This window comes from Mycobacterium sp. 5-140-3-2 (genome assembly GCF_035666375.1).
GTDB classification, from domain to species: Bacteria; Actinomycetota; Actinomycetes; order Mycobacteriales; family Mycobacteriaceae; genus Mycobacterium; species Mycobacterium intracellulare.
In genome coordinates this window covers 4113434-4168330 of the sequence record NZ_CP142025.1, presented here as the reverse complement: position 1 = coordinate 4168330, position 54897 = coordinate 4113434, and the positions used below count along the sequence as shown (strand labels likewise).

Annotated in this window: 63 protein-coding genes and 1 tRNA gene (2 of these 64 only partly in view); 37 read left to right on the top strand and 27 right to left on the bottom strand. The window is 67.3% G+C overall.

What is annotated here, in order from left to right; translation table 11 throughout:
* On the bottom strand, positions 1–50 hold the 5' end (the start) of the coding sequence (locus tag P6281_RS19380; RefSeq protein ID WP_014385542.1) for an HNH endonuclease. 1225 nt of this gene lie to the left of the window's left edge; only the first 50 of its 1275 coding nucleotides appear in the window; the start codon lies at positions 48–50; the stop codon falls past the left edge of the window.
* A 55-nt stretch (positions 51–105) separates the two neighbouring features.
* On the opposite strand from P6281_RS19380, the gene P6281_RS19375 reads away from it, so the two are divergent.
* Positions 106–462 (top strand): DUF488 domain-containing protein, encoded by a 357-nt coding sequence (locus tag P6281_RS19375; RefSeq protein ID WP_041297978.1) that lies wholly within the window; start codon positions 106–108, stop codon positions 460–462.
* Between the two features lies 1 nt (position 463).
* On the top strand, positions 464–1081 hold the full coding sequence (locus P6281_RS19370) for a GNAT family N-acetyltransferase (RefSeq protein ID WP_014385540.1): 618 nt from the start codon (positions 464–466) through the stop codon (positions 1079–1081).
* Between the two features lies 1 nt (position 1082).
* On the opposite strand, the gene crcB (P6281_RS19365) is transcribed toward P6281_RS19370, so the two are convergent.
* Positions 1083–1460 (bottom strand): fluoride efflux transporter CrcB, encoded by a 378-nt coding sequence (gene crcB, locus P6281_RS19365; RefSeq protein WP_014385539.1) that lies wholly within the window; start codon positions 1458–1460, stop codon positions 1083–1085.
* A complete protein-coding gene (gene crcB / locus P6281_RS19360; protein ID WP_008259297.1) occupies positions 1457–1855 on the bottom strand; it encodes a fluoride efflux transporter CrcB in 399 nt (132 codons plus the stop codon). Before crcB (P6281_RS19360) ends, crcB (P6281_RS19365) begins: the two co-directional genes overlap by 4 nt.
* A gap of 102 nt (positions 1856–1957) precedes the next feature.
* Here crcB (P6281_RS19360) and pgm point away from each other — a divergent pair, with 102 nt between their 5' ends.
* The 3 genes from pgm to P6281_RS19345 all read left to right on the top strand — a co-directional run bounded on the left by pgm (position 1958) and on the right by P6281_RS19345 (position 4988).
* Entirely contained in the window at positions 1958–3601 is a 1644-nt protein-coding gene (gene pgm, locus P6281_RS19355; RefSeq protein ID WP_014385538.1) for a phosphoglucomutase (alpha-D-glucose-1,6-bisphosphate-dependent), read from the top strand.
* Positions 3602–3672: 71 nt separating this feature from the next.
* Positions 3673–4875: an MFS transporter gene (locus P6281_RS19350; RefSeq protein ID WP_255348951.1), complete on the top strand. Its 1203-nt coding sequence runs from the start codon at positions 3673–3675 to the stop codon at positions 4873–4875.
* Positions 4876–4915: 40 nt separating this feature from the next.
* A tRNA-Ala gene (locus P6281_RS19345) sits at positions 4916–4988 on the top strand.
* A 41-nt stretch (positions 4989–5029) separates the two neighbouring features.
* On the opposite strand, the gene P6281_RS19340 is transcribed toward P6281_RS19345, so the two are convergent.
* Complete coding sequence (locus P6281_RS19340; RefSeq protein WP_009954684.1) at positions 5030–5245, bottom strand: hypothetical protein; 216 nt, start codon at positions 5243–5245, stop codon at positions 5030–5032.
* A 102-nt stretch (positions 5246–5347) separates the two neighbouring features.
* On the opposite strand from P6281_RS19340, the gene P6281_RS19335 reads away from it, so the two are divergent.
* The 3 genes from P6281_RS19335 (at position 5348) to P6281_RS19325 (ending at position 6327) form a co-directional block, all read left to right on the top strand.
* A complete protein-coding gene (locus tag P6281_RS19335) occupies positions 5348–5554 on the top strand; it encodes a hypothetical protein (RefSeq protein WP_026071253.1) in 207 nt (68 codons plus the stop codon).
* On the top strand, positions 5551–5928 hold the full coding sequence (locus P6281_RS19330; protein WP_009954685.1) for a type II toxin-antitoxin system death-on-curing family toxin: 378 nt from the start codon (positions 5551–5553) through the stop codon (positions 5926–5928). Before P6281_RS19335 ends, P6281_RS19330 begins: the two co-directional genes overlap by 4 nt.
* Positions 5929–6132: 204 nt before the next feature.
* Positions 6133–6327, top strand: coding sequence for a hypothetical protein (locus P6281_RS19325; RefSeq protein WP_014380809.1), 195 nt, complete (start codon positions 6133–6135; stop codon positions 6325–6327).
* Here P6281_RS19325 and P6281_RS19320 read toward each other — a convergent pair.
* Both P6281_RS19320 and P6281_RS19315 read right to left on the bottom strand, forming a co-directional pair.
* Positions 6324–6764, bottom strand: a complete 441-nt coding sequence (locus P6281_RS19320; RefSeq protein ID WP_009954687.1) for a DUF5994 family protein — start codon at positions 6762–6764, stop codon at positions 6324–6326. The genes P6281_RS19325 and P6281_RS19320 overlap by 4 nt on opposite strands.
* 169 nt (positions 6765–6933) lie before the next feature.
* Positions 6934–8568 carry a fatty acyl-AMP ligase gene (locus P6281_RS19315; protein WP_041785756.1) on the bottom strand — a complete coding sequence of 545 codons (1635 nt, stop codon included), beginning with the start codon at positions 8566–8568 and terminating at the stop codon, positions 6934–6936.
* 209 nt (positions 8569–8777) lie between these two features.
* Here P6281_RS19315 and P6281_RS19310 point away from each other — a divergent pair, with 209 nt between their 5' ends.
* Positions 8778–9011, top strand: a complete 234-nt coding sequence (locus tag P6281_RS19310) for a hypothetical protein (RefSeq protein ID WP_026071254.1) — start codon at positions 8778–8780, stop codon at positions 9009–9011.
* A gap of 43 nt (positions 9012–9054) precedes the next feature.
* Here the strand turns inward: P6281_RS19310 and P6281_RS19305 are convergent, their stop codons facing one another.
* Positions 9055–10500, bottom strand: coding sequence for an aldehyde dehydrogenase (locus P6281_RS19305; protein WP_014385535.1), 1446 nt, complete (start codon positions 10498–10500; stop codon positions 9055–9057).
* A gap of 164 nt (positions 10501–10664) precedes the next feature.
* Between P6281_RS19305 and P6281_RS19300 the strand changes: the two genes are divergently transcribed.
* The 10 genes from P6281_RS19300 to P6281_RS19255 are packed head-to-tail and all read left to right on the top strand — an operon-like array spanning position 10665 to position 18926.
* A complete protein-coding gene (locus tag P6281_RS19300) occupies positions 10665–11933 on the top strand; it encodes an aromatic ring-hydroxylating oxygenase subunit alpha (protein WP_014942713.1) in 1269 nt (422 codons plus the stop codon).
* On the top strand, positions 11930–12265 hold the full coding sequence (locus P6281_RS19295; protein ID WP_008259272.1) for a hypothetical protein: 336 nt from the start codon (positions 11930–11932) through the stop codon (positions 12263–12265). Before P6281_RS19300 ends, P6281_RS19295 begins: the two co-directional genes overlap by 4 nt.
* On the top strand, positions 12262–13515 hold the full coding sequence (locus P6281_RS19290; RefSeq protein ID WP_014385533.1) for a metal-dependent hydrolase family protein: 1254 nt from the start codon (positions 12262–12264) through the stop codon (positions 13513–13515). Before P6281_RS19295 ends, P6281_RS19290 begins: the two co-directional genes overlap by 4 nt.
* Positions 13516–13526: 11 nt before the next feature.
* Positions 13527–13979 (top strand): MarR family winged helix-turn-helix transcriptional regulator, encoded by a 453-nt coding sequence (locus P6281_RS19285; protein ID WP_008259268.1) that lies wholly within the window; start codon positions 13527–13529, stop codon positions 13977–13979.
* Between the two features lie 56 nt (positions 13980–14035).
* Entirely contained in the window at positions 14036–15130 is a 1095-nt protein-coding gene (locus P6281_RS19280) for a ferredoxin--NADP reductase (RefSeq protein WP_014385532.1), read from the top strand.
* Positions 15131–15150: 20 nt separating this feature from the next.
* Entirely contained in the window at positions 15151–15894 is a 744-nt protein-coding gene (locus tag P6281_RS19275) for an SDR family NAD(P)-dependent oxidoreductase (protein ID WP_014383055.1), read from the top strand.
* Between the two features lie 13 nt (positions 15895–15907).
* Entirely contained in the window at positions 15908–17170 is a 1263-nt protein-coding gene (locus tag P6281_RS19270) for an aromatic ring-hydroxylating oxygenase subunit alpha (RefSeq protein ID WP_009954698.1), read from the top strand.
* The gene (locus P6281_RS19265) at positions 17167–17505 is read left to right on the top strand and encodes a hypothetical protein (protein ID WP_009954699.1); all 339 of its coding nucleotides are present in this window, start codon (positions 17167–17169) and stop codon (positions 17503–17505) included. Before P6281_RS19270 ends, P6281_RS19265 begins: the two co-directional genes overlap by 4 nt.
* A 27-nt stretch (positions 17506–17532) precedes the next feature.
* The gene (locus P6281_RS19260; RefSeq protein ID WP_009954700.1) at positions 17533–18375 is read left to right on the top strand and encodes a TauD/TfdA dioxygenase family protein; all 843 of its coding nucleotides are present in this window, start codon (positions 17533–17535) and stop codon (positions 18373–18375) included.
* Complete coding sequence (locus tag P6281_RS19255; RefSeq protein ID WP_014385530.1) at positions 18372–18926, top strand: carboxymuconolactone decarboxylase family protein; 555 nt, start codon at positions 18372–18374, stop codon at positions 18924–18926. Before P6281_RS19260 ends, P6281_RS19255 begins: the two co-directional genes overlap by 4 nt.
* 2 nt (positions 18927–18928) lie before the next feature.
* Here the strand turns inward: P6281_RS19255 and P6281_RS19250 are convergent, their stop codons facing one another.
* From P6281_RS19250 to P6281_RS19220, 7 genes are all read right to left on the bottom strand, one after another.
* Positions 18929–19756, bottom strand: a complete 828-nt coding sequence (locus P6281_RS19250; protein ID WP_014385529.1) for a mycofactocin-coupled SDR family oxidoreductase — start codon at positions 19754–19756, stop codon at positions 18929–18931.
* 44 nt (positions 19757–19800) lie between these two features.
* The gene (locus P6281_RS19245; protein WP_014385528.1) at positions 19801–22629 is read right to left on the bottom strand and encodes an MMPL/RND family transporter; all 2829 of its coding nucleotides are present in this window, start codon (positions 22627–22629) and stop codon (positions 19801–19803) included.
* Positions 22626–23024 carry an MmpS family transport accessory protein gene (locus P6281_RS19240; RefSeq protein WP_014385527.1) on the bottom strand — a complete coding sequence of 133 codons (399 nt, stop codon included), beginning with the start codon at positions 23022–23024 and terminating at the stop codon, positions 22626–22628. The genes P6281_RS19245 and P6281_RS19240 overlap by 4 nt, the downstream gene beginning before the upstream one ends.
* Positions 23025–23171: 147 nt before the next feature.
* Entirely contained in the window at positions 23172–23597 is a 426-nt protein-coding gene (locus P6281_RS19235) for a hypothetical protein (protein ID WP_009954706.1), read from the bottom strand.
* A gap of 77 nt (positions 23598–23674) precedes the next feature.
* Positions 23675–23860 carry a hypothetical protein gene (locus P6281_RS19230; protein WP_009954707.1) on the bottom strand — a complete coding sequence of 62 codons (186 nt, stop codon included), beginning with the start codon at positions 23858–23860 and terminating at the stop codon, positions 23675–23677.
* Between the two features lie 10 nt (positions 23861–23870).
* Complete coding sequence (locus P6281_RS19225; RefSeq protein WP_014385526.1) at positions 23871–24530, bottom strand: hypothetical protein; 660 nt, start codon at positions 24528–24530, stop codon at positions 23871–23873.
* Between the two features lie 44 nt (positions 24531–24574).
* Positions 24575–24898 (bottom strand): DMT family transporter, encoded by a 324-nt coding sequence (locus P6281_RS19220; protein WP_008259239.1) that lies wholly within the window; start codon positions 24896–24898, stop codon positions 24575–24577.
* 1 nt (position 24899) lies between these two features.
* Between P6281_RS19220 and P6281_RS19215 the strand changes: the two genes are divergently transcribed.
* The 4 genes from P6281_RS19215 (at position 24900) to P6281_RS19200 (ending at position 28177) form a co-directional block, all read left to right on the top strand.
* Entirely contained in the window at positions 24900–25910 is a 1011-nt protein-coding gene (locus P6281_RS19215; protein WP_009954709.1) for an alpha/beta fold hydrolase, read from the top strand.
* Positions 25907–26347 (top strand): DoxX family protein, encoded by a 441-nt coding sequence (locus P6281_RS19210; protein ID WP_014385525.1) that lies wholly within the window; start codon positions 25907–25909, stop codon positions 26345–26347. Before P6281_RS19215 ends, P6281_RS19210 begins: the two co-directional genes overlap by 4 nt.
* Positions 26348–26408: 61 nt before the next feature.
* Positions 26409–27215 (top strand): SDR family NAD(P)-dependent oxidoreductase, encoded by an 807-nt coding sequence (locus tag P6281_RS19205; RefSeq protein ID WP_324738479.1) that lies wholly within the window; start codon positions 26409–26411, stop codon positions 27213–27215.
* Positions 27212–28177: a phosphotransferase family protein gene (locus tag P6281_RS19200; RefSeq protein ID WP_042912788.1), complete on the top strand. Its 966-nt coding sequence runs from the start codon at positions 27212–27214 to the stop codon at positions 28175–28177. The genes P6281_RS19205 and P6281_RS19200 overlap by 4 nt, the downstream gene beginning before the upstream one ends.
* Before the next feature lie 6 nt (positions 28178–28183).
* On the opposite strand, the gene P6281_RS19195 is transcribed toward P6281_RS19200, so the two are convergent.
* Positions 28184–28513 carry a hypothetical protein gene (locus tag P6281_RS19195; protein WP_225331023.1) on the bottom strand — a complete coding sequence of 110 codons (330 nt, stop codon included), beginning with the start codon at positions 28511–28513 and terminating at the stop codon, positions 28184–28186.
* A gap of 107 nt (positions 28514–28620) precedes the next feature.
* Here P6281_RS19195 and P6281_RS19190 point away from each other — a divergent pair, with 107 nt between their 5' ends.
* Complete coding sequence (locus tag P6281_RS19190; RefSeq protein ID WP_008259228.1) at positions 28621–29292, top strand: MspA family porin; 672 nt, start codon at positions 28621–28623, stop codon at positions 29290–29292.
* On the opposite strand, the gene P6281_RS19185 is transcribed toward P6281_RS19190, so the two are convergent.
* Genes P6281_RS19185 through P6281_RS19170 form a run of 4 tightly spaced genes read right to left on the bottom strand, consistent with a single transcriptional unit; the run spans position 29289 to position 33714 of the window.
* Entirely contained in the window at positions 29289–30584 is a 1296-nt protein-coding gene (locus P6281_RS19185; RefSeq protein WP_014383041.1) for an acyl-CoA dehydrogenase family protein, read from the bottom strand. The genes P6281_RS19190 and P6281_RS19185 overlap by 4 nt on opposite strands.
* Positions 30585–31730: a CaiB/BaiF CoA transferase family protein gene (locus tag P6281_RS19180; protein WP_014383040.1), complete on the bottom strand. Its 1146-nt coding sequence runs from the start codon at positions 31728–31730 to the stop codon at positions 30585–30587.
* On the bottom strand, positions 31727–32509 hold the full coding sequence (locus P6281_RS19175; RefSeq protein WP_043955270.1) for an enoyl-CoA hydratase/isomerase family protein: 783 nt from the start codon (positions 32507–32509) through the stop codon (positions 31727–31729). Before P6281_RS19175 ends, P6281_RS19180 begins: the two co-directional genes overlap by 4 nt.
* A complete protein-coding gene (locus P6281_RS19170) occupies positions 32506–33714 on the bottom strand; it encodes an acetyl-CoA C-acetyltransferase (RefSeq protein WP_225336798.1) in 1209 nt (402 codons plus the stop codon). The genes P6281_RS19175 and P6281_RS19170 overlap by 4 nt, the downstream gene beginning before the upstream one ends.
* 499 nt (positions 33715–34213) lie before the next feature.
* Between P6281_RS19170 and P6281_RS19165 the strand changes: the two genes are divergently transcribed.
* Positions 34214–35179 carry an LLM class F420-dependent oxidoreductase gene (locus P6281_RS19165; protein WP_014942711.1) on the top strand — a complete coding sequence of 322 codons (966 nt, stop codon included), beginning with the start codon at positions 34214–34216 and terminating at the stop codon, positions 35177–35179.
* Between the two features lie 3 nt (positions 35180–35182).
* Here the strand turns inward: P6281_RS19165 and P6281_RS19160 are convergent, their stop codons facing one another.
* The 3 genes from P6281_RS19160 to P6281_RS19150 all read right to left on the bottom strand — a co-directional run bounded on the left by P6281_RS19160 (position 35183) and on the right by P6281_RS19150 (position 38998).
* A complete protein-coding gene (locus tag P6281_RS19160; protein WP_202285040.1) occupies positions 35183–35845 on the bottom strand; it encodes a nitroreductase family protein in 663 nt (220 codons plus the stop codon).
* A 14-nt stretch (positions 35846–35859) separates the two neighbouring features.
* Entirely contained in the window at positions 35860–37386 is a 1527-nt protein-coding gene (locus P6281_RS19155; RefSeq protein ID WP_202284459.1) for an Hsp70 family protein, read from the bottom strand.
* Positions 37387–37468: 82 nt separating this feature from the next.
* On the bottom strand, positions 37469–38998 hold the full coding sequence (locus P6281_RS19150) for an ATP-dependent DNA ligase (protein ID WP_008259207.1): 1530 nt from the start codon (positions 38996–38998) through the stop codon (positions 37469–37471).
* Between the two features lie 112 nt (positions 38999–39110).
* On the opposite strand from P6281_RS19150, the gene P6281_RS19145 reads away from it, so the two are divergent.
* Positions 39111–39878, top strand: a complete 768-nt coding sequence (locus tag P6281_RS19145) for an SDR family NAD(P)-dependent oxidoreductase (RefSeq protein ID WP_008259206.1) — start codon at positions 39111–39113, stop codon at positions 39876–39878.
* A 128-nt stretch (positions 39879–40006) separates the two neighbouring features.
* Complete coding sequence (locus P6281_RS19140) at positions 40007–42184, top strand: acyl-CoA dehydrogenase (protein WP_201358890.1); 2178 nt, start codon at positions 40007–40009, stop codon at positions 42182–42184.
* Between the two features lie 9 nt (positions 42185–42193).
* Here P6281_RS19140 and P6281_RS19135 read toward each other — a convergent pair whose 3' ends face one another.
* Entirely contained in the window at positions 42194–42529 is a 336-nt protein-coding gene (locus P6281_RS19135; RefSeq protein WP_008259204.1) for a Zn-ribbon domain-containing OB-fold protein, read from the bottom strand.
* 62 nt (positions 42530–42591) lie between these two features.
* Between P6281_RS19135 and P6281_RS19130 the strand changes: the two genes are divergently transcribed.
* The 3 genes from P6281_RS19130 (at position 42592) to P6281_RS19120 (ending at position 46383) form a co-directional block, all read left to right on the top strand.
* Positions 42592–43785, top strand: a complete 1194-nt coding sequence (locus P6281_RS19130; protein ID WP_043955818.1) for a thiolase family protein — start codon at positions 42592–42594, stop codon at positions 43783–43785.
* Between the two features lie 18 nt (positions 43786–43803).
* Entirely contained in the window at positions 43804–45261 is a 1458-nt protein-coding gene (locus tag P6281_RS19125; protein ID WP_008259202.1) for a FadR/GntR family transcriptional regulator, read from the top strand.
* 129 nt (positions 45262–45390) lie between these two features.
* Positions 45391–46383, top strand: a complete 993-nt coding sequence (locus P6281_RS19120; RefSeq protein ID WP_014385519.1) for a sensor histidine kinase — start codon at positions 45391–45393, stop codon at positions 46381–46383.
* Positions 46384–46432: 49 nt separating this feature from the next.
* Here the strand turns inward: P6281_RS19120 and P6281_RS19115 are convergent, their stop codons facing one another.
* Positions 46433–46633 carry a hypothetical protein gene (locus P6281_RS19115; RefSeq protein WP_008259198.1) on the bottom strand — a complete coding sequence of 67 codons (201 nt, stop codon included), beginning with the start codon at positions 46631–46633 and terminating at the stop codon, positions 46433–46435.
* Between the two features lie 713 nt (positions 46634–47346).
* Here P6281_RS19115 and P6281_RS19110 point away from each other — a divergent pair.
* Positions 47347–47841, top strand: a complete 495-nt coding sequence (locus P6281_RS19110; RefSeq protein WP_008259194.1) for a hypothetical protein — start codon at positions 47347–47349, stop codon at positions 47839–47841.
* Between the two features lie 119 nt (positions 47842–47960).
* Here P6281_RS19110 and P6281_RS19105 read toward each other — a convergent pair whose 3' ends face one another.
* A complete protein-coding gene (locus tag P6281_RS19105; protein ID WP_008259190.1) occupies positions 47961–49436 on the bottom strand; it encodes a cytochrome P450 in 1476 nt (491 codons plus the stop codon).
* Positions 49437–49549: 113 nt separating this feature from the next.
* Here P6281_RS19105 and P6281_RS19100 point away from each other — a divergent pair, with 113 nt between their 5' ends.
* Together P6281_RS19100 and P6281_RS19095 are read left to right on the top strand one after the other, a co-directional pair.
* A complete protein-coding gene (locus tag P6281_RS19100; protein WP_008259189.1) occupies positions 49550–50185 on the top strand; it encodes a TetR/AcrR family transcriptional regulator in 636 nt (211 codons plus the stop codon).
* A gap of 37 nt (positions 50186–50222) precedes the next feature.
* A complete protein-coding gene (locus P6281_RS19095; protein ID WP_008259188.1) occupies positions 50223–51164 on the top strand; it encodes an SDR family oxidoreductase in 942 nt (313 codons plus the stop codon).
* Here the strand turns inward: P6281_RS19095 and P6281_RS19090 are convergent.
* A complete protein-coding gene (locus P6281_RS19090) occupies positions 51099–52142 on the bottom strand; it encodes a DNA polymerase IV (RefSeq protein WP_008259187.1) in 1044 nt (347 codons plus the stop codon). The genes P6281_RS19095 and P6281_RS19090 overlap by 66 nt on opposite strands.
* An 8-nt stretch (positions 52143–52150) precedes the next feature.
* Positions 52151–52765, bottom strand: coding sequence for a TetR/AcrR family transcriptional regulator (locus P6281_RS19085; protein WP_008259186.1), 615 nt, complete (start codon positions 52763–52765; stop codon positions 52151–52153).
* Between the two features lie 91 nt (positions 52766–52856).
* Between P6281_RS19085 and P6281_RS19080 the strand changes: the two genes are divergently transcribed.
* From P6281_RS19080 to nrdE, 4 genes are all read left to right on the top strand, one after another.
* A complete protein-coding gene (locus P6281_RS19080; protein ID WP_008259185.1) occupies positions 52857–53411 on the top strand; it encodes an NAD(P)H-dependent oxidoreductase in 555 nt (184 codons plus the stop codon).
* Positions 53412–53939: 528 nt separating this feature from the next.
* Positions 53940–54179, top strand: coding sequence for a redoxin NrdH (locus P6281_RS19075; protein ID WP_008259184.1), 240 nt, complete (start codon positions 53940–53942; stop codon positions 54177–54179).
* A 31-nt stretch (positions 54180–54210) separates the two neighbouring features.
* Positions 54211–54663 (top strand): class Ib ribonucleoside-diphosphate reductase assembly flavoprotein NrdI, encoded by a 453-nt coding sequence (nrdI, locus tag P6281_RS19070; protein ID WP_008259183.1) that lies wholly within the window; start codon positions 54211–54213, stop codon positions 54661–54663.
* A gap of 17 nt (positions 54664–54680) precedes the next feature.
* Positions 54681–54897, top strand: the start of a protein-coding gene (gene nrdE / locus P6281_RS19065) for a class 1b ribonucleoside-diphosphate reductase subunit alpha (RefSeq protein WP_014385517.1). The gene runs 1901 nt beyond the window's last position; 217 of the gene's 2118 nt are visible here — the first part of the coding sequence; the start codon lies at positions 54681–54683; the stop codon falls past the right edge of the window.

Here is a 54897-nt window from a genome sequence, read left to right as displayed (position 1 = left end):
AGCGACGATTCGTCGGCTGCCGGATCGACGGCCGTCAATTCCTCGAACATACTTTCGATAGTAATTGTGCCCACTGACAAGCGGGCCCGTGGCTACTCTGGGCATGTGAGCCCCAGAGGGCGGATCCGAGTCGTGCGGGTCTACGACGACGTCAGCGCTGACGAGGGCCAGCGCGTGCTGGTCGATCGGGTCTGGCCGCGCGGCATGCGCAAAGACGACCCGCGGGTGGGCATCTGGTGCAAGGAGGTCGCACCCTCGAAGGACCTCCGCGAGTGGTACCAACACCGGGCCGAACGATTCGACGAGTTCACCTCGCGTTACGAGGCGGAACTGCGCGACAGCGCCGCGCTGGCGGAGTTGCGCAAGCTTGCCAAGCGGGTTCCGGTCACGTTGGTCACGGCCACCCGCGAGGTGGACATCAGCCAGGCGGTCGTCCTGGCGAAGCTCCTCGGAGCCCACTGACATGAGCGACGCGGAACGCGTCCTCCCCCGGGAATTGACTGATCTTCCCGAGGAGATCCGCAGCGTCCCGCCGCCGCCGATCCCGGACCTGCCCGAGCCGTACGGTTTGCGTCTTGCCGAGCCGGACGCCGACGCCGAGATGATCGCCGAGTGGATGGGCCGCCCGCACCTGGTCGAAGCCTGGGAGTCCCACTGGCCGGTGGCGCGGTGGCATCGATACCTGCGGGCGCAGCTCGACGGGGGCTTTTCTCGTCCGTTCCTGGCGCTGCACGACGGGGTGGACCGCGCCTATATAGAGATGTACAGGGCAGCAAAGGATTCCATCGCCACCCGCTACGACCACGATCCCTACGATCTGGGCTTGCACGTCGCGGTCGCCGATTTGGATTACATCCAGCGTGGACACGTCGGTTACCTGCTGCCGCACTTGGTGGGCAGCATCTTCACGCTCGATCCCCGGTGTCGCCGAATCATGTTCGACCCCGACCACCGCAATGCGTTGGCGCGCAAGTTCTGTGAGCGCGGCGGCTGCGCATTCCTCGGCGAACACGACATGGCGAATCGGCGCATGGCCCTGTACGTGCTGCCCCGCACCCCCGACGACGTCCCGCGCGCCTGACTCAGAACAGCTCGGCGAGGCGCTGCCCGATGAACGCCGCCGCTACGCCCAACACCACGCTGACGACGACGTTGGCGAGCGAGGAGCGCAGCTGGCGCTCCTCGCCGAGTCGCTGCGTTTCCAGCATCCAGGTCGAAAACGTGGTGTAGGCGCCGACGAACGCCGTGCCGGCCAGCAGGGCGGCCTCCTTGTTGAGCGCCAAACCCCCGAGAAATCCGAGAAGCGCTGCGCCACTGATGTTTACGACGAGCGTGCCGAACGGGAACGGCCGGGACACCCGGCGCGCGACCGCACGGTCGATCACAAAGCGCAGCACCGATCCGACGCCGCCGATGAACGCGACGCCCAGCCACACCACGGCAGTCGTCGCGGTGGTCATCGGCGCACCCGCACCCGGCGCACCAACTTGGTGGCCAGGTGCACCGCCAGCAGCCCGAGCACGATGCTGGCGACGGTGTAGCCGACGGCCAGCCCCCAATGACCGTGCTCGATCATCCTCACCGTCTCGACCTGCATCGTGGAGAAAGTCGTTAAACCGCCGCACAATCCGGTGCCCAGCAGCGGGCGCCGATAGCTCGACGTCGGCAACCGCTCCAGCAGCCGGGTGGTGAAGTAGCCCACCAGAAACGCCCCGACGATGTTGACCGTGAACGTCGGCCACGGCCAGCTCTCTGGGTGGCCACCGGCGAGGTCGCTCAGGGCGGCCCGGGCCAGGGAACCCAGCGCCCCACCGGCAAACACCGCGGCCAATTCGCGATAGTCCCGTTGCGCCACTGGCGTCGATTCCCTTCGTTTGCCGGTGCGCTACGCAGCGTATGGCGGGAGTCCAGACCGGCGCAGGCCGGGGGCGGCGGGAGACGGGCAGAATTGGTAACCATGGTGGCCAACCCTCGCGCCGGTCAGCCGGCCCAACCCGAAGACCTTGTCGATCTGCCCCACCTGCTGACGGCCTATTACTCGATTCAGCCCGATCCCGGCGACGTCGCCCAGCAGGTGGCATTCGGCACGTCGGGCCACCGCGGGTCGGCGCTCAATGGGGCGTTCAACGAGGCGCACATCCTGGCGATCACCCAGGCCATCGTCGAGTACCGCACCGCCCACGGCATTACAGGCCCGTTGTTCATCGGCCGGGACACGCACGGCCTCTCCGAGCCGGCCTGGGTCTCCGCGCTGGAGGTGCTGGCCGCCAACGACGTCGTCGCCATGATCGATTCCCGCGACCGGTACACGCCGACCCCGGCGGTCAGCCACGCCATCCTCACTTACAACCGCGGTCGCACCGACGCGCCGGCCGACGGGATCGTCGTGACGCCGTCGCACAACCCGCCCTCGGACGGAGGCTTCAAATACAACCCGCCCAACGGTGGCCCGGCCGACACCGACGCCACCAACGCAATCGCCAAGCGCGCCAACGAGATTCTGCGCGACGGCTCGGGCGTCAAGCGCATCCCGCTGGCCCGCGCGCTACAGACCGCGCAGCGCCACGACTACCTCGGTAACTATGTCGACGACCTGCCCAACGTGGTCGACATCGATGCCATCCGCGCGGCCGGGGTGCGGATCGGCGCCGACCCGCTGGGCGGGGCGAGCGTGGACTACTGGGGCGAGATCGCCACCCGTCACCGCCTGGATCTGACCGTGGTCAATCCGCTGGTCGACGCGACATGGCGGTTTATGACGCTCGACCACGACGGCAAGATCCGGATGGACTGCAGCTCACCGGACGCGATGGCGGGACTCATCCGCGGGATGTCCGACAACCCCGGCCGCTACCAGATCGCCACGGGCAACGATGCCGACTCGGACCGCCACGGCATCGTCACGCCCGACGCGGGGCTGCTCAACCCGAACCACTACCTGGCGGTGGCCATCGAATACCTGTACACGCAGCGGCCGTCGTGGCCGGGCGGCATCGCGGTCGGCAAGACCGCGGTCAGTTCGTCGATGATCGACCGGGTGGTCGCCGGCATCGGCCGCAAGCTCATCGAGGTGCCGGTCGGCTTCAAGTGGTTCGTCGACGGCCTGATCGAGGGCGGCATCGGCTTCGGCGGCGAGGAATCGGCCGGTGCGTCGTTCCTGCGGCGCGACGGGTCCGTGTGGACCACCGACAAGGACGGCATCATCCTGGCCCTCCTGGCCTCGGAAATGCTGGCCGTCACGGGGACGAGTCCCTCCCAGCGCTATCAACAGTTGACCGCCGAATACGGCACGCCGTTCTACGCGCGGGTCGACGCGCCCGCCGACCGCGACCAAAAGGCCCGGCTCGCCAAGCTGTCCGCCGACGAGGTGACCGCGACGGAACTGGCGGGGGAGCCCATCACCGCCAAGCTGACCGCGGCACCCGGGAATGGGGCCGCATTGGGCGGATTGAAGGTGACGACAGCCAACGCGTGGTTTGCCGCGCGACCGTCGGGAACCGAAGACGTGTACAAGATTTATGCGGAATCTTTCAACGGAGAAGAGCATTTAGCCGAGGTGCAAGAAACTGCGCGCGAGGTAGTTAATAAAGTCATTGGGTGACCCTTTCCCTCCGCCTTACCCGTCCGGGGGGACGCGCGTCGCGTTCGACCCGTCTGCCGCGCGAAGTTTGGATCCTTAGCTGGGCAAATATCATGGTCGCGCTTGGTTACGGAGTCATTTCACCGGCGCTGCCGTCTTTCGCCCGCAGTTTCGGCGTCAGCATCAAGGCGGTGACTTTCTTAGTCACCGTCTTTTCGTTGGCCCGCCTGTGTTTTGCGCCGGTCAGCGGGCAGCTGGTCCAGCGGTTGGGGGAGCGGCGGATCTACATCGGCGGGATGGTGATCGTCGCGGTCTCCACCGGCGCGTGTGCGTTTTCCCAGGCTTACTGGCAATTGATGGCTTTCCGCGTCATCAGCGGAATCGGATCGACAATGTTTTATGTTTCGGCGCTGGGACTGATGATCCATATCAGCCCGCCCGACGCCCGCGGACGGGTCGCGGGCCTTTTCACCACGTCGTTCATGGTCGGGGCCGTGGGCGGCCCGGCCGTCGGCGCCCTGGCGGCCGGTTGGGGGCTCACCGCGCCGTTCATCGTGTACGGCGTCGCTTTGCTCGGTGTGGCGGTGGTGCTGTTTTTCGGCTTGCGGAATTCGGCCCTGGCGGCCCCGGGGCCGCCGACGCGGTCGACGGTGACGATGCGAGAGGCGTTGCGCGTGCGCGCCTATTGGTCCTCGCTCGGGGCCAATTTCGCGACCGGTTGGTCGGCGTTCGGCCTTCGTGTCGCCCTGGTCCCCTTGTTCATCACCGACGTCATGGGCCGCGGCGTCGGCGTCATCGGCATTGCGCTCGCGGCATTCGCCGGGGGCAACGCGCTGGCCATGATCCCCAGTGGCTACCTGTCCGACCGGATGGGACGGCGCACGTTGATGATCGTGGGCCTGGCGTTGTCCGGCGCGGCGACCATCTTCTTGGGCGCGGCGTCGTCATTGCCGAGGTTTCTGGTCGCCGCGGTGGTGGTGGGGGCGGTGACGGGCATCTACATGTCGCCGATGCAGGCCGCCGTCGCCGACATCCTGGGCAGTGAGGCGCGCGCGGGCAGTCCGGTGGCGGCCGTGCAGATGATGTCCGACCTGGGCGCGATCGTCGGATCCATGACGCTCGGTTGGGTCGCCGAGCGGCTGAGCTACGGCTGGGGTTTCATCATCAGCGGCATCGTTTTGCTGATCGCCGCGGTGGGCTGGGTGGTGGCGCCGGAGACCCGGACGGTGCCCGTTCCGGAGCCCGACCCCTTGCCGTCTCCGCACACGCTGAATCTTCCTGAGCAGCAACTTTGAAGGACGGTTACCGGTGGTGTAGCTTCGATGAGCACGACTTGGGGCTATGGCGCAGCTGGTAGCGCACCACACTGGCAGTGTGGGGGTCAGGGGTTCGAGTCCCCTTAGCTCCACCGAAATAACTGGGCGCATCGCGCCAATCGACGTCGCGGATTTAGCAGAATGCGGCGGTCATGAAACTCCCGCCGGCCACGAGCGCGATGACGAGCGCGGCGGTCTCGTGTCCCGTCGACGCCGCGGCGACGACGCCGGCGACCGCGCTGATGAATATCGTGACGGCCAGAAACGCCATGAACAGCCGGTGCGAATTGACCGCTGCGCCGGAACGAGGCGTGACCATGGCCTTGTTCGTACGATTCACGCCCACCATGAAATCTCCTTGGTTGTGACGCCCGCAACATATAACGCGCAGATGTGGCCTGCATCACACATCACTAGGCGCGCCGTGGTATCAGTCCGGTATCATTCGGCTATGGGAATGACTCTTCGGCCCAGTGAACAGCAGGCGGAAGCGCTGCGCAGGCAGGCCAGTGCGGAAGGCCGATCGATGCAGGCCGTCGCGCTGTCGGCCATCGACGAGTACATCGCCCGGCGGGCGCACAAGGCCAAGGTCGCCGATGCGCTGCAGCGCGTGCTTCGCGAGGAGGCAGGTGTTCTGGAGCGCCTCAAGGACGCATGACGGACTATCTGGACCTCGAGGATCTTCTGGAAATTGCCCGAAAAGCCGTCGGAGTGGACGTCATTGTCCGGGATTACGGCTTGCTTGAATCCGCTCTGGCGCGTCCTCGAGCCTCCATCTTCGGCCAGGACGCCTACCCGGATCCCCACGTCAAGGCCGCCGCACTGCTGCATTCGCTGACACGGAATCACGCGCTGGTGGACGGGAACAAGCGACTCGGGTGGGCGGCCTGCCGGACGTTCCTGGCAATCAACGCCCAGTGGATCAGTGCGCCCGAGGACGATCGCTTCGATTTGGTGATCCGGGTGGCCACCGGTGCGATGGCCGGTCTCGACGACATTGCGGCACAACTGCGCGGCTGGAGCCACCCGTGACCGCTGCGAACCACGCCGGCTTCGGGCAACGCCGTTATGCGGCGCGATCCGCCAATTAGGTTTTCGTCCTGGGTCGCATTAATCTAGCCCGCGGTTCGATTGCGACTCAGGAAAGCAGCCATGCCTGTTCAGCCCACGTTGCTGCGCCGACAAGCGTCGCGCGGCGTTCGTCGACAGCGGGTCGTCCCCCGCGTGAAGTGTCCGATGGTCGGTCAGTGCTTCGACATCGAAGTCACCCGCGACGCCGACGGATGGGCGATCACCGTCCCCGAGATCGGCAGGTCCACCCGCACGACAAGTCGGGCCGCTGTGGAACTGGCCGCGCGCGAATGCATCGCAACCTGGACCGGCATCCCGATCGGTTATGTCGCCGTCTACGTCGTGAGCGAAATCGCCTAACGGTCGAGGGCGCGTTGTTGTCGGGCGGCCTGCAGGATCGAGCCGGCGGTGACGAACGCGGGTTTGTCGCGATCCTTGGCCTCGACGGGCAGTCCGGCCGCGCGGCGCAGCACCATCAGTGCAAGCCCGCTGTATGTCGCATAAGGAACGATCAAAAGGTTCACCCGCTCCTCGCCGCCGATGAACGTCATCACGTGCTGGCGCTTGTGTTCCCATCCGTGCCAGTTGAAATCGGGCGGTCGTTGTAGTGCCGGCCAGTTGACGTTGACAGAGCAGATGTCGCCGAGCAGGGGTGTCAGCGCCGCGACAAGGCCGGGTAATTCGTTGGTGATGCGGTCCGCGCGTGGCCACCACGCTCCGTCGATGTCGCCGCCTAACTGGCGGGCTACCGAGACCCGGACGGGGACGGCCGTGCGTCGGCTCGCCGTGCGATACACAGATTGTTCCTAAGTTCGGCATCGCTCGTCCGCGGTCGCGTGGCGAGTGGAGGAATCGCATTGCCTTTGGGTGTTCACTGCGCCCATTGCGGTGGAACACCGCGGACAACGAAACGGCTCACCTACGACGCTACCCCACCACCGAGATTTGCTCGCTATAGGAGCGCGCTCATGTGACCAGGGGCAGCGCGTAACCGCGACGCAGCTTGCCGGACGGCGTCTTGGGAATCGCCCCCGGGGCCAGCACCACCACACTGCGTGGCCGCGCCGCGACTTCGGTGACGACTTCATGAGCGACCTCATGCTTGATGCGCCGCACCTGCGCGGGATCGTCGACGTCGTTCGACTCCACCGCAACGGCAAACGATTCCCGCGAACGGCCGGCATCGAGCCGCACGGCGGCCACACACCCTGCGCGCACCCCGACGACGCGCCCGGCAGCACGTTCGACATCAGCGGGGTAGATGTTGCGTCCGGCCATGATGATGACGTCTTTGGCCCGACCGCACACGACCACGTGGCCCTGCTCGGTGAGATAACCCAGATCGCCGGTGTTCAACCACCCCTGGTCGTCTTGAGCGGCCATGAAACCGGCCGTCGTGAGATACCCGGACGTGACCGGATCTCCCCGCAACTCGATGACTCCCACACCGCGGGGCGCCTGAACGGCGCCGTCCTCATCGACGACGCGTGCCTGTATACCCTTCAGCAGCGGCCCCAGCGATGCGAGTCGACGAGTGCGGCCGGCGGCGGTGGGCACTGCGCGGCGCAGCACCGCCAGCATATCGCCGTCCACCTCATCAACGACGAGTCCACGGCCACACTCCGAAAATGACACCGCCACAGTCGTTTCGGCCATTCCATAAGCGGGCAAGATCGCTTCTGGACGCAGTCCGAACGGCACGCCGGCCAAACACAGTTCCTCCACGTCGGCCGGTTCGACCTGCTCGGAACCTGATAATGCCCACCGCAACGACGACAGATCAAAATCACCGGGCTTTGCGTGCCGCCGTAACCGCTTGGCGAGCATCGCGTAGGCGAAATTCGGTGCCGCGGTCATGGTCGCTCGGTACTTGTCGATCAACTTGGGCCACAACAAGATATCGGACAAGAAGTCGAGTGGCGTGATCTTGACCAACTCGGCACCGAATAGCATTGGCACCGTTAAGAATCCGGTCATTCCCATGTCGTGGAATAGCGGTAACCAGCTCACGATCACGTCGGTGTCCAAGTCGTACTGGGCACCGACGAACATCGCCTCGGCGTTGGCGAACACGTTCGCATGGGTGATCATCACTGCTTTAGGGCAATCCGTCGAGCCAGACGTCAACTGCAGAAGCGCCAGATCGTTCTCATCGCTGTCGACGACGGTGGTCGGTGCGGCGCTCAATAGCTCGGCCATCGTCACCACCGCGACATCGTGCTCGGCTAACACGTCCACCGCGGCCATGAACGGCTCCGACACGATCACGACGGTTGCCTCGATCATCGTGATGACCGCCAAGGTGTCGCGCACCCACGCCTGCAGATCGGTGCGTGGCGTCGGTTGATGCAGCATCGTCAAACACGCGCCGCGCAGCCAGACCCCCTGCGCGATCGGCGCGACTTCCGCCGGAGCGCCGGCCAGCACACCGACCCGATCGCCCGCGCCGACCCGGAGGGCGGCCAGTCCGCCGGCTACCCGTCGGGCGCTCTGATGTACTTCGGCCCAGCTAGACCGAACCGGCGAACCAGGTTCGCCGGTCACCAGGCCATGGGTACTCGACTCCGCAGCGCAGAGCATCGCGTCAACGAATCTGCTCACCGCCACCTCCCCTGTGTCAGGCCAGCTACAGGCCTGTTTTGGTCATCTCGGGACGTATGAGGTGCCGAGGACATGCTACTGACCTCAGGCGCGTCTCCCCGGAGGGCGCGCCGCTTGTCCGGGTCAGGCTGACGGCGCGGCAAGCTGATCCGTCCGCGAGAAACGCCGAACTACGGATAGGCTGTTGGGAACAAGGGAGGATGGACGTCATGTCCACACAGAATTGGTGCGACGCACCCGAGATTCACCCGTCGCAGATCCGGGTCGGCGACGTCATCGGCACGCGCCGCCCCACGGAACTGCGCCTGACCGTCAAGATGATCAGTGGTCCGCAGAGCGGTCCGCGGCAATGGACATTCTTCAGCCGCGACGACAACGGCCAACAGCGCACCAGCACGTTCGGCGAGGACGACGTGGTTCGCAGATACGCCAAAGCGGCATGACGATGCCGTAGATTCGTGCCAAACGCCAAGGGCGCCAACGGATCTAGGATTCCGCGGCGATGGCGATCGACTTCGTTTCCAGGTAACCGTCGAGGCCTTCGGGCCCGAGTTCGCGGCCGTAGCCGCTGGCCTTGACGCCCCCGAAGGGCGCGAACGGATCCATCGTGTAGCCCTGGTTGACGCCGACGGTCCCGGTGTGGATGCGGGTGGCCATCGCCAGCGCACGGTCGCTGTCGTTGCTCCACACCGAGCCGGCCAGGCCGTAATCGGAATCGTTGGCGATCGCCAGCGCCTCCTCGTCATCGCGGTAGGGGATGACGGTGATGACGGGCCCAAAGATCTCCTCCCGGGCGATGCGCATCGAATTGTCGGCCGCCGCGAACAGGGTGGGCCGGACATACCAGCCGCGGTCGAGTCCGTCGGGCATGTCGGTGCCGCCGATGACGACGCGCGCCCCCTCGTTCTGGCCGATCTCGATGTAGTCGCGAACGCGTCGCTGCTGGCGCCGGGACACTAACGGACCGAGCTGGGTGTCGGGATCGTTGGGATCGCCGACGCGAAGGCCGGCCATCTCGGCGGCGAGCGCGTCGACGTACTCGTCGTGGCGCCCCTGCGGCACCAGGACCCGGGTGAGCGCATTGCAGATCTGGCCGCTGTTGGACAGGCTCGCGGATCGCACCCCGGCGGCCACCTTGTCCGGCGATGCGTCGTCGAGAACCAGGGCGGCGGACTTGCCGCCGAGTTCCAGGCTGACTTTGGTGAGGTTGACCGCACACGATGCGGCCACCGCCCGCCCCGCCGCGGTGGAGCCGGTGAACGACACCTTGTCGACGCCCGGGTGGGCGACGAGGTAGGCGCCCAGCGCACCGTCGCCCGGCAGGATGCTGACCACGCCCGGCGGCAGGCCGGCTTCGGCGATCATCTCGCCTAAAAGCAGCGCGTCCAACGGGCTTTCGGGGGCGGGTTTGAGCACGACGGCGCAGCCGGCCAACAGCGCGGGCACCAGTTTGGTGACGATGAGGAACTGGGGCATGTTCCAGGGCACGATCGCCGCGACGACGCCGACGGGTTCCTTGCGGACGTGCACGTCGCTTCCGAAGAACCCGGGCCTGGTCTCCTGCCACGGGTGCCGTTCGGCCAGGTCGCAGAACGCGCGCATCATGAATGCCGGCAGGCCGACCTGGGCCCGCTGGGCGAAGCTGATCGGGGCGCCGATCTCGGCCGTGATCGTGGTGGCCATCTCCGCGCGGCGTCCGTCGTAGATGTCGGCCAGGCGCCGGATCGCGGCGACCCGTTCCGCCGGCTCGCTGCGGCCCCAGGGCCCGAAGGCCGCGCGCGCCGCCGCCACCGCCGCGTCGACGTCGTCGGATCCCGCCGCATTGACCTCGGCGATCGGTTCCTCGGTGTGCGGAGAGATGACGTGCAAGACGCCGGCCTGCGGCCGCGCCCCATCGCTTCCGGCGATCTGCACTGCGGGGTGATGGTCCATCCGCGCCTCCCGGGGCCAGTATCAACTACTTGCTATTGGTGACACGAGGATATACCGTCGGCCGTGACGGAGCCCTCAGGGATCGGTGAAACCGGTGCGCGGGTGGTTGTTTTCGCGCAGGCATTGCTGCAGTTTCGCTGAGATTGGACTGCTAAGGAGCGATCATGGCTCGATTTCCTAAACCGCCGGAGGGGAGCTGGACCCAGCATTACCCGGAATTGGGCACCGAGCCGGTGTCCTACCGGGACTCGATCAGCCCCGAGATCTATGAGTTGGAACGTGACGCCATCTTCAAGCGTGCCTGGCTCAATGTCGGTCGTGTTGAACAGCTTCCGCGCAAAGGCAGTTACCTCACCCGCGAGCTGAAGGTTGTCAACACCTCAATCATCTTGGTGCGCACCACGTCTGGCGACATCAAGGCTTATCACAACGTGTGCCGGCATCGCGGCAACAAGCTGGTGTGGAACGACATGCCGCAGGAAGAAACAGCCGGGGTGTGCCGGCAGTTCACCTGCAAGTACCACGGCTGGCGCTACGACCTGGACGGCAACCTCACCTTCGTGCAGCAGGAGGAGGAGTTCTTCGACCTCGACAAGGGCCGCTACGGGCTGGTGCCGGTGCACTGCGACGTGTGGGAAGGGTTCATCTTCGTCAACTTCGCCAAGAAGCCCGAGCAGTCGCTGCGAGAGTTCCTCGGACCCATGATCACCGGGCTGGAAGGTTATCCCTTCGACAAGATGGTCTCGCGCTGGTGCTATCGCTCCGAGGTCAAGGCGAACTGGAAGCTCTACATGGACGCGTTCCAGGAGTTCTATCACGCGCCCGTGTTGCACGCGAACCAGTCACCGACCGCGTACTCGAAGGCGGCCGCCGAGGCGGGTTTTGAGGCCCCGCACTACCGGCTGGACGGGCCGCACCGGCTGGTCAGCACCTCGGGGGTGCGCGCCTGGGAAATGGCCGACGAGATGCGCAAGCCGATGGAGGACGTCTGCCAGAGCGGGCTGTTCGGGCCATGGGACAAGCCCGATCTGGGCCCGATGCCCGAGGGGCTCAACCCGGCGAAATGTGATCCGTGGGGGCTGGATTCGTTCCAGCTGTTCCCCAACTTCGTCATCCTGTTCTGGGGCCAGGGCTGGTATCTGACCTACCACTACTGGCCGACGTCCTATAACAGTCACCTCTTCGAGGGCACGCTGTACTTCCCGGCGCCGCGCACCCCGCGTGAGCGCGTCGCTCAGGAACTGGCGGCGGTGTCGTTCAAGGAATACGGGCTGCAGGACGCCAACACGCTGGAGGCGACCCAGACGATGCTCGAATCCCAGGTGATCGACGAGTTCTTGCTGTGCGACCAGGAGGTCCTGATCCGTCACCTCCACAAGGAGACCGCCGCCTGGATCGATGACTATCGCCGGACGACGAGCGCGGGGGTGTGAACGAGATGCCGATGCTGCCCGCCGAGTTCGCCGACCTCGAACCGTTCGCCGACTGGTGCCTGGCGAGCGAACCCGAACGTTACGCCAAGAGGCTGGCCAGTTCCATGGTCGAAATGAAGGCCTTCTACGACGCGATCACCCCGCGGGCCGAGGAGGCATTGTCGTTCTGCGACAAGTTTTCTCTCGACGACCTGCCGGACGACGTTCTGAATCTGATGCACCTGCTCTACTCCATGATCATGGTGTCGTTCCCGGTGGAGTGCTGGAAGCAACCCCGCGTCCCCGACTCGGGTGCTTCGACCCTGGACTGCGTGTCCGAGCCGGTTCCATGACCGAGGCGATCGTCCTGCGGGCGGCGCGGTGGGCCGACGTCGTCACGGGCCGGATCCACGCTCCGGCGGTGATCGTGGTCGACGGCGAACGCATCTCCGCGATCAATCCCGAAGGGCCGCTGCCGGACTCGGCCACCATCGTCGATCTCGGCGACGTGACGCTGCTGCCGGGCCTGATGGACATGGAGCTCAACCTGCTCATCGGCGGACCCGGCGGGCCGGAGGGCCTGCCGTCGCCCATGCATGGCGTGCAGGACGACCCCGCCTATCGCACGTTGCGCGGGGCGGTCAACGCGCGCACCACCCTGGAGGCCGGGTTCACCACGGTGCGCAATCTCGGGCTGATGGTCAAGACCGGCGGGTATCTGCTCGACGTGGCGCTGCAGCGCGCAATCGACCAGGGGTGGCACGTCGGGCCTCGCATCTATCCCGCCGGCCATGCCGTCACCCCGTACGGCGGGCACCTGGACCCGACGGTCTTTCAGCGGTTGGCGCCCGGGGTCATGCCGCTATCGGTGGCCGAGGGCATCGCCAACGGCGTACCCGACGTGATCGCCTGCGTGCGTTACCAAATCCGGCACGGCGCCAAGCTGATCAAGGTGTCGGCCTCGGGCGGGGTGATGTCGCACAGCACCGCGCCCGGCGCGCAGCAGTACTCCGACGCCGAGTTCGCCGCGATCGCCGACGAAGCCCACCGGGCTGGAGTCCGCGTGGCCGCGCACGCCGTCGGGGACACCGCGGTCCAGGCCTGCATCCGCGCGGGCATCGACTGCATCGAACACGGCTTTTTGGCCAGTGACGAAACGATCCAGATGATGGTCGACCACGGCACCTTCCTGGTCTCGACCACCTACCTGACGGAGGCCATGGCCATCGACCGCATCGCGCCGGAGCTGCGCAAGAAGGCGCTGGAGGTGTTTCCGCGCGCAAAGGCCATGCTGCCCAAGGCGATCGATGCGGGCGTCCGGATTGCGTGCGGCACCGACGCGCCGGCCATCCCGCACGGCCAAAACGCCAAAGAACTGGGTGCGCTGGTGCAGCGGGGCATGACTCCCGCGCAGGCAATCCGGGCGGCCACGGTGGTGGCCGCCGAGCTGATCGACGCTGACGACGAGTTGGGCAGGCTGGCGCCCGGCTATCTCGCGGACATCATCGCTGTGCCGGGAGACCCGTTCGACGACATCGCCAAGACGCTCGAAGTCCGTTTTGTCATGAAGAACGGACAGATCTACAAAAGCCCCGCGGCCTGACGGAGGCAGGTATGGAACTCACCGACAACATCCTGTGGCTGCTCAAGCAGGCCTTCTATTACTCCCTGACCACCATCAACGAGGCGATGCGCGAACACGGCGTGAGCACCGCCCAGATCGGTGTGCTGCGCCAATTGGCCAACGAACCCGGGTTGTCCGGCGCCGAATTGGCGCGGCGGCTGCTGATCAGCCCGCAAGGCGTCCAGCTCGCGCTCACCGCGTTGGAACGCCGTGCCCTGGTGGAAAGGAAGCAGGACCCCCAGCACGCGCGCATCCTGCGGGCCTACCTGACCGGCGAGGGCCGCAAAGTCGCCGAAACGGTGGTCAGTGACGCGATCGCCGCACACCAGGAGGTGTTCGGCGTGCTGACCGAGGAAGAGCAGCGGACCCTGCGCGAATTGCTGGGCCGCGTGGTCGAAAAGGGCACCGGCCATGAGCTGTTCGACGATCACGTCGACGGATGACGTGACCAATATCTAGTACTTGAGACTAATCGCAAGTAGTTGATACTCTGACGGAGATGGGCGATCACCACAGCACAGCCAACGCCGGTCCGGCGACCGTGACCGGCGGCGCAGCGGGCGCTGTCGACATGGCCGATGCCCCGGAAGGCTTTGTGCCGCTTCGGGTCAAGCACGTGATACCCGAAACCCGCGACGCCGTGTCGATCGTTCTCGATGTTCCCCGGGGCAGCGCGGCACGGTTCGGCTACCAAGCCGGGCAATTCCTGACGCTGCTGGTCCGCGTCGACGGGCGCGAGTACCGGCGCTGCTACTCGATGTCGTCATCCCCCGCGGTCGGTGAAGACCTGCGCATCACGGTCAAACGCGACCGCGGCGGCGCGGTGTCCAACTGGCTCAACGACACCGCCGCACCCGGCGACCTGCTCTACGCCCTTCCACCGCAGGGACGCTTCGTCTTGAACGACACCGGCCGGGACCTGGTCGCGTTCGCCGGCGGAAGCGGCATCACGCCGGTGTTTTCGCTGTTGCGCACCGCGCTGGTGTCCGGCACGCGCGGCGCGCGGTTGTTCTACGCCAACCGAAACCGGGACGCGGTGATCTTCGACGAGGCCCTCAAAACGCTGGAAAAGCGCCACGCGGACCGTTTCGTCCTGCACCACCATCTCGACGACCAACGCGGCTTCGCCACCCAGGCGGACATCGCCGCGTTCGTCGAGAACACCGACGGCGCCGACTTCTACGTCTGCGGGCCGAACGAGTTCATGGACACGGTGCGAACCGCCCTGGGCGCGGCGGGCGTGCCCACCGGCCGCCTGCACATCGAGCATTTCGACGTGACCGACGTGGCCGCGGCGGCGCCGCCGGAGACCGACGCGGTCACCGACGAGGTCACCATCGTGCTGGACGGATCGACGACCACCGCGCCGTACTACGCGGGCAACACGCTGTTGCAGACAGCCCGTATGGCGGGGCTGCGGGCGCCGTCCTCGTGCGAAATCGGTTCGTGTGGAACGTGTATGGGGCGCCTGACGCAGGGTAGCGCCCGGATGATCAACAACGATGCGCTCGACCAGGATGAGGTCGACGACGGCTGGGTGCTGACGTGTCAGGCCGTGCCGACCAGTCCCACGGTGCGGGTGGTCTACGAATGAGCGATAGGGCGGCGGATGCGATGACCAGGGTGGCGGTGGTGACCGGCGGCGCCTCAGGCATGGGCGAGGCGACGTGTCACGAATTGGGCCGGCGCGGCCTCAAGGTGGCCGTCCTCGATGTCAACGAGCATGCGGCGCAACGCGTCACCGACGGCCTGCGCGCCGAAGGCGCGACCGCGCTCGCAGTGGGCGCCGACGTCACCGATCGGTCCGCCGTCGAGCAGGCGTTCGCGAAGGTGCGCAGCGAACTGGGACCGGTGACGGTCCTGGTGACCAGCGCCGGGATGTTCGGGTTTTCGCCCTTCTTGGACATCACCGCCGCATCCTGGTCGCGGATCATCGATGTCAACCTGACCGGCACGTTTCATTGCTGCCAGGTCGCGCTCCCGGACATGGTGGAGGCGAACTGGGGGAGAATCGTGATGATCTCGTCGTCGAGCGCCCAGCGCGGATCCCCGTTCGCCGCCCACTACGCGGCGTCCAAAGGCGCGGTGATCACGTTGACCAAGTCGCTGGCCCGCGAATACGCGGCGAACGGGATCACCGTCAACAACATCCCGCCCTCGGGCATCGAGACCCCGATGCAGCACCAGGGCCAGGCCGCCGGGTACCTGCCCTCCAACGAGCAGATCGCCAGCAATATCCCGGTGGGCTACCTGGGCACCGGGGCCGACATCGCGGCCGCGGTGGGCTTTTTGTGTTCGGAAGAAGCGAGGTACATCACCGGTCAGGTCTTGGGCGTCAACGGCGGATCGGTGATGTGATAGTGAGGATGCGATGACGAGATCAGGCCGGCCGCCGGAAGGCTCCTGGACCGAGCACTACCCCGAATTGGGCACGGGCCCCGTCTCTTTCAGGGATTCCACGTCCCGCGAGTTCTACGAACTCGAGCGGGAGGCGATCTTCAAGCGCGCGTGGCTCAACGTCGCCCGGGTGGAGGAATTGCCCCGCGTCGGCAGCTACCTGACCAAAGAGATCGAAGTCGTCGGGGCGTCGGTGATCGTGGTCAAGGGCAAAGACGAGCGAATCCGCGCCTTCTACAACGTGTGCCGGCATCGCGGAAACAAGTTGGTGTGGAACGACTATCCCGGCGAGGAGACCCGCGGCACCTGCCGGCAGTTCACCTGCAAGTACCACGGCTGGCGCTACGACCTGCAGGGCGCGCTGAAGTTCGTGCAGCAGGAATCGGAGTTCTTCGACCTCGATCCCGCGAAGTATGGGCTGCGTCCGGTGCACTGCGACGTGTGGAACGGCTTCGTCTTCATCAACTTCGACACCGAGCCGCGCCAGAGCCTGCGCGAGTTCCTCGGCCCGATGATCACCGGGCTGGACGACTATCCGTTCGGGAAGCTGACCGAACGCTACGACTGGGTGGCCCACAACAACAGCAACTGGAAGATCTTCGCCGACGCCTTCCAGGAGTACTACCACGTGCCGTCGCTGCACTCGCAGCAGGTGCCGGCGGAGGTGCGCGACCCCAACGCCGGATTCACCTGCGGGCACTTCCAACTCGACGGCCCGCACCGGCTGGTCTCCACCGCCGGGCGGCGCCGCTGGCTGTTGCCGCCGGAATACATGTACCCGATCGAGCGCGCCACCCGCAGCGGGCTGGTGGGGCCGTGGCAGACCCCGGACATCGGCGAGCTGCCGGCCGGGCTCAACCCTGGTGGGATCGAGCCCTGGGGGATCAGCAATTTCCAGATCTTCCCGAACATCGAGATTTTGATCTACGGCGGATGGTATCTGCTGTACCGGTACTGGCCCACCTCGCACAACACGCACCGGTTCGAGGCGTACACCTACTTCCACCCGGCGAGCACCGTGCGCGAGCGCATCGAGCACGAGGTCGCCGCGGTGGTGCTCAAAGAGTTTGCGCTACAAGACGCCGGAATGCTCGGCGGGACCCAGGCGGCGCTGGAATACGGCATCGTCGACGACTTTCCCCTCAACGACCAAGAGATCTTGGTACGCCACCTGCACAAGGTCGTCGTCGATTGGGTCGAAGCCTATCGCCGCGAACAGGATCCGGTGGGGGTGTGACCATGCATCCCATGTTGCCCAGCGCATTCGCCGAGCTGGAGGACTACGCCCAAACCTGGTGCCTGGCAACCGAAACCGAGCGCTGGAACGCCCGGGTCGGCGCGTCGATGCCGCAGCTACTCGACTTCTACAACGCGTTTTTTCCGCGCCTCGAAGAGGCCATCGACTACTGCGACAAGTTTCCGCTCGACAACCTGCCCGACGATGCGCTCAACCTGTTGCACATGATCTATTCGCTGGTCATGGTCGCCATGGCGGTGGAGATCATGCATCAACCGGCCCCGGTCGACGCCGCCGACGCGGTCATGACCCGGACCGGCTGGCCGGTGCCCTGATTCATCCCTCTCCGGAAAGGAGCGACCATGGGTCTGCTCACCATCACCAAACTCACCGAGTCCGTCGGCGCCGAGGTCGCGGGCCTGGGGCCCACCGAGCTGGCCGACGACTCGGTCGGCGCGGCGGTGTTGGATGCGTTGGAAGACAACGGCGTTCTGGTCTTCCGCGGCCTGCACCTCGATCCTGTGGCCCAGGTCGGCTTCTGCCGCCTCCTCGGCGAGGTCGATCACTCCTCGGACGGCCATCACCCGGTGGCCGGGATCTACCCGATCACGCTGGACAAGTCCAAGAACGCCTCGGCCGCCTACCTGAAGGCCACCTTCGACTGGCACATCGATGGCTGCACGCCGCTGGGCGACGAATGCCCCCAGAAGGCCACGGTGCTCTCGGCGGTGCGGGTGGCCGAATGGGGCGGGGAAACCGAGTTCGCCAACAGCTACGCCGCCTACGACGACCTGACCGATGAGGAGAAGCAGCGGTTCGGCACGTTGCGCGTGGTGCACTCGCTGGAAGCGTCCCAGCGCCGCGTGTATCCCGATCCCTCCCCGGAACAGGTGCAGCGCTGGCGATCTCGGCGCACGCATGAGCATCCCCTGGTGTGGACGCACCGCAGCGGCCGCAAATCACTCGTGCTGGGCGCCTCCGCGGACTACGTCGTCGGCATGGAGCTCGACGAGGGCCGCGCCCTTTTGGACGAGCTCCTGGCGCGCGCGACGACGCCCGAGAAGGTCTACAGCCACAGCTGGTCGGTCGGGGACACCGTCATCTGGGACAACCGCGGGGTGCTGCACCGTGCGGCCCCGTACGACCCGGACTCCCAACGCGAAATGCTGCGCACCACCGTGCTCGGCGACGAGCCGATCGAATGACCACGGACGGTCGTCACCCGCTGCGCCTGACGCCGCTGCCCGCCGGGGAATGGGACGAGCGCGCCCGGGAATCGCTGGCATCCCTGATCCCCACCGAGCGGGCGAATCCCGTTGGCGCGGGCAATGTTTTGTCCACCCTGGTCCGCCATCCCGACCTGACCGCGGCCTACCTGCCGTTCAACGCGTACCTGCTGACCCGATCGACGCTGTCGCCGCGGGTGCGAGAAGTCGCGCTGCTTCGCGTGGTGCACCGGAGCAAGTGCGGCTATCTGTGGTCGCACCACCTCCCCATCGCCGCGCGAGCGGGGCTGTCCGAATCCGAGATCGACGACATTGGGACCGGCCGCTGCGCCGATGAGACCGACCGGGCCGTGATCGCCGCCGTCGACGATCTCACGGCCGACAGCACGGTCGCCGAGACGACCTGGGATGACCTGTGCCGCTTGTTCACCGAGCAGCAATGCATGGATCTGATCTTCACCATCGGTGGCTACCTGCTGCTGGCCTTGGCCGTCAACACTTTCGGCGTCCAAGACGAGGCGCACCACTGAGATCAGATTTTCAGGTAACCCTTGTCGGCGGGGATCTGCGCGGCGGTGACGAGCGAGGACGCGTCGCTGGCGAGCCACAGCACGATGTCGGAGACCAGGTCCGGGTCGGCGAGTGAATCGGTGGGCAGCGCGCCGGGGGAGAAGCTGTGAATGTAGGTCTGGTGGTCGGCGAAGAGCTGCCACATCGAGGGGTCGTTGCCCATCGGGGTGTCGGTGCCATACGGGTGCACCGAGTTCACCCGGATGCCGTGCTCGCCGAGCTCGACCGCCAGGGAGTTGGTCATGCCGACCACACCGAACTTGCTGGCGCAGTAGTGACCACACCCCGGTACGGCCTTCACGCCCGCGGCCGAGCTGATGGTGATGATCGAGCCCCCATTGCCGGCCTGAATCATCGCGGGCACAGTGGCTTTGATGGTGTTCCACACACCGGTCAGGTTGACGTCGAGGACGTCCTGCCATTGCTGCGCCGAGATCTCCCAGAGTCGGCCCCAGTTCAGCACGCCGGCGTTGGCGACGACGATGTCGAGGCGGCCGAATTGGGTGATCGCCTCGTCGACCACCCGCTGTTGCCCCGCGGCGTCCCGGACATCGACTTGGTCGGCCAGCATCTTGCGGCCTTCGCTTTCCACCAGGCGCGTCGTCTCGGCAAGGTCCTCGGGTGTCGAGGCCGGATAGCCATTGTGCGCCGCGACCGGGGCGCACGCGTCGATGGCGACGATGTCGGCGCCGGCCCGCGCCAACCGGACGCAATGGGAGCGGCCCTGCCCACGCGCGGCGCCGGTGACGAAGGCGACTCGACCGGCCAGGGGAGTGTCGTTGGCGCTCATGCGATTTGGGCCTTCCGTGTCGGGGTGGCGGTGGGATTGCGGGATCAGCGCTGGGGCAGCGGGCGGGAACGCACCAGCGTCGGCCACCAGAACCACGGCCCGAGGATGCGCAGGATGCACGGCACGACGAACGAACGCACGATCAGGGTGTCGAGCAGCAGGCCGATGCACACGGTGGAACCCACCTGACCGATGGTCCGCAGATCGCTGGTGAGCATGGCTAGCATGGTGAACGCGAACACCAGGCCCGCGGATGTGACCACGCCCCCGGTGCTGCCGAGCGCGCGGATGAGACCGGTGTGGATGCCGCCGTGCAACTCCTCTTTGACCCTGTTGATCAGCAGCAGGTTGTAGTCCGACCCGACGGCCACCAGGATGATGAACGTCAGCGGCAGGACCAGCCAGTGCAAATGCAGGCCCACGAGGTGCTGCCAGAAAAGTATGGACAGGCCGAACGCGCCGGCGTAGGAGAAGGCCACCGTTCCGGGAATCACCAACGCCGCCACCAGACTTCGCGTGATGAACATCATGATCAAGAAAATCAGCACAAACGCCGCGATCGCCGCGATCAGCAGGTCCGACATCGCGTATTGCTTGATGTCCTTGTCGTTGGACCCCGAACCGCCGATGTAGACCCGGGCGCCGGCGAGGGAGGTCTCCTTGAGGATCGTCTTGATCGCGTCGGGGAACTGTTCGACGTGCTCCACCCCTTCGGGTCCCATCGCGTCGCCCTCGTGGGTGACGATGAAGCGGGCCGCCTTGCCGTCGGGCGACATCATCAACTTCATGCCCGTCTTGACGTCCTCGTTGTCGAAACCCTCGTGCGGGATGTAGAAGTAGTCGTCGCTGCGGGACCTGTCGAAGTCGTTGCCCACGTTGATCAGGTCGTCGAACGTCTGGTCGGTCTGGATGGACTGTAGATCCGCCGACCCGTAACTGTTGACCAACTTCAACTGCAGCGCCTCGGTGTCGTCGGCGGTGGCTTTCAGTTGGGCGATGATCTGCGGGAACGCCTTGTCCACCTCCGTGAGCGAGATCCTGGCGTGGTTGATGTCCTCGGCCAGGTGGTCGATGTGGTCGATGGTGTCCCACAAGGATCGGAACGCCCAGCAGATGGGGATGTCGAAACAGTGCTTCTCCCAATAGAAGTAGCTCTTGATCGGGCGGAAGAAGTCGTCGAGATTCGAGACTTCCTCGTTCATCTCTTCGCTGACCCGTTGCAGGTCCTCCACGGTGAGCACCGTCTGGTGCAATTCGTCGGACACCTTTTGGAAAAAGCCGATCTCCTTTCGCAACACCGCGACGGAGTGCGCCTGGATCTCGGCCTGCGCGTCGGTGTTGGAGTTCTGCTCCCTGTTGAACGGGAGTTGTTGGCCGTTGCCGCTGCCCTGCGTGGTGAACAGGTACGGGATGCTGGCGTGCTCGAGCGCCCGGCCCAGGGGCCTGGTCATGCCCTGCACCATCGCCACGCCGTGCAACCGGATCAGGGCCTTGGCGACCCGGTCCAGCGAGATGAAGTCGGCCGAATTGCGCATGTCGTGGTCGGTTTCGACCATCAGCATCTCGGAGAACAGCTTGCTCTTGGGAAAGTGCCGATCCGCCGCCTGGAAACCCAGGTTGGCGGGCGCGCCGGCCGGCTGGTACTGCCGGTCGTCGTAGTTCTGCCGGTAGGTGGGGACGAAGATCGCCCCGATCATGACGACCGCGGAGCTGGCCGCCAGGATCGGCACCGGCCAGCGCACCACGCTCGCCCCGATGCGCCGGTACAACAGTCCCTTGGTGCTGGTTCTCGGGTCGAACATCCCGAACAGGCTGCCGACGGTCAACACCGCCGGGCCCAGCGTCATCGCCGCGGCGATGGTGAACAGCATCGTGATCGCGACGGCCGGCCCCATGGTGTGGAAGTAGTTCAGGCGCGCAAACGTCAAGCAGTAGCACGCGCCGGCGATCGTCAGGCCGGACCCGATGATGATGGGTGCGACGCCCTTGTAGGCGATGTAGAAACTGTCCTCCCGGCTTTCGCCGGCCTGCCGCGCCTCGTGGTATCGGCCCATCAGGAATATGCCGTAATCCGTCCCCGCGCCCAGGGTCAGCGCGATGACGATGTTCACCGCGAACGACGACAGTTCGATGTACCCGTAATGCCCCAGGGTCGAGACGACGCCCTTGGCGACGAGCATCTCGATGAGGACGCCGAGCAAGGGCACCAACAGGGTTGAGGGCGTGCGGTACACGAGCAGCAGCATCACGACGATGAGGATGATCGTGACGATGGTGACGTTGTTCAGGCTGGCGTTGGCGATGGCGAGGGTGTCGGAGGCCAGCGGGGCCGCGCCGCTGACATAGACCTTGAGCCCGGGTGGCGGGGTGTCCTTCCTGATGATGTCGCGGACGGCGTCCACCGACTGGTTCGCCTGAATCTGGCCGATATCGCCGGCGAGACGCAGCAGCACGTAGGTGCACTTGCCGTCGACGCTTTGCGCCCCCGCCGCCGTGAAAGGCTTGCCCCACAAATCCATCACGTATTGCACGTGTTTGGTGTCGTTTTGGAGGCGGCGCATCAGGTCGTCGTAGTACCGGTGATCCTGGTCTCCCAGTTGCCGGTTCGCCTCGAAGACCACCATGGTCAGGTTGGTCGAGTTCGATTCCTGAAACTTTTCGCCGATGTGCAACAGCGCCCGCTGGGAGGGGGCGTAGTGCGGGACCATGGGCCCGGCGAGTTCCTCTGCGACCCGTTCCACTTGGGGCATAAAGGTATTCGTCGTGACCGCGAGCAGGCCCCAGAAGAAGATGATCGGTATCGCGAAAGCGCGGACCATCCTGGGGATGAACGGGCGCTTGACCCCGGGCTCATCGGAGCGATGCTCGCTCATGCCGATTTCACCCTGCACTGGACGTCGGCGTCCTGATGGTCATCCGACTGTTCGTCGCGGACTACGCCATTGACCAGCATCCGGCAGCCGACCTGGCCGCCATGAACGTGCACCGAAATGCTGCCGGACGCCACCGTGAGTGTGGTGGTCTCCGTGTGGGTCCACGGCAGGGTCGTGAAATCAACCTGATGCGGGTGGCCCTCGATGTCGATGTAGACGAGCTTGCCGCCCTGCCCGGGGGAGCCGAACACCTCATAGGTGATCCGTTTGGGGTTGAACTGCTCGGGGGCCTGCGGACCGTTGACGGTGACGACCGGCTCCGGCTCGGAGAACTGGTGCACCTTGTACATGCACAGCAGGCCCACACCGACCGCGACGACGGCGACCAACGGCATCCAGATTCGCGCCAGGACAGTCCGCCCGACTGAACGAGGGCCCACTCGATCACCTCTGAAGAATCCGTTTTGCACATCGTGTTCTGCCGCGGCCCCGGCCTCGGAGCCCATACGGATAGTAGACGGTCATGTACTCAACGGACAGAGTCAAGGCAGTTTCTGCAGCCGGCGCTTCAGACTCGCGCTGCGGCGCAGCTGAATGGCCAGGTTCGTCGAGGTCAGCATGGGGATCACGCCGAGGAACGTGCGCTCGGAAGGCGTCGCTCCATGCAGGTGGTACAGGCTGCCGAAGACGAAAAAACAGCTCAACATGAACAGGGCGCCGGGGATGCACAGGGCCATCACCGACCGACGATCGGCGACGACCTGCCTGGCGTAGTCCACCTCGTCCTGCGACATCGGTTCGCGTTTGCGCACCTTGTGCAAAACCGCTTTAGCGCTGCCGATTTCCTCGCTGATCGGCAGGGTCGGCCGGCGCTCCAGGCGATTGACGTAGAAGCCGGCGACGGCCGCCAATAGCACTGCCAGCGCGAGGCTGATCGCGGTCAGAAGGCCATACAGACTCGCACTCATTCTCAGTCCCTGCTCTCCGCCGACGCACGAGGCGAAAACTTTCCGGAGAACGCTACCCCAATCGTCGCGGCGCGACGTCAGGGCTTTCCGGAGTCCCGGTCCTTGAGCACATCGCGGATGACCATCCCCAGCAGGAACAGCAGGGCGAGCGGAACGAGCAGCTTGAACACCGTCGACGCGTGGCTGTACAGCAAGCCGTAGGCGATCGTTCCGATCAGCACCATGGCGAGCAGGATGCCGCGATTGATCTTGTTCGTACTCATCGGGAAGACCTCACTTGTCGATTGGCTTGCGGTGCTTGCGATTTCGGCGCACGACGATCCAGAGCAGCGCGCCCATCGCCAGGGCGATGCCGGAAATGACCAGCGTCACCTTCAGCCAGGCCCAGTCGTCGTGCTTCTCGTGGGCGACCGCAGAGGTGGCCACCGGCGCGTTGGCGGGGACGTCGAGGGCGGCCAGCCTGCTGACGAACGCACTGGTGGTCGCGTACGGGTCGGGTCCGTGCTCGGTGGCCGACTGATTCATCAATTCATCGACGCGGTCCGCAATGACTTTGGGCACCTTGTAGGCACGGACGTGGTAGCCGTGCGAGTCGATGACGACGATGACGCCGCTGAACTTCGGCTCCCGCGCCGACATCGCGCCGTGGATGGCATCCGCCGTGGTCACACCGCTGTTGCCGGGCGCCACCGCTGCCACCCAGACCGGTGGCTGGGGGCTCCACGTCCACGGACCGGCGAGGATCTGCCGATTCAGTTCGCCGACATTGCGCAGCGGCGGCCTGGCCCCGGGGTCGGTCACCACATGCGTCTCGGCGTTGAAGTGGGCCACCAGCTCGTCGGTGTAGGCGTCGGCCGAGGCGCGCGGAGCGAGCAGCAATGCCAGCGCCATGGTCAACGCAACGAGGGCGAGGCCACGGAATCGAAAGGTCACTTTTCTCCTGCCACGAGTCGTTGCGTCGATCCTGGCTGCTGCCCTCAGTGGGCGCCACTCAAATTGAGCGTGACGACACCCGCGATGATCAGGCCGACGCCGACGACCTTGGTCAACGATATCGACGAGCCCAGGAACAGCACGGCGATCAACACGATGAGGGCCGTGCCGATGGCCGACCACAACGCGTAGGCGACGTCGGTCTGCATGCCGCGCGAAATCGAGACCGCCAGCAACGCGAACGAGATGGCGTAACCGATCAGGCAAACCACGGTCGGCCAGAGTCGAGAGAAACCTTCGGTGCTCTTGAGCAGGCTGGTCGCCACCACTTCCGCGAAGATCGCGCCGAGCAGGTACAGGTAGGTCAACATGCCCGACAACGCTAGCCGCGGGTACGGCGAACCTGACACACTGATCACCCTGGCGCGGCGTCCGTTCGGAAAGGAGTTGCGTGCGATGGCGTTTCCCGCTCACGTGTTGAGCCTCGACGTCAGCGGCGCGATCGGCGAGCGGGCATCGCTGGCGGCGACCTATTACCCGGCGCGCGCGGGCAACGCCGCGGCCGCCGTCCTCGTCTGCCTGCCGGGCGGCACCTACAGCCGCGAGTACTGGGACCTCGAGATTCCCGGCCACGACGGGTACAGCTTCGCCGAATTCGCCACCGGCGACGGCTACGCGGTCGTGACGATCGATCCGTTGGGCACCGGCGAAAGCTCGCAACCGGCCCGCGACTTCGACTTCGCCGACATCGCCGCCACGCTGGCCTGCGCCGTGGCGGCTCTGCCGGACACCATCGGCGTCCACGCGCCGCCGGTGGCCGTGGCGCATTCGCTGGGCGGCTACCTTGCCCTCACCCAGCAAGCGCTGTTCCCCAGTTACTCCGGCATGGCGCTCCTCGGGTGCACCAATCGGCACGTCGCGCCGCTGAACCTCGATGCGGCGCTCATCGCTCGCGCCGGATCCCCGCAGGGGCGCGCCGAGCTCGCCCAGGAAATCCTTTCGGCCTTGCCGCAGCCGTATTTCGAGGGCCCGCGCGAGCATCTGCAGAGCTGGTTTCACCTCGCCGACGTTCCCGCGGCCGTCGTCGCCGCCGACTCCGTAACCGCCAAGTCGGTGGTGCCGCGGGTGTTCGGCACGGCGATGATCCCCGGCATCGTGGCCGACCATGCGGCGCGCATCGACGTCCCGGTGCTGGTCGGTTTCGGCGCCGTCGACGTCTCACCGGATCCCCGCGCCGAGGCGGCGCTGTACCGGAGTTGCCCCGACATCACCACGGTGGTGTTGGCCGACAGCGCGCACTGCCACAACATGGCGTCGAGCCGGCACCGGCTGTGGCGGCGACTGCTGGACTGGACCGCGACCGTAACGTGTGGATCGTGACGAAGGGTCTCGACCGCCGCCTGGCCCGCCACGCCCCGGCCGTGTTGTCCGCGTTTCGCCTCGTCTACGGCCTGCTCTTCGCCGCGTACGGGTCGAGGAGCCTGTTCGATTGGCCCGTCCGCTCGCCCGTTGTCGTCGCGTTCGGATCCTGGCCCGGCTGGTATGCCGGCCTGATCGAGATCGTCGCCGGCCTGCTCGTCGCCGCCGGGTTGTTCACGCGCACCGCCGCATTCATCGCGTCGGGCGAGATGGCGGTCGCCTACTTCTGGATGCATCAGCCCATGGCCCTCTGGCCCGTCGCCGACCCGCCCGGGGGCAACGGCGGCGCGCTGTCCATCCTCTTCTGCTTCGCGTTCTTCCTGCTGGTCTTCATCGGCGGCGGCCCCTACTCGCTCGGCGCGGCGCGCGGCAGGAGGCTTCCCCTCAACCGGCGATAATGGCATTCTCTGATGCGGAGAAGCCATTTCCGATGACGGCGGTTCCGGAGGAGGACGACCAATGAGCGTGCAGCAGTGCGACGGGATGGTGGCTCTCGTGACCGGGAGCAGCCGGGGCCTGGGCAAGGCGATTGCCGCGCGCCTGGCCGAGAGCGGAGCCACCGTGGCGCTGACCGCCCGCACGATGGATCCCGATCCCAAGTACCAGGGCTCGCTGAGCCAGACGCGCGACGAGATCGTCGCCGCCGGCGGGAAAGCCATTGCGGTCCAAGCGGATCTGTCCCAAGCCGAAGACCGCGAACGGCTCTTCGCCGAGGTGACCGGCGCCGTCGGCGCACCGGACATCCTGGTGAACAACGCCGCCGTCACCTTCCTGCGGCCCCTGGACGGGTTCCCCGAGCGGCGCGCTCGGCTGATGATCGAGATGCACGTCCTCGGCCCGCTGCACCTGTGCCAGCTGGCGATCCCCGCGATGCGCGAGCGCGGGCGCGGCTGGATCCTGAACCTCACCTCGGTGGGCGGCGACCTGCCACCCGGCCCGCCCTTCTCCGAGTTCGACCGGACCGCGGGCTTCGGCATCTACGGGACCGCCAAGGCCGCGCTCAATCGGTTGACGAAAAGCCTTGCGGCAGAACTGTACGACGACGGCATCGCCGTGAACGCCGCCGCACCGTCCAACCCCGTCGCCACGCCCGGCGCCGGCACCCTCGACCTGGCCAAGACCGACACCGAAGACATCGCCCTGATCACCGAAACCGCGTTCCGTTTGTGCACGGGCGATCCCAAGTCGTTGACCGGGCGCATCGCCCACACCCAGCCGTTCCTCGCCGAGGTCGGCTGGACGAGAACCGGCACGCTGGCTGAATGAGCAGAGCCGAGCTCGACCTGGGCGAACTGCGCGCGCGCCTCGCCGATGCGGGGGTCACGGACGTCGCTCCACTATCCGGGGGCGCCTCCAGCCTGACCTTCGGGGGTGACCTGGGTGGCCGGCGTGTGGTGATCAAGGTCGCTCCACCGGGCGTCGAACCGGTCGCTCATCGCGACGTGCTGCGCCAGGCACGTATCCTCAAAGCCCTTGCCGCGACCAGTGTTCCGGTTCCCGATGTGCTGCGGGAGGACTTGGGACGTCCCCCGGACACACCGCCGCTGTATGTCATGTCCCGGGTCGACGGCGACTGTGTCGAACCGCTCTTCGACGGATGCGCGCCCGTTGCGGACGTGACCGACCGGTACCGGAACGCGTGCCGGGCCATGGCCGCGCTGCACCGGCTTTCGCCGACGGAGCTCGGGCTGGGCGATGAACCCGTCGTCGACCCGGTCGCCGAAGTCCACCGCTGGTCCGACACGCTGAACACCGTCGATCCGGCGCTGGCGCCCGGCTGGCCGAACGTCCGCGACACCCTATTGGCCTGCGCGCCAAGCGCGATGGCGCCGGGCGTGGTGCACGGTGACTTTCGGCTGGGCAACCTGCTCGCCTCCGGGGCGCGGATCAACGCGGTGATCGATTGGGAGATCTGGTCGATCGGCGATCCGCGCATCGATGTGGGCTGGTTCCTGATCAACTGCGACCCGGACACCTACCGCAGGGTTCCGGCGCCGGACGCGATGGCACCGCCGACCGCCGAACTCGCCGAGCTCTATCGGTGCGAGTTGGGTTGCGAGGCAACCGATTTGGGCTGGTTCACCGCGTTGGCGTGCTACAAATCGGTGGCGACGTGGTCGCTGATCGTCAAGCACAACCGCCGAAGGCGATCGCCGCGGGCCGAATTGGAAGCGATGGCAGCCAGTCTGCCGCGGTTACTGGGGCGCGCCCTGTCGATGCTGGACTGACGGTACTCAGCCGCAGTGGGCCCCGAGATTTTGACAAACCATTCCGACACCGCCGCCGGTGGTCGACAGTTCGTTTTCATCATCGTCGATCGGATTCGTCATCGTGGTCGGGAACTGTATCGGCCATTCGTCGATCGCCGGGATGTCGGGCTGCTGGCCGGCGTCCGGATTCGCAAGGGCCGTCCCGGTGCCACCGGTCAGCGCCGCGAGGACCGTCGAACCCGCGACCAGTAGGCAAGCGCACCTGCGAGAAATCATCGCCACCCTCTCCGTGATCCGCCGGATACTGGAGATTGTCGAAACGCTACTGCCGATTCTACATTGCATAACAGTCACGAACGAACAACAAATGTGGATTGCCGGCCAGCAAATTTCGCGCACCAAATGCGACCCTGCGTACGGTTTCGCCCGTGAGGCCGGTAGCCATCGTCGTCCGTCGTGCCATGGCTATCGCCGTGTGCCTCGCGATGTCGGTGATCGCGGCGCCCTCGGCCGACTCCGAACCCCAGCTCGGTCCCGCCCCGCCCGATGCGGCGCCACCGGCCGGCGCGGCGGTGCCCTCGAATCCCCCCGCGATCCTGAACACCCCCGACGGCTGGACGCTGGGATTGGGCGCCAAGGACGAGATGCAGGTTCCGGTAGCGCCGCTGACCACCGCGATCTCGTCGCGCGAATACATGTCCAGCGGCATCTTCGTCGGCTCGCTCCGCGGACCCGAAGAGGCCCACGGCGTCCTGGAAGTCGGCTACCAGATCGGCTGTGGGATCGACATGAGCACCTCCAACGGTGTGATCATGGAGGGCGGCGCCGGGATCATCCCCGGCGTCAGCCCGACGTTCGACGCCACCGGCACGCTGCCGCCCCTGCTGCCGTTCGTGTCGGCACCCATCAACGGCGTGATGAGCGTGGGACTCAAGCCGGGCCTGGTGATCGTGGTGCCGGTGATCAAGAAGCAGTTCAAGGGCGCGAATCCCTGGGTGATGATCAGCAACTTTCACGTCAAGATCGACGGCTGCGTGGGCCAGTCGTTCATCCGCTCCTATGCGGTGCTGACCCGCCAGACCGACCTATCCGACGTGGTGCTGTCCTACGTGGGCGTCACGAAAGCGGTTTAGCCGCGGGGGATGCCCGCCAGCTTGTCGGCGAACTTTTCCTCCGCCGCCGCGCGCAGCCGCAGCAAATGCTCGGAGGGGAACAGGTCGGGTGCGGGCTCGCGGTCTTTCAGCAACAGCCGCGCCAGCGTCACCTTGTGCACCTCGGTCGGGCCGTCGGCCAGCCCGAGCACGAACGACTCCACCAGGTACTGCACGAAGGGCATCTCGTGGGTGGTGCCCAGCGACCCGTGCAGCTGAAGCGCCCGCGAGGAGACGTCGTGCAGCACCTTCTGCATCATCGCCTTGACCGCCGAGATGTCGGCCCGCACGGCGTGGTAGTCGTTGAATTGGTCGATCTTCCAAGCGGTTTGCAGGGTCAGCAGCCGGAAGGCCTCGATCTCCATCCATGAGTCGGCGACCATCTGCTGCACGAGTTGTTTGTTGGCCAGGACCTCGCCCTGGGTGTAGCGCGATGCCGCCCGCTCGCAGATCATGTCGAAGATCCGGCGGACCAGCCCCACCGTGCGCATCGCGTGGTGAATGCGCCCACCGCCCAGCCGGGTCTGCGCGACGACGAACGCCCCGCCGCGCGGCCCAAGCATGTGATCGGCCGGCACGCGGACGTTTTCGTAGCGGACATAGCCCTCGCGCCCGCCGCCTGTGGGCTGGTAGCCCAGTCCCACGTCGCGCAGCACGTTGATGCCGGGGGTGTCGCCGGGAACGACGAACATCGAGTAGCGCTGGTACGGCGGCGCGTCGGGGTCGGTCATCGCCATCACGATGAGGAAGGACGCCATGGAGGCGAACGACGAGAACCACTTCTCCCCGTTGATGACCCAGTGATCGCCGTCTTGCACCGCGGTGGTGCGAAACACCTTCGGGTCGGCGCCGCCCTGCGGCTCGGTCATCGAGAAGCAGGAGATGATGCGGTTGTCCAGCAGCGGCTCGAGGTAGCGCGCCTTGAGCTCGGGTGTGCCGTAGTGCGCCAGGATCTCGCTGTTGCCGGAGTCGGGCGCCTGTGATCCGAAGACGATCGGAGCGCACTCCGAGCGACCGAGAATCTCGTTGAGCAGCGCCAGCTTCACCTGCCCGTAGCCCGGGCCGCCCAGGTGCGGGCCGAGGTGCGTGGCCCACAGCCCGCGCTCCTTGACGATCTCCTGCAGCGGCGGGATCAGCGCCTGGCGCACGGGGTCGCCCAGGTCGTGAGACTCCTTGACGATCAGGTCGATCGGCTCACATTCCTCGCGGACGAAGCCTTCGACCCATTCCAGTTGCTCGGCCCATTCCGGGTCGGTGGAAAAGTCCCACGACATTCAGCGTCTCCTCTTGCTCTGTGCCACCACGCCGGAGTCGACGAGTTCGGCGATGGTTTGCGCGTCCAATCCCGCCTCGCGCAGCAGCGCTTGCGTGTGGTCGCCCGGCAGCGCGGGGGCCGACGGCGTAGCCGGTCGCGTGCGGGAGAAGCGCGGCGCCGGCGCGGGCTGGGTGATGCCGTCGAGTTCGACGAAGGTCCGCCGCGCGACGTGGTGCGGATGCCGCGGCGCCTCGGTCAGCGAAAGCACCGGTGTGGCACAGCATCCCGGCGTGTCGAGGATGCGTTCCCATTCATCGCGGGGCTTCTCGGCGAAACGGGCGGCCAGGGCGGCGCGGTGCGCGGCCCACGCGGCCGGGGCGTCGTCGTCCTGGGGCACGGTGACGCCGAGGCGATCGCACAGTTCGGCGTAGAACTTCGACTCCATGGCGCCGACGGCGACGTGACCACCGTCGGCCGTGGCGTAGACGCCGTAGAAGTGCGCGCCGCCGTCGAGCAGATTGGCTTCGCGTTCGTCGCGCCAGGTGCCGGCCGGCAGCATCCCGAAGTAGGGCGCCAACAGCGTCGCCACGCCGTCGACCATCGCGACGTCGAGCACCTGACCCACCCCGGACTCGCGCGCCTCGAGGATCGCGCTGAGCAGGCCGACCGCCAAAAGCATTCCGCCGCCGCCGTAGTCGCCGATCAGATTCAGCGGCGGCACCGGGGATTCGGCGGTGCCGATGGCGTGCAACGCGCCCGTGAGGGCCAGGTAGTTGATGTCGTGACCGGCGTGACCGGCCAGCGGCCCGTCCTGCCCGTACCCGGTCATGCGGGCGTAGACCAGGCGCGGGTTGCGCTCGGTCAGCGCGTCCGGCCCGATGCCCAGCCGTTCGGCCACCCCCGGGCGGTACACGTCGACGAAGGCGTCGGCGCCGGCGGCCAGCCGGTGCACCAGGTCCCGCCCACGGGGGTCTTTCACGTCGGCGGCCAGCGAGCGCTGGCCGCGCCGGACCGTGTAGTCGATCGGCAATGGCGCGTCGACCCCCGCGACGGCGTCGATGCGCACGATGTCGGCGCCCAAGTCGCCCAACAACATTCCGCAAAACGGCGCGGGCCCCAGCCCGCCCATCATGACGATGCGGACGCCGCGCAGGGGTCCGGTCATGAAGACCACTTCTTGCGGCGTTCGGCCGCCTCGTCCGTCGCGTGCGTGATCACCTGGTTGCGGTTCTCCAGTTCCAGCGCCGACTCGAAGCTCGCGGCGTCGGTGTTGACCTGCAGGGCGCGCTTGGTCAGTTGCGCTCCGAGCGGGGCATGGCCCGCGATCAACGTGGCCAACTCCACCGCTCGGCCGGCCAACCCATCCGCCGCGACGACTTCGCTGACCAGCCCGCGCCGATCGGCTTCGGTCGCCGACACCGTGCGGCCGGTGAGCATCCAATCGGCGGCCACGCTGGTGCCGACGATGCGCGGCAGGTGATAGCTCATGCCCATCTCGGCGCCGGAGAGCCCCAGCAGGATGGCGGCGTTGCCGAAAGTGGCGGCGGCCGAGCAGATTCGGATGTCCGCGGCCAGGCACAGCGCGAGGCCCGCGCCGACACAGGGGCCGTTGACGGCGGCGATGACGGGCTGCGGCAGGGCGCGCACCGCTTCGGCGAGGGCGGCCATCCTCTCCTGGAAGCGCATCCGCTCCAGCGCCGGCGCGCTGGCTTCGAGCATCGACGGCCCGAAGTCGCGCACGTCGATGCCCGCGCAAAACCCGCGTCCGGCGCCGGTCAGCACCACGGCGCGCACCGTGGCGTCGACGGCCAAATCGCCGAGCAGGCCGCGCAATTCGGTTTGCATCGTCTCGTTGATGGCGTTGAGGCGCTGCGGGCGATTCAGACGCAGGACGGCGACACCGTCACCGGGCCGGTCGAGCTCCAGCGTGGTCGGCACCCTCACACCCGCTCGATGATCGTCGCCGTGCCCATCCCGCCGCCCGTGCACATGGTCACCAGTCCCGTTGTCAGGTCACGACGTTCGAGTTCGTCGAGAACGGTGCCGATCAGCATGGCGCCGGTGGCGCCGATCGGGTGCCCGAGGGCGATCGCGCCGCCGTTGACGTTGACCACGTCGGGATCGATGTCCAGATCGCGCATCGTCTTGAGCGGGACCGCGGCGAAGGCCTCGTTGATCTCCCACAGATCGATGTCGGCCACCGTCATGCCGGCGCGTTCCAGGCACCGCTGCGCCGCGGGGCCGGGCGCGGTGAGCATGATGATCGGTTCGCTGCCGATGGCCGCGGTCGCCCGGATCTGCGCCCGCGGGGTCACGCGGTGGGTGTGCATCCAGTTGGAGGAGGCGAGCAGCACGGCGGCGGCGCCGTCGACCACGCCGGACGAGTTGCCCGCGTGGTGCACGTGATCGATGCGGTCGACGCCGGGATAGCGCTCGAGGCAAATCTCGTCGAACGTGCGTTGCTCGCCGTCGGCGCGCGCGGCCCCCATCGCCTCGAAGGCCGGTGTGAGGCGTGACAGCGTCTCAGTGGTGGTGCCCGGGCGCGGATGCTCGTCGTGTTCCAAGCGGCCGGCGGGTGCGGCCACGTCGACCAGGGAACGATCGAAGCGCCGCTCCTCGATGGCCACGGCGGCGCGGCTCTGGCTCTGCGCGGCGTAGGCGTCGACGACCTCGCGGCCGAATCCCTCCAGTGTCGCGATCAGATCTGCCGAAATGCCTTGTGGCACAGTCGGGTACACTGCGCGAAGATCGGGATTGTTGCCGTCGATCGTCGGGACCCCGGCCGTTACCCCCCACCGCGACATCGACTCGACACCGCCGGCGATCGCCAAATCCTCACTGCCGGCGGCGATGCCCGCCGCCGCAACGGTGACGGCCTGCTGGCCCGAGCCGCAGAACCGGCTCAACGTCATCCCCGGCACGGTCTCCGGCCACCCCGCCAACAGAACGGACATTCGGGCGATGTCGTCGCCGTGGTCCCCGCTGAGGATGCCGTTGCCGGCGATCACGTCATCGACGTCGACCGGATCGAAGTCGGTCCGCTCGGCCAGCGCGGTGAGGCAGCGCGCGAGCAAGGCCTGCGGGTGCACCGCGTGCAGTCCGCCGTCGGGGCGGCCTCGCCCGCGCGGCGTGCGTACCGCGTCGAGAATCCAGGCGTCGATGGCGGACTCCGATCGTCGTGGTGGGCTCAGGTCACCAGCGATCGTAAATCGTCTCTCGGCCGCGGAGAACCACCTTCTCCGAATTGGCGATGCGATTCTCGCGGGACGCGGGGCTGTGCGGGCGGTGCGTGCGGGGGCCAGCGCCGCCTGTGGCGCCGGCGGGCCGCTGCGGGGGCCCCAGTCACATCTGCCACACCGGCCCGGCGGGGGGCGCAAGCTGTTTGCCCGCCTCCTAGCGACAACGTCGTGCGGGGGCCCGGCGGGGTGCCGTCGTGCGGGGGCCCGGCGCGGTGCCGTCGTGCGGGGGGCCCGGCGCGGTGCCGTTGTCGCTGGGAGGTGGGCATTCGCTACTGCCCTTCCGGGACGCGACCAATGAGGCCGATGTTGCGTGCCGCGCGGTTGGGCGCAAACACGCTGCGCCGCAGCCCCGTTCACGCCACCCCCATCGGCCGCGCATAACCGGGCGCTGAGCGGGTAGCCGGGCGCCATGACCAAGATCGGATACTTTCTCACCTGCGAGCAATTCGGCCCCAAGGAGCTCATCGACCAGGCCAAGCGCGCCGAGGACGCCGGCTTCGACGCGCTGTGGATCTCCGACCACTACCACCCCTGGAACGACGAGCAGGGCCAAAGCCCGTTCGTGTGGGGAGTGATCGGTGCCCTCTCGGAGGCGACGTCGCTGCCCGTCAGCACCGCGGTGACCTGCCCGACCATCCGGATCCATCCGGCGGTCATCGCGCAGGCGTCTGCGACAGCGGCGGTGCAACTCGACGGGCGCTTCGTGCTGGGGGTGGGCAGCGGCGAGGCCCTCAACGAGCACATTCTCGGCGACCCATGGCCGTCCGCCGGTGTGCGCCTCGAAATGCTGGAGGAGGCGGTCGAGGTCATCCGCAAGCTGCACCAGGGTGGCGAGGTGAGCCACCACGGAAAGCATTACGAGGTGCAGGAAGCGCGGGTCTACACGCGGCCGGAGCAGCCGGTGCCGATCTACGTGTCCGCGTTCGGTCCCCAGGCCGTGGAGCTGGCCGCCCGCATCGGCGACGGGTACAGCATCGCCATGCCCGACGGCGATCTGGTCAAGCAATTCCGCGAGGCCGGCGGCGGCGACAAACCGGTACAGGCGGGGACCAAGGTCTGCTGGGATCGAGACGCCGATGCCGCGCTCAAGACGGCGCATCGGTTGTGGGCCAATGAGGGGTTGCCCGGCCAGACCTCCCAGATCCTGCCGCGGCCCAAGGATTTCGCCGCACTCATGTCGCTGGTGCCACCGGAGACGGTCGCCGAGAGCGTCGCCTGCGGCTCGGACCCCGAGAAGCACGTCGCGCAGGTGCGCCAGTACATCGACGCCGACATCGACGAGATCTACGTGCAGCAGATCGGTCCCGACATGGACGGTTTCTTCGCGGCGTGGCGCCAAGCCGTGTTGCCCGAGTTGCGCGGCGAAACCCGCTGAACCTCAGCCGAACGGCGGGCCGTCGAACCGATCCCGGGTGATGAACTCCGCGACCGGCCGGCGGCGCAGTTTGCTCAGCTGCCGCACCGGTTTGCCGAGCGGCACCACCGCGGCGACCGCATGCCGATCGGGGATGCCCAGCAGCCCACGGACGTCCTCTTCGGCGGCGATGGCCATCGTCGTGATGGTGCCGCCGTAGCCCTCGCTGCGCGCGGCGAGCAGGATGTTCCAAATCAGCGGATAGACCGACGCCCCGCCGGCGATGCCGACGCGGTCCAGATGTTGATCGAGGGCGGCGACGACGGTCATATCCACCGAAACCACCAGAACCACAGGCGCTTTCGCGATCGGCGCGACGAACGTGTCGGGGATCTCCGTCTCCTCGATGGCCTTCTGCGGCACCGCGCTGGGATGGATTGAATTCCAGGGGTTTTCACCCGCCTGCAGCTGCGCGAAGTACCTGCGCGCGGCGGGCATCCCGAGTTCGGCCAGCCTGCGCCGCACCGCCGCGTCGCGCACCACGGTGACGTGGGCGCCCTGCCGGTTGCCGCCGCTGGGCGCGAAGCGAGCGTTGTCGAAGATGCGCCCCAGCACCTCGTCGGGCAGCGGATCGTCGGTGAATTCCCTTGCGGCGAACGCCGTTCGCATCACGTCGTAGAGCTGCATGCCGGGGCGGCTCATCAACTCGCCGACCCGCACCGCTCCAGGCGGAAGGTGCGCTCGAACCCGGCCGGGTGCGTCGTCAGGGTCACTTCCACCGCCCCGCTGGGGGCGATGACGTAGCGCTCCTCGACATCGGGGCCGTCCCGCCCCTCCGCCCAGCGGCCGACCGGCTGACGCCCGAGGTCGTCCCGGTCGCGCAGGGCAGGGTCGAACGGAAACAGCACCGGGTCGTACGGCGTGACGTCGCCGTCCGGCCGCCCGTTGACCAGGCGGCTGCACTCCACGAACCGGAAGTGCCCGATGTTGTGCGCCGCCCGATATCTGCGCTTCACCACCAGCGGGGATCGGCCGTCGTCGGGAAGCGAGACGTCCTTGCACACGATCGGGTCGAACACGACCCCGGCGCCGGCCTCCGCCTCCCGGAAGACGCCGAAGTTTCTCGAAAAGCGTTCGGACAGCGCGAAACCCGATTCCTTGTCGAGGAAGACGGCAAGGCCGATGGCCGTGGCGGCGAAGGGGTGGGGCGAGCGCTTGACCCGCTTGTCGCCGAAGGTGCTGCGCAGCATCCGGGACACCAGCGGGAAACCGCCCGCGCCCCCGACGACGTAGATGCCCGCCACCTTCGAGAGGTCCACGTCCTTGTGGCCGCGCGCCGGGTCGCGCAGGACCCGGTCGAGCAGCTCCATCGTGCGGTCGACCAGCGGCGCACACACCGCGTAGACGTCGTCGATGGGGCAGGAGAACGGGGGACGATCGACGGGGGAGAGGTCCACCAGGAAGCGTCGCGTCTGCGGCCCGACCGCCTCCTTGCGGGTGGCGCATTCCTCGGCGAGCAGGTCGCGCGTGGCGGCGTCGACGACGGGCCGGCCGGCGCCGGCCAGCACCAGCTCGACGATGGCCTCGTCGAAGTCGTCACCGCCCAGCCGCTGGATGCCCTCGCTGACGACGACCTCGTTCGCGTGCCCGGTCATCTTCAGCAGTGAGGCGTCGAACGTGCCGCCGCCCAGGTCGTAGATGAGGACGTGTTCGCGTTTGGCGGTGATGGTGGAGCGGTACCGGTGGGCGTATTCCAGGCTGGCCGCCGACGGCTCGTTGAGCAGGGCGACGACGCGGAATCCCGCGGCCACGTAGGCGTCCAGCGTGAGGAGGCGCTGGGCGCTCGAGGCGTTGGCCGGCACGCTGATCGCGGCTTCGATCGGTTCGCCGGAGGCCAGGTCGGCGTTGGAGTGACGCTGCAGGTCGGTTTTGAGCTGCGCCAGGAACCCGGTGAGCAGATCGGCCAGGCGGTAGTCACGCCCGGCCAGGTTGACCTGGGTCTGCGGGCCGGCGTCGTTGAGCAGACGCTTGAACGAGCGCAGCACCGACCACCCCGGATCGTGCCGGACGGCCGCGGCGTCGGCGCCGAAGCGCAACTCGCCGGCGGCATTGGCGGCGATGATCGACGGCCACGCGTCGACGCCGTCGAAGGAGACGACGGGATAGTTGCCTCGATCGACGGCCGCGACGACGGTGTGGGTGGTGCCAAAGTCGATGCCGACTCTCATCGCGCAAGTTTAGGACCGCGCCTCGGGCTTGGGCACAACCTTTTCGTTCGGCGCGTCCGGTCGCCTGTAAGAAAGGCCTCGCCTAGTACAGCGCGCGCACGGCGTCGATGGTGTCGGCCTCGGCGGGGCCCTTGTCGTCGCGATACCGCACCACGCGGGCGAACCGCAGCGCCAGCCCGCCGGGGTAGCGCGACGATTTCTGCACGCCGTCCAGGGCCACCTCGACCACCTGCTCGGGTCTTACGTGCACGACGTAGCCGTCCGTCCCGCCGATCGCCAGGTCGGTGAACCGGGCGGTCTGCCAGTCCAGCATGGCGTCGGTCATGCCCTTGAAAGTCTTTCCCACCATGACGAATTCGCCGCTGTCCGGGTCGCGGGCGCCCAGATGGATGTTGGAAAGCTTGCCGCGGCGGCGCCCCGACCCCCATTCCACGGCCAGCACCACCAGGTCCAGGGTGTGCACCGGCTTGACCTTCAGCCAGCCCGCCCCGCGGCGGCCGGCCTGATACTGCGCGTCCGGCGCCTTGGCCATCACACCCTCGTGGCCGACGGCCAGCGTCGCGTCCAGGAAGGCGCCGGCCTCCACGGGGTCGGAGGTGAGCAGCCGATCGACCCGCTGCGCGGGCGGCACCAACGCGTCCAGGGCGGCCAGCCGGTCGGTGGTCGGCGCGTCGAGCAGGTCGACGCCGTCGCGGTGCAGGATGTCGAAGAAGAACACCGAAAGTGGTTGTGCGGCAACGGCCGCGGCGACATCGACCGAGCGGCCGAACCGGGAGGCGGTGACCTGGAAGCGCTGCGGCCGGTTGTCGGGCCGCAGCGCGATCGCCTCGCCGTCGGCGATCAGGTCGTTCACCGGCAGCGCCAGCGTCGCCTCCACCACCTCGGGCACCCGGGCGGTGACATCGTCGAGGCTTCGGGTGTAGACGGTGACCTGGTCGCCGGAGCGGTGGATCTGCACTCGCGCCCCGTCCAGCTTGGCCTCGAAAATCGCCCGCCCGCCGTGGCGTTCGATCGCGTCGGCCACACTGGGCGCCGTCTGCGCCAGCATCGGGCCGACCGGGCGGCCGACGCGCAGGGTGAAGGCCTGCAGGGCGGCGGGTTCGCCGGACAGGGCCGCCGCCGCGACCGCGGGCAGGTCCCCGCCCAGCATCGCGGCCCGCTGCACAGCGGCCGCCGGGATCCCGGCGGCCTTGGCCACGGCGTCGGCCATGATTCCGGCCAGCGCGCCCTGGCGCAGTTCGCCGCCGAGCAGTCGCAGCAGGAACGTCTGCTCGGCTTCGGTGGCGGCGGCGAACAGGGTGGTAAGGAGCGCGGCGCGGCGCGCCTGTGCGCCTTTGCCGGACACGGCGCCGATCTCGGAGAAGGTGGCGTCGACGGCGCCCACGGTCAGCGTGGCGTGGGAGGCCGGCGGCGGGCGCGAGCGCAACGCCGCCCAGCCGACCCCGATCTGGCGCTGGCGCAACTCGCCGGACAGCCAGGACACGACGATCATGACGAGGGCGGGATCGGGTGCGGCCCGCGCCAGTAGGTCGGCGATGTGGGCGACTTTTCTCAGCCGCGACGACGTGCTTCCGACGTCGGTGGACGCCTTTGCCACGTCGAGGAGGAGCACGGTTGCCAGCTTGGCATGGCTCGGTGACAAGCGTCCGGAGCGGACACGCTAGCGTGCCTACGTAACGTTACAGATTGCTTCGATTCTGACAAGCAACAAATGGGAGGTCCGGATGGAGATCAAAGGAAAGAAGGTCGTCGTCATCGGCGGCGCCTCGGGGATGGGTCGCGCCAGCGCCGAGCTGCTGCACGATCGCGGCGCGGACGTCGCGGTGCTCGACCGCGAAGGCTCCGACGGTAAGACGGTGGCCGAAGGCATCGGCGGTACCTTCTATCCCGTCGACGTCACCGACTTCACCGGCACCGAGGAGACACTGCAGGCCGCGGTCGACAAGCTCGGCGGGCTGCACGTCGTGATCACCACCGCCGGTGGCGGGATCGCCAAGCGGACCCTGACCAAGTCCGGGCCGCACGACCTCGAATCCTTCCAGTCGGTGATCGACCTCAATCTCATCGCCACCTTCAACATCAGCCGGCTCGCCGCCGCGCACATGGCGAAGAACGAGCCCGAAGACCCCGACACCGGCGAGCGCGGCGTCATCATCAACACCGCGTCGATCGCGGCCTTCGAGGGCCAGATCGGGCAGGTCGCCTACACCGCCGCCAAGGCGGGCATCGCCGGTATGTGCCTGACCATGGCGCGTGACCTGGGCTCGGTGGGCATCAGGGTGCTGGGGATCGCCCCGAGCCTCTTCGCGACGGGCCTCACCCAGGGCATTCCCGACGAATTCGCGGCGGCGCTGACCAAAGACGCGGCCTTCCCCAAGCGGCTGGGCCGTCCCGAGGAGTACGCCAAGCTGGTGGCCGCCATCGTGGACAACCCGATGCTCAACGGCCAATGCCTGCGCCTGGACGCCGGGCAGCGGTTCGCCCCCAAGTAGGCGCCGCCCGTTGGGGCCCTCCCCGCATTAAGTACACTCTTTAGCCAGCCGCCCCGCTTCCCCTCGAAGCGGGGCAGGCACCCAGCAATCACACCCGGCTGGCATGCGGCGCGCGAGGAGGGCCCCTCATGGGAATCGCATTAACCGACGACCATCGTGAACTCGCCGAGGTGGCTCGCGGGTTCCTGACCGCGCAAAAGGCGCGCTGGGCGGCGCGATCGCTGCTCGATGCCACCGACGAGCCCCGGCCCGGATTCTGGCAGAACCTGGTCGAGTTGGGCTGGCTCGGCCTGCACGTCGACGAAGAGTACGGCGGCTCCGGCTTCGGGCTGCCCGAACTGGTGGTGGTGATCGAAGAGCTCGGCCGCGCGGTGGCGCCGGGGCCCTTCGTGCCGACGGTGATCGCGTCGGCGGTGATCGCCAAAGACGGTGCGGCCGAACAGAAGTCGCGGATGCTGCCCGGCCTGATCGACGGAACGGTCACCGCGGGCGTCGGATTCGACGGCCAGGTGCAGGTCGCCAACGGCGTCGCGAACGGCGAGGCCGGAATCGTGTTGGGCGCCGGCCTTGCCGAGCTGCTGCTGATCGCCGCCGGCGACGACGTGCTCGTGCTCGAGCGCGACCGCGCCGGCGTTTCGGTCGAGGTGCCGGAAAACTTCGATCCGACACGGCGATCCGGCCGGGTGCGCCTGCAGGACGTGCGGGTGTCCGACGACGACATCCTGGCGGGGGCGCGGCAGTCGGCGCTGGCCCGGGCGCGCACCCTGCTGGCCGCCGAGGCGGTCGGCGGGGCGTCGGACTGCGTCGAGGCGGCCGTCGACTACGCCAAGGTGCGCCAGCAATTCGGGCGCACCATCGCCACCTTCCAAGCGGTCAAGCATCACTGCGCGAACATGCTGGTGGGCGCGGAGTCCGGGATCGCCGCCGTCTGGGACGCCGCCCGCGCGGCGGGCGAGGACGCCTCGGAGGACGAGGCGCAATTCCGCCTGATCGCCGCGACGGCCGCGGCGCTGGCGTTCCCGGCTTACGTCCGCAACGCCGAACTCAACATCCAGGTGCACGGCGGCATCGGCTTCACCTGGGAACACGACGCGCACCTGCACCTGCGGCGTGCCGTGGTGACCACGGCGCTGTTCGGTGGTGACGCCCCGGCCGCCGACGTCTTCGAGCGCACCGCCGCCGGCGCCGTCCGCGAAAACAGCCTCGACCTGCCTCCCGAGGCCGAAGAACTCCGCGCCGGCGTCCGCGCCGACGTCGCCGAGATCGCCGCCCTGGACAAGGACGCCCAGCGCGACAAGCTGATCGAGACCGGCTACGTGATGCCCCACTGGCCCAAGCCGTGGGGACGCGCCGCCGACGCCGTCGAGCAGCTGGTGATCGAGGAGGAGTTCCGCGCGGCCGGTATCAAGCGGCCCGACTACGGGATCACCGGGTGGGTGATCCTGACCCTCATCCAGCACGGAACGCCTTGGCAGATCGAACGATTCGTGGAGAAGGCGCTGCGCAAGGACGAGATCTGGTGCCAGCTGTTCTCCGAACCCGACGCCGGCTCGGACGCCGCGTCCATCAAGACGCGGGCCACCCGCGTCGACGGTGGCTGGAAGATCAACGGCCAGAAGGTGTGGACCAGCGGGGCGCACTACTGCGCGCGTGGGCTGGCCACCGTGCGCACCGACCCCGACGCCCCCAAGCACGCCGGCATCACCACGGTGATCGTCGACATGAAAGCACCTGAGGTCGAGGTGCGGCCCCTGCGGCAGATCACCGGCGGCTCGGACTTCAACGAGGTCTTCTTCAACGACCTGTTCGTGCCCGACGAGGACGTCGTCGGGGAGCCCAACTCCGGCTGGACGGTCGCCCGCGCCACGCTGGGCAACGAGCGGGTCAGCATCGGGGGCAGCGGGTCGTTCTACGAGGGCCTGGCCTCGCAACTGGTGCAGCTGACCCAGCAACGCCCGGATCGGTTGGCGGGCGGGCACGTTCGGGTCGGGAACTATCTGGCCGGGGAGACCGCACTGCGCCTGCTGAACCTGCGGCGCGCCGCGCGCAGCGTCGAAGGCGCGGGCCCGGGCCCCGAGGGCAACGTGACCAAGCTGAAGCTGGCCGAGCACATGGTGGAAGGCGCCGCGATCATGGCGGCGCTGCTGGGTCCCGAGGTCGCGCTGCTCGACGGCGCCGGCGCCCTGGCCGGCCGGCTGATGATGGGAGCGCGCGGCATGGCGATCGCCGGCGGCACCTCCGAGGTGACCCGCAATCAGATCGCCGAGCGAATCCTCGGCATGCCGCGCGACCCGCTGATCAACTGATTCCGCGGCTCACGCCGGCGCGAACTGCGGCGCACCGGCGGCGCCCCGCTCCGGGCGGAGCGTGACCGGCATCCCGCAGGTCACCGAATCGGGTTCGCAGTCAACGATATTGGCCGCCACCCGCAGGCCACGCTGCTCGGCGAGTTCGACGATGGCGATGACGTAGGGGGTGGGGATCTCCGGGTTGTACGGGTGGTGGTTGACCGTGTAGGTGAACACCGTGCCGCGCCCCGACACCTCGCGCGCCACCAGCGAGCCCCCGCACTCGCGGCATTCGCCGCTCGCCGGATGCACCCAGCGCGCGCAGCCGTCGCAGTACTCGATGAGCAGCGCCCCGTCTGACACGACGAATACAGTACACTCAATTGATTCGACGCGGCGACGGTGTGGTCTGACGGGCGGTGTACATGACGCATTTCGAAAAAGACGCGATCTTGTCCGGCATCGGGATCTCGCGGATCGGCCGTCGCACCGGCATTCCGGGCCTGGAGCTGACGATGGAGGCGGTGCGCGGGGCCATCGAGGACGCCGGATTGGCCGCGACCGACATCGACGGGATCGCCACGCTCGGCGACACACCCGCCGAAGACGTCAACGCGCAACTGCGCATCGACGCCGCGGACTGCGGATCCGGGTTCGGCACCGGCGGCCTGCTGTCGCCGGTGATGTCGGCCTGCCGCGCGGTCGCCGAACGCCGAGCCCGGCACGTGGTGGTGTACCGGACGATCCAGATGCTCGGCGGCACCGTCCCGGTCAAGCAGGAAGAGAACGCTCCCGCCCCTCCCTTGGCGCGGATGTTCGAGACACCCGAGGGCGAGCCGAAGCCCGCCGTCGGGGCGATGGACGACGTCAACGATCTGGTTGCGGCGCAGGCCTATTCGGCCGCCAACTGGCTGGCGCTGAACTGTCGTCGCCACATGGAGCTGTACGGGACCACCAAAGAGCAGCTGGGGTGGATAGCGCTCAACGGCAGGCGCAACGCCGCGCTGAATCCCCGTGCGGTGTACCGGGATCCGATGACGATGGCCGACTACCTGGGGGCGCGGCCGGTCTCCACCCCGCTGGGACTGCTGGACTGCGACGTCCCGATCGACGGCTCGATCGCGGTGGTGGTGTCCCGCGCGGAGTACGGCGCCGACTGTCCGCACCGCGCGGTGCGGGTGGAGGCGATCGGCGGATCCGACGGCGCCGGTGGCTGGTTTCACCGCGACGACTACCCGAAGATGGCGATGTCGGACGCCACGGCGCAGATGTGGTCGCGGACGCAGCTGCGGCCCGCCGATCTGGACGTCGCCCAGTTGTACGACGGATTCACCTATCTCACGCTGGCGTGGCTGGAAGCCCTCGGTGTGTGTGGGGACGGCGAGGCCGGGCCCTTCGTCGAAGGCGGCGCGCGGATCGCCCGCGACGGCCTGCTGCCGCTGAACACCTACGGCGGCCAACTCTCGGCGGGGCGCATGCACGGCTACTGGGCGTTGCACGAGGGGTGCCTGCAACTGCGCGGCGACGCGGGGGGGCGGCAGGTCGCCCGCCGCCCGGAGGTCGGCGTCGTTTCCGTCGGCGGTGGGCCCGTCGCGGGGTGCATGCTGCTCACCTGTTGAGCGTGTGATTGAGCTCAGATGAGTGAGGACCTGAAGGCCGGCCACGCGGACAAACTGGCGTCGATCCTCGCCCGCGACATCGAGGCGGACATCGTCCGCCGCGGCTGGGCCGTCGGCGAATCGCTGGGATCCGAACTCGCCCTGCAACAACGCTTCGGCGTGAGCCGATCGGTGCTGCGCGAGGCCGTTCGCCTGGTCGAGCACCACCAGGTCGCAAGGATGCGGCGCGGCCCCAACGGCGGGCTGTACATCTGTGAGCCCGACGCCGGGCCCGCCACCCGCGCCGTCGTCATCTATCTCGAATATCTGGGCACGACGCTGGGCGATCTGCTCAACGCGCGTCTGGTGCTCGAGCCGTTGGCGGCCTCGCTCGCCGCCGAGCGCATCGACGAAGCCGGCATCGCGCGGCTGCGGGCCGTTTTAGACGCCGAGGAAAAGTGGCAGCCGGGCTTGCCGGCGCCGCGCGACGAGTTCCACATCGCGCTGGCCGAGCAATCGAAAAATCCCGTGCTGCAACTGTTTATCGACGTCCTGATGCGGCTCACCACGCGCTACGCGCTGGCGTCGCGAACGGACTCGGCGACCGAGGCCATCGAGGCCGTCGAACACCTGCACGCCCACCACTCCAAGATCGTCGCCGCCGTCACGGCCGGTGATTCCGCGCGCGCCAAGACGCTGTCCGAGCGACACGTCGAGGCGGTGACGGGCTGGCTGCAACGGCACCATCCCGGCGACAGGGTCCGCGGGCGCACGCGGCGGCGGCGTCTCGATTCCGAGATGCCCCGCGGCAAGCTGGCCGAGATGCTGGCCGTCACCATCGGCGACGACATCGCCGCCAGCGGCTGGCACGTCGGGTCGGTCTTCGGCACCGAGGCGGCCCTGCTGGCGCGCTACCGGGTGAGCCGCGCGGTGTTCCGCGAGGCGGTGCGCCTGCTCGAATACCACTCGATCGCCCACATGCGCCGCGGACCCGGCGGCGGACTCGTCATCGCCGAACCCGCTGCCCAGGCCAGCATCGACACGATCGCGTTGTACCTGCAGTACCGCGACCCGAGCCGCGAAGACCTACGGTGCGTCCGCGACGCCATCGAGATCGACAACGTCGCCAAGGTCGTCAAGCGGCTCGACGAGCCCGAGGTGGCGGCATTCCTCGTTGCGCATCGGTCACGGCTGCCGGACGCCGCGCAGCCGACGCCCGACGACGTCCGGCGGGCGATCGCGGAGGAATTCAATTTCCACGTCGGGTTGGCGCAGCTGGCCGGCAACGCGCTGCTCGACCTGTTCCTCCGGATCATCGTCGAGTTGTTCCGCCGGCATTGGTCGAGCACCGGGCAGGCGCTGCCCACCTGGTCGGACGTGCTGGCCGTGCACCACGCTCACTTGCGCATTGTCGAGGCGGTGGAGGCCGCCGACGAGAGCGTCGCCTGCTATCGCCTCCGCCGTCACCTCGATGCCGCCGCCTCCTGGTGGCTGTGATCGCGCCGCCCGATGTCGCCCCCCCGGGTGTGCGCGCAAATGTGATCTGTTGCGCGGCATAGCGAAGGCCCGTCTTGGGTACTGGAAGGGGGGATGGGCGACAGCCGATCCAGCAGGGGGTTGGCGCAAGTGATCGAAAGCGAGAGCGCTGAAGTGACGGCGGATACCGAAACCAGACAATACGGTTTCGTCCACTCCGCACTGATTTATCACTCTCAGCAGGAGTTTTTGGACTTGGTGGGCCGCTTCGTCGGCGACGGTTTGGCGTCAGGCGAGGCGGTGCTGCTCGCCGTGCCTCCCGAGACCCTGGCCCTGCTGCAGGGCGAGTTGTACGACGGCGAGGCGTTGCCGGTCGACGTGTACATGACCGACGTCACCGAGGCCGCCCGGAACCCGAGCCGGTTCATGGCGATGGAGGGCGCGTTCATCGACGAGCACCCGGATCGGCGGGTGCGGATCGTCAGCCAGCTCGCGTGGCCGGGCCGCACCGAGGAGGAGTTCGTCGCCTGCATCGAGCACGAAGCGCTGGTCAACACGGCGATGGACGCATACCCGGCGACAAGCCTGTGCCTCTACGACGCGAGCGCGATCGGCGACGAAGTCCTGATGGATGCCCGAGCGACGCACCCGTTGTTGTGGAAAAGCGGTGCGCTGCACCGCAGCCCGGACTACGCGCCGAACGAAGTGCTGCAGCGTTGCAACCAGCCGTTGGCCGCGAATCCCGGCGCCGTCACCTACATGGTGAGGAAGTCAGCGGATCTTCGGCCCGCCCGCTCGTTCGCCGTCGACTATGCGGGGTGGATGGGGCTTTCCCAGGAGTGCATCGAGGATCTGCAGCTGGTCGCCACCGAGTTGGCCACCAATAGCCTGATGTACACCGGGGGCGCCTGCCGGTTGGCGTTCTGGAAAGACGACGGATATCTGGTGTGCGAGGCCCGCGACACCGGACAGCTCGACGATCCGCTGGTGGGCCGCCTCGACCCGGGTCCGTGCGGCCCCGCCAGCCGCGGCCTGTACTTGGTCAACGCCATTTCGGATTTGGTGCGCACGCATACCGCCAGGACGGGAACGACAATTCAGGCGTACCTGCGGTTTGAGCCCGCACCCGAGCCGGCTGGGTAACAAACGACCCGCCGGCAAGGGGATCCGGCGGGTCGTTTGTGGTGAACGGCTAGGGGAGCAACCCGCCTACAATTCCGCCGACGTCGCCGATCACGCCACCCACCACACCGCCGACGGTGCCACCAAGGGTGCCGCCGCTGGCGGGTGCGTCGGCCGGGGTCATCGTGCATCCCGTGGGCAGCAGCAATACCGCGGCAAGCCCCGTAGCCGCCGCGGCAGTTTTAAAGGCTTTCGTCTTCAATGAGGTCATAATCGTCCCTTTCAGATGCGTTAAGGACTTATGGACACCTGTTACGTCTCACCAGTGTTAAGTGAGAAGTGGCTGGATATGTCACGAGCAGGCTGAATCGCCCGCTGCGCAATGGCATTGGAAACATGTTTCGACCGAGGCGGCGCTCGTGCGACATCGTTAGATGATGACGGCGTCGGGTGCCGACTGCGATCGATCAAGCGTCATAGGTTGTCTCCGCTGAGGACGACGTCCGCTCGGTCCTCCCCAGCGGGCTACCCATCGTGACCCTTTAGAGCAAGCAGCCAACGACTCCATCGCAGCCAGTCGTGCTGGTGGTCGGCGCGCATCCCGTCAGTCCAAGCAAAGCTGCGGCCAGCCCGACGGCCGCGGCGACAGCTTTGAGGGTGTTCCGAGTGGGCGTTGACTTCATGATCGTGCCTTTCAGGTGAGGGGATAGTTCAACAGCCGTCTAATTGACTGTTACCCGGCTTCTTACCCCCTGTCAACCCCGCCCAAACCAAACTATTCGTATTATTTCCTATATTTTTTTGTACGGTCGTATGGGGGTTGAAGGCGCGGAGCGAAGGGGGCTAATGTCAACGCTCATGCGTCTTCTCGCGCGTTTCGTAGTAGCTAGCACCCGCAGCGGGGTCTGATTCTGACCGACCCCCCGCTGTGGGTCGGAAGCTACTGCCGTCGGTCGCACCAGCTGACTAGAGAAGACCGGCACCATGACTTTTCCCGAGCGCAACCCGCTCCAACATCTCGACGCCGCCACCGTGTGGTTTGGCGATCGTTTCGGCGTCTCGTTGCCCCGCGGGCTGCGGGAGCAGGCCGACGCCATGTCCTGGGAGACCTTCCTCGCGACCTACGGGCGCAGCACGGGACCCCTGCGGCTAGGCCAATGGGAGTGCACGGGCGCGGTGCGACCCGGCCCGCAGGCCCGCAACTTCCAGGCCGTGATCGCCCTGAGCGACCGCATCGGCACCGCGACCGTGGCCGCCAGCGGCCCGATCGCGGCCCTGACCGCGATGCTGCATCAGCGCGGGATCACCGTCGAAATCGTGAACTTCCATCAGATGCAGTCGCCCACCGGCACAGCCACTTTCATCCGCGGCAGCGACGGTGCCCGCGCCGAGTGGGCGATGGGCCTCTCGGACGATCCGACGCAGTCGGCGCTGCGCGCGGTCATCGCCTGCGCCAACCGGTTGCTCGCGGTCGACTGATGCCGCGCACCCCGTGCAACCAACTAGGGGAGTTTCATTTGCGCTAGCGCCGGTGGTAGCGCAAATGAAACTCGGGCTCTACCGCGCCGGCGGAGACGGTGACACGCCGTCGCGGAAGTTCAGAGCGGGCGCAGCACGATCGGCATGCCGTCCATCGGAATCGGCATGCCGCCGTAATCCCAGCGCGGCTGATAGCCCGGCCGGGCCAACTCGATGCGGTAGCGGCGCAGCAGCCGGTGCACCACGGTCTTGACCTCCAGCTGACCGAACACCATGCCGATGCACTTGTGCGCGCCGCCGCCGAAGGGTGCGAAGGCGTAGCGGTGATTCTTGTGCTCCGAGCGCGGTTCGGCGAACCGCTCGGGGTCGAATTTGTCTGGCTCCGTCCACAATTCGGGCAGTCGGTGGTTCATGCCGGGCCAGATGGTGATGTTGGTGCCGGCCGGGATGTAATGGCCCAGCAGCTCGGTGTCGCGCACCGCCATCCGCATGTTGAACGGCAACGGCGTCACCATCCGCAGCGATTCGTTCATGATCAGTTCGAGCGTTTCCAGCTTCTCCAGCGACTCGATGTCCAGCGGACCGTCGCCGAGCCTGGCCGACTCCTCGCGCGCCCGCTCCTGCCATTCCGGGTTGGCGGCCATGTTGTAGACCATCGTGGTGGTCGTCGACGTGGAGGTGTCGTGGGCGGCCATCATCAAGAAGATCATGTGGTTGACGATGTCTTCGTCGGTGAAGCTGTTGCCGTCGTCGTCCTCGGTGTGGCACAGCACCGTGAGCATGTCGTTGCCCGTGGCGTTGCGGCGCTCCTTAACCCGCTCGTTGAAGTAGTCCTCGAGCAGCTGGCGGGCGCGCAGGCCACGCCACCACTTGAACGGCGGAACCGGCTGCCGGATGATCGCCCCACCGGCGCGGGTCGTGGTGGTGAACGCCTGGTTGACCTTGGTGACGAGGTCGTGGTCGGACCCTGGCTCGTGCCCCATGAACACCAAGGACGCGATGTCGAGGGTGAGTTCCTTCATCGCCGGGTGGAACAGGAATCGGGCGTCGTTGGTCGGCCAGCCGGCGACGATGTCGGTCGCCACGCGGTCGATGTGCTCGACGTACCCGGTCAGGCGGCTGCGGGTGAACGCCTCCTGCATGATGCGCCGGTGATACATGTGCTCGTCGAAGTCCAGCATCATCAGCCCGCGGTTGAAGAACGGCCCGATCACCGGGTGCCAGCCCTTCTGCGAGAAGTCCTTGTTGCGGTTGGAGAACACGGCCTGGGTGGCGTCGGGCCCCAGCGCCGTGACCGCCGGCATGATCGGCGAATCGAGGTAGATCAGCGGGCCCTTGTTCCTGTAGAGGTACAACGCGTAGTCCGGGCCGCCGCGAAACAATTCGATGATGTGGCCGAGGATCGGGAGCCCGGCGTCACCCATCACGGGCTTCAGGTCGCTGCCGGCGGGCGGTTCCGCCAGGACTTTCGTGTCCCACTCGTGGGCGAGCAGACGCTTCTCGATCGCCCCCATGCCGGGGATGGTGTTCAGCGTCGGGGTGAATCGGCGCCGCGCCTGATCCAGCAGGTAGTGCGGAGTGCTGATGGTGGTCATAGACGCTCCTTTGCGTGCCCTCGGGGTGACAGCGGTCACTGATTATTACCTTCGCTGAAAAACTTGACGGCTGTCAAGTTTGCTTTTTGCGCGGCGTGGTGCAAGGTCAGGGAGTGAGCAGCCACCCCGCCAATCCGGAGCCGGGCGCGCGTCGGCGTGGCGACAAGCAACGCCAGGCGATCGTGGAGGCCGTGCGCGAACTGCTGCAGGAAAAACCGTTCGCCGAGTTGTCCGTCAGCACCATCAGCCTGCGCGCCGGGGTCGCCCGTTCGGGCTTCTACTTCTATTTCGACTCCAAATACGCCGTGCTGGCACAGCTGATGGCGGAGGCCACCGAAGAGCTCGAGGAACTCACCCAGTACTTCGCGCCACGCCAGGCGGGCGAGTCACCCGAGGAGTTCGCCAAGCGGATGGTCGGCAGCGCCGCCGCCGTCTACGAGCACAACGATCCGGTGGTGACCGCCTGCAACGAGGCCCGCCACACCGACGTGGAGATCCGCGACCTGCTCGACCAGCAGTTCGAGGTGGTGCTGGCGCAGATCGTCGCCATCGTCGAGGCCGAGATGAAGGCCGGGACCGCCAGGCCGATCAGCGACGATCTTCCGACGCTGATCCGCACCCTGACGGGTACCACCGCGCTGGTGTTGACCGGCGACCCGGTTCTGACCGGATCCGACAGCGACCGTGACCGACGGGTGCGCGTGCTCGAGCAGTTGTGGCTGCACGCCCTGTGGTCCGGCCGTCCCTAGCGCCGGTCTGGGTGATACCGGCGGTATCGTCACCGCCATGGCGAACAAGGCGTCCGGGCGGTATTTCGCGGGAAAGCGGTGCTTTGTCACCGGCGCGGCCAGCGGCATCGGCCGCGCGACGGCATTGCGGCTCGCCGCCCAGGGGGCCGAGCTCTACCTGACCGACCGCGACTCCGACGGTCTGGCACTGACGGTGGCCGACGCGCGCGCGCTGGGCGCGCAGGTCCGGGAGCATCGGGCGCTCGATATCGCCGACTACGACCAGGTGGCCGCGTTCGCCGCCGACATCCACGCCGCGCATCCGGCCATGGACGTGGTGCTCAACATCGCCGGCGTATCCGCCTGGGGCACCGTCGACCGGCTGACCCACGAGCAGTGGAGCAAGATGGTCGCCATCAACCTGATGGGCCCGATCCACGTCATCGAGACGTTCGTGCCGCCGATGGTGGCGGCCAAGCGGGGCGGCCATCTGGTCAACGTGTCCTCGGCGGCCGGGTTGGTCGCCCTGCCCTGGCACGCCGCCTACAGCGCCAGCAAGTACGGACTGCGCGGCGTCTCGGAGGTGCTGCGTTTCGATTTGGCCCGCCACCGCATCGGGGTGTCGCTGGTGGTGCCCGGCGCGGTGAACACCCCGCTGGTGGGGACCGTGGAGATCGCCGGTGTGGACCGCGAGGATCCCAACGTCGCCCGGTGGATACGGCGATTCGCCGGCCACGCCGTGTCGCCTGAGAAGGCCGCCGAAAAGATCCTTGCCGGCGTGGCCAAGAACCGATACCTGATCTACACCTCGGCCGACATTCGGGCGCTCTACGCGTTCAAAAGGCTTGCGTGGTGGCCCTATAGCGTCGCCATGCGCCAGGTGAACGTGATCTTCACCCGCGCGCTGCGGCCGGGCCCACCCAACCCGGCGCCGCTAGTCCGGCATGAGCAACTCCAGCCGCACCCCGAGCAGGCGGACCGGGCGGTCGAGGGAGAATAAATCCAGGACGCGCAAGGCGGCAGCGACGATCGTGTCGCGATCGGTGGTGGGCGCGTCGAGTTTGCGAATCTTGGTGCGGGTGTAGAAGGTTGAGGTTCGCACGGTGACCGCCACCCGCGTCACGACCCGCGCTTCGGCCAGCACGTCGTCCAGCGCTTGTTCGGCCAAACCCGTAACGGCCGCGTTCATCTCGGCGCGATCGGTGAGGTCGCGGGGAAAGGTGACGACGTGGCTGCGCGAGCGCGGCACCCACGGCTCGGCGCTGACGTGGCTGTCACCCCCACCCTTGGCCAACAGCAGGAGCCACAGCCCGGTGCGCGCCCCGAACGTGGCCGTCAACAACTCGGCGTCGCTGTGGGCCAGTTGCCACACCGTCGTAATCTCAAGATCCGCAAGTTTTTTCGCGGTCTTGGGCCCCACGCCCCACAGCGCGTCGACCGGACGGTCGGCCATCAGCGCCATCCAATTCGCATCGGTGAGCACGAAAACGCCGTCGGGCTTGGCGAATCCGGTGGCGACCTTGGCGCGTTGCTTGTTGTCGCTGATGCCGACCGAGCAGGACAGTCCGGTTTCGGTGGAGATGACGCTGCGGATCTGTTGTGCCACCTCGCCGGGGTCCTCGGCGTGGACGGCGACGTAGGCCTCGTCCCATCCCCACACCTCCACCGGATGGCCCAGATCCCTTAGCAGGCCCATGACTTCACCGGACGCCGCGTCGTAGGCGGCCGGGTCGGAGGGGAGGAAGGTCGCATCCGGGCAGCGGCGGGCCGCCGCGCGCAGTGGCATGCCCGCCCGCACACCGAATTCCCGGGCCTCATAGGACGCGCAGGTGACGACCTTGCGCGGTTCGCTGGGATCACCGCTGCCGCCGACGATGACGGGCAGCCCGGCCAATTCGGGGCGACGGCGCAACTCGACCGATGCCAGGAATTGGTCGAGGTCCACGTGCAGGACCCAGTCGCGCGCCGCCGCGGACATGCCGACGTTCACCTCCCACAAAGCTTGCGCGCCAAGCTTTCCCACGCGTCGCCCAATGTCTGCAGGGTGTGACCGCCGTCGTTCAGCTGATGCTCCACGTAGTCGGTGTCGAGGAGGGCGAGCAGGGCGTCGGCCTGGACCACGAGGTCGCCGGACGTCTCCGCCGAGGCCAGCAGCACGCGCACGTGCCTGCGCAGGACGGCGGCCGGCGGCCCGTAACGGGTCCGCGGGTCGCGGTTGGCCGCCGACAGCAGCGCGTGATGGGTGTGGGCGAAGCGCATCCGTTCCCGGCCGAAGGCCACCAGCCGATCCCACGGCGGGGCGTCGGGCCCCAGCGGCGGGGGACCGAACAGAAACGCCTCCTGGCTGGCGCGTTCGTCCTCGTCGAGCAGCACCATCATCAGGCCGGCCCGGCTGCCGAACCGGCGGAATAGGGTGCCCTTGCCGACGCCGGCGGCCGCGGCGACGTCGTCCATGGTGACGGCGTCGGCCCCGCGCTCGGCGACCAGGCGACGCGCCGCATCCAGCAACAGCGCGCGGTTGCGCAGGGCGTCGCCCCGTTCCTGCGCCGGCAGCTGCGGCACGCACATCGGCAACTCGCCCGACCGTTCGACGCCGCTCACCCTTGCACTTTAACGCCGGAGGAATAAATCGGACCACAGTCCGTTTAGGTCGTGCGAGGATGTATACCAACGACCGAAGGGAACTGCGAGAGTGGCAATCAAAATCTTGGCGTTAGTGGGAAGCCTGCGCGCGGCGTCGATCAACCGCCAGATCGCCGAATTGGCGGCGGCGGTCGCCTCCGACGGTGTCAGCGTCACCCTCTTCGAGGGGCTCGCCGACCTGCCGTTCTACAACGAGGAGATCGACGACGCGATGAACGCCGACGCCCCGCCGCTGGCCCCGGTGGCCGCGCTGCGGGCCGCGGCGGCCGACGCCGACGCCGCCCTGGTGGTCACACCCGAGTACAACGGCAGCATCCCGGCGGTGGTCAAGAACGCGATCGACTGGCTGTCGCGCCCGTTTGGCGACGGCGCGCTGAAGGGCAAGCCGCTGGCCGTCATCGGGGGCTCCTTCGGCCAGTACGGCGGGGTGTGGGCGCACGACGAGACCCGCAAGTCCTTCGGCATCGCCGGCGCGCGGGTCGTCGATTCGATCAAACTGTCCGTGCCGTTCAAGACGCTGGAAGGCAGGCCGCCCGCCGAGCATGCCGAGCTGTCGGCGAACGTGCGCGACGTGGTGGGCAAGCTCGCCGCCGAAGCCGGCTGATTGGCAGAAGTCGACAAGCCGTCCGGGAGGTGACCAGCGGGGTTGCCGCCGACGAATAGCCAAAGCCGCCAGCACCGTCTGGCGGCTTTGCTAGCTGTCGGTAGGCCCGTCGTGGCCAGCGGTTCGAAACCGGGGTTGTCGGTGGCCGCTGCTATACCGATACCCGGAGGCGACTTGGCGTCGGCGTGTGATCTGCGACACGCCGGGGCGGGTTCCCGAATTTGTTCGACACAGGCCTCACGACCAGGGAATTTCAGAAATGTTATTCAGAACATCTTGTATCTCGACATCTTGTCAGCCACTAGGTGTAGTGTTTCGATGCACCGGCGGATCCCAGGATCGCCAAGCCAGCCAGGCTCGGTGAACCCCCCGAAATCGGCGCGAAGTGGTCGAAGACAGGTCTTCGGCACTGGTCGCCGCAGGACGGGAATCTGGGCGCCTGCCGGATCGCTGAACCTAGCAAAGACGCAGTCCAAAAGTAGTTGCCAGTCCATTGGGTCCCCCTCTTCCGCAAAGGAGCGGCATTCTATGAGCATCACCGTGTACACCAAGCCGGCATGCGTGCAGTGCAGCGCCACCTACAAGGCGCTGGACAAGCAGGGCATCGTCTACGACACGGTCGACATCACGTTGGACTCCGAGGCGCGTGATTACGTGATGGCGCTGGGCTATCTGCAGGCTCCCGTCGTGGTGGCCGGCAACGACCACTGGTCGGGTTTCCGGCCCGATCGCATCAAGGCGCTCGCCGCGGTGGAACTCAGCGCGTAAGGCAAGACGTTAGGTAAGGAGTTGCCGCACCATGGACACCACGGGGCGCAACCTGGTCTATTTCTCCTCCGTGTCGGAGAACACCCACCGCTTCGTGGAGAAGCTGGGGATTCCCGCCACGCGGATACCGCTGCACGGCCGTATCGAGGTGGACCAGCCGTACGTCCTGGTGCTGCCCACCTACGGCGGCGGGCGGGCCACTCCTGACCTCAACGCCGGCGGCTATGTCCCCAAACAGGTCATCGCCTTTTTGAACAATGAGCACAACCGTTCGTTGATCCGCGGCGTCATCGCCGCGGGCAACAACAACTTCGGCGCCGAATTCGCCTACGCGGGCGACGTGATCTCACGCAAGTGCGGCGTCCCGTACCTCTATCGCTTCGAACTCATGGGAACCCAGGACGACGTGGATGCCGTCCGCGCGGGCTTAGCCGATTTCTGGAAGGAACAGACGTGTCAACAACCGTCGCTGCAGAGCCTGTAACCACCGGAGCCCACGCGTTGCCGGGGGAGACGGATTACCACGCGCTCAACGCGATGCTGAATCTGTACGACGCGGACGGCAAGATTCAGTTCGACAAGGACCGCGAGGCCGCGCATCAGTACTTCCTGCAGCACGTCAACCAGAACACGGTGTTCTTCCACAATCAGGACGAGAAGCTCGACTACCTGATCAAGGAGAACTATTACGAGCGCGAGGTTCTCGACCAGTACAGCC

What these genes read in the sequence shown, in the direction of transcription:
- P6281_RS19370 (WP_014385540.1), top strand. Translation starts at nt 464, where the DNA reads ATGAGCGACGCGGAACGCGTCCTCCCCCGGGAATTGACTGATCTTCCC.
- crcB (WP_014385539.1), bottom strand. Translation starts at nt 1,460, where the DNA reads ATGACCACCGCGACGACTGCCGTGGTGTGGCTGGGCGTCGCGTTCATC.
- pgm (WP_014385538.1), top strand. Translation starts at nt 1,958, where the DNA reads ATGGTGGCCAACCCTCGCGCCGGTCAGCCGGCCCAACCCGAAGACCTT.
- P6281_RS19340 (WP_009954684.1), bottom strand. Translation starts at nt 5,245, where the DNA reads ATGGTGGGCGTGAATCGTACGAACAAGGCCATGGTCACGCCTCGTTCC.
- P6281_RS19335 (WP_026071253.1), top strand. Translation starts at nt 5,348, where the DNA reads ATGGGAATGACTCTTCGGCCCAGTGAACAGCAGGCGGAAGCGCTGCGC.
- P6281_RS19330 (WP_009954685.1), top strand. Translation starts at nt 5,551, where the DNA reads ATGACGGACTATCTGGACCTCGAGGATCTTCTGGAAATTGCCCGAAAA.
- P6281_RS19325 (WP_014380809.1), top strand. Translation starts at nt 6,133, where the DNA reads ATGGTCGGTCAGTGCTTCGACATCGAAGTCACCCGCGACGCCGACGGA.
- P6281_RS19310 (WP_026071254.1), top strand. Translation starts at nt 8,778, where the DNA reads ATGTCCACACAGAATTGGTGCGACGCACCCGAGATTCACCCGTCGCAG.
- P6281_RS19305 (WP_014385535.1), bottom strand. Translation starts at nt 10,500, where the DNA reads ATGGACCATCACCCCGCAGTGCAGATCGCCGGAAGCGATGGGGCGCGG.
- P6281_RS19300 (WP_014942713.1), top strand. Translation starts at nt 10,665, where the DNA reads ATGGCTCGATTTCCTAAACCGCCGGAGGGGAGCTGGACCCAGCATTAC.
- P6281_RS19290 (WP_014385533.1), top strand. Translation starts at nt 12,262, where the DNA reads ATGACCGAGGCGATCGTCCTGCGGGCGGCGCGGTGGGCCGACGTCGTC.
- P6281_RS19285 (WP_008259268.1), top strand. Translation starts at nt 13,527, where the DNA reads ATGGAACTCACCGACAACATCCTGTGGCTGCTCAAGCAGGCCTTCTAT.
- P6281_RS19280 (WP_014385532.1), top strand. Translation starts at nt 14,036, where the DNA reads ATGGGCGATCACCACAGCACAGCCAACGCCGGTCCGGCGACCGTGACC.
- P6281_RS19275 (WP_014383055.1), top strand. Translation starts at nt 15,151, where the DNA reads ATGACCAGGGTGGCGGTGGTGACCGGCGGCGCCTCAGGCATGGGCGAG.
- P6281_RS19270 (WP_009954698.1), top strand. Translation starts at nt 15,908, where the DNA reads ATGACGAGATCAGGCCGGCCGCCGGAAGGCTCCTGGACCGAGCACTAC.
- P6281_RS19260 (WP_009954700.1), top strand. Translation starts at nt 17,533, where the DNA reads ATGGGTCTGCTCACCATCACCAAACTCACCGAGTCCGTCGGCGCCGAG.
- P6281_RS19255 (WP_014385530.1), top strand. Translation starts at nt 18,372, where the DNA reads ATGACCACGGACGGTCGTCACCCGCTGCGCCTGACGCCGCTGCCCGCC.
- P6281_RS19250 (WP_014385529.1), bottom strand. Translation starts at nt 19,756, where the DNA reads ATGAGCGCCAACGACACTCCCCTGGCCGGTCGAGTCGCCTTCGTCACC.
- P6281_RS19245 (WP_014385528.1), bottom strand. Translation starts at nt 22,629, where the DNA reads ATGAGCGAGCATCGCTCCGATGAGCCCGGGGTCAAGCGCCCGTTCATC.
- P6281_RS19240 (WP_014385527.1), bottom strand. Translation starts at nt 23,024, where the DNA reads ATGCCGTTGGTCGCCGTCGTCGCGGTCGGTGTGGGCCTGCTGTGCATG.
- P6281_RS19235 (WP_009954706.1), bottom strand. Translation starts at nt 23,597, where the DNA reads ATGAGTGCGAGTCTGTATGGCCTTCTGACCGCGATCAGCCTCGCGCTG.
- P6281_RS19230 (WP_009954707.1), bottom strand. Translation starts at nt 23,860, where the DNA reads ATGAGTACGAACAAGATCAATCGCGGCATCCTGCTCGCCATGGTGCTG.
- P6281_RS19215 (WP_009954709.1), top strand. Translation starts at nt 24,900, where the DNA reads ATGCCCGACAACGCTAGCCGCGGGTACGGCGAACCTGACACACTGATC.
- P6281_RS19205 (WP_324738479.1), top strand. Translation starts at nt 26,409, where the DNA reads ATGAGCGTGCAGCAGTGCGACGGGATGGTGGCTCTCGTGACCGGGAGC.
- P6281_RS19200 (WP_042912788.1), top strand. Translation starts at nt 27,212, where the DNA reads ATGAGCAGAGCCGAGCTCGACCTGGGCGAACTGCGCGCGCGCCTCGCC.
- P6281_RS19190 (WP_008259228.1), top strand. Translation starts at nt 28,621, where the DNA reads ATGGCTATCGCCGTGTGCCTCGCGATGTCGGTGATCGCGGCGCCCTCG.
- P6281_RS19185 (WP_014383041.1), bottom strand. Translation starts at nt 30,584, where the DNA reads ATGTCGTGGGACTTTTCCACCGACCCGGAATGGGCCGAGCAACTGGAA.
- P6281_RS19180 (WP_014383040.1), bottom strand. Translation starts at nt 31,730, where the DNA reads ATGACCGGACCCCTGCGCGGCGTCCGCATCGTCATGATGGGCGGGCTG.
- P6281_RS19165 (WP_014942711.1), top strand. Translation starts at nt 34,214, where the DNA reads ATGACCAAGATCGGATACTTTCTCACCTGCGAGCAATTCGGCCCCAAG.
- P6281_RS19160 (WP_202285040.1), bottom strand. Translation starts at nt 35,845, where the DNA reads ATGCAGCTCTACGACGTGATGCGAACGGCGTTCGCCGCAAGGGAATTC.
- P6281_RS19155 (WP_202284459.1), bottom strand. Translation starts at nt 37,386, where the DNA reads ATGAGAGTCGGCATCGACTTTGGCACCACCCACACCGTCGTCGCGGCC.
- P6281_RS19145 (WP_008259206.1), top strand. Translation starts at nt 39,111, where the DNA reads ATGGAGATCAAAGGAAAGAAGGTCGTCGTCATCGGCGGCGCCTCGGGG.
- P6281_RS19140 (WP_201358890.1), top strand. Translation starts at nt 40,007, where the DNA reads ATGGGAATCGCATTAACCGACGACCATCGTGAACTCGCCGAGGTGGCT.
- P6281_RS19130 (WP_043955818.1), top strand. Translation starts at nt 42,592, where the DNA reads ATGACGCATTTCGAAAAAGACGCGATCTTGTCCGGCATCGGGATCTCG.
- P6281_RS19125 (WP_008259202.1), top strand. Translation starts at nt 43,804, where the DNA reads ATGAGTGAGGACCTGAAGGCCGGCCACGCGGACAAACTGGCGTCGATC.
- P6281_RS19115 (WP_008259198.1), bottom strand. Translation starts at nt 46,633, where the DNA reads ATGACCTCATTGAAGACGAAAGCCTTTAAAACTGCCGCGGCGGCTACG.
- P6281_RS19110 (WP_008259194.1), top strand. Translation starts at nt 47,347, where the DNA reads ATGACTTTTCCCGAGCGCAACCCGCTCCAACATCTCGACGCCGCCACC.
- P6281_RS19105 (WP_008259190.1), bottom strand. Translation starts at nt 49,436, where the DNA reads ATGACCACCATCAGCACTCCGCACTACCTGCTGGATCAGGCGCGGCGC.
- P6281_RS19095 (WP_008259188.1), top strand. Translation starts at nt 50,223, where the DNA reads ATGGCGAACAAGGCGTCCGGGCGGTATTTCGCGGGAAAGCGGTGCTTT.
- P6281_RS19090 (WP_008259187.1), bottom strand. Translation starts at nt 52,142, where the DNA reads ATGTCCGCGGCGGCGCGCGACTGGGTCCTGCACGTGGACCTCGACCAA.
- P6281_RS19075 (WP_008259184.1), top strand. Translation starts at nt 53,940, where the DNA reads ATGAGCATCACCGTGTACACCAAGCCGGCATGCGTGCAGTGCAGCGCC.
- nrdI (WP_008259183.1), top strand. Translation starts at nt 54,211, where the DNA reads ATGGACACCACGGGGCGCAACCTGGTCTATTTCTCCTCCGTGTCGGAG.